Source organism: Methylococcus sp. EFPC2 (genome assembly GCF_016925495.1).
Lineage (GTDB): Bacteria > Pseudomonadota > Gammaproteobacteria > Methylococcales > Methylococcaceae > EFPC2.
This window is the reverse complement of sequence record NZ_CP070491.1, coordinates 345463-402333: the sequence shown is the minus strand read 5'-3', so window position 1 is coordinate 402333 and position 56871 is coordinate 345463. Positions and strand designations below refer to the sequence as shown.

At 60.2% G+C, this 56871-nt stretch carries 57 protein-coding genes (2 of these 57 cut by a window edge); 30 read left to right on the top strand and 27 right to left on the bottom strand.

Features of this window, described 5'->3' with window-relative positions; all coding sequences use genetic code 11:
• On the top strand, positions 1-927 hold the 3' portion of the coding sequence (locus tag JWZ97_RS01790; RefSeq protein ID WP_205433035.1) for an alpha/beta fold hydrolase. 24 nt of this gene lie to the left of the window's left edge; only the last 927 of its 951 coding nucleotides appear in the window; its start codon lies beyond the left edge, outside the window; the stop codon is at positions 925-927.
• A 485-nt stretch (positions 928-1412) separates the two neighbouring features.
• On the opposite strand, the gene JWZ97_RS01785 is transcribed toward JWZ97_RS01790, so the two are convergent.
• From JWZ97_RS01785 to JWZ97_RS01775, 3 genes are read right to left on the bottom strand one after another with little or no spacing between them, the layout of a single operon-like run.
• Positions 1413-1817, bottom strand: coding sequence for a biopolymer transporter ExbD (locus tag JWZ97_RS01785; RefSeq protein ID WP_205433034.1), 405 nt, complete (start codon positions 1815-1817; stop codon positions 1413-1415).
• Position 1818: 1 nt separating this feature from the next.
• The gene (locus tag JWZ97_RS01780) at positions 1819-2481 is read right to left on the bottom strand and encodes a MotA/TolQ/ExbB proton channel family protein (RefSeq protein WP_205433033.1); all 663 of its coding nucleotides are present in this window, start codon (positions 2479-2481) and stop codon (positions 1819-1821) included.
• 18 nt (positions 2482-2499) lie between these two features.
• Positions 2500-3222 (bottom strand): energy transducer TonB, encoded by a 723-nt coding sequence (locus JWZ97_RS01775; RefSeq protein WP_205433032.1) that lies wholly within the window; start codon positions 3220-3222, stop codon positions 2500-2502.
• 191 nt (positions 3223-3413) lie between these two features.
• On the opposite strand from JWZ97_RS01775, the gene JWZ97_RS01770 reads away from it, so the two are divergent.
• Positions 3414-4082, top strand: coding sequence for a Bax inhibitor-1/YccA family protein (locus JWZ97_RS01770; protein WP_205433031.1), 669 nt, complete (start codon positions 3414-3416; stop codon positions 4080-4082).
• 95 nt (positions 4083-4177) lie between these two features.
• On the opposite strand, the gene pnp is transcribed toward JWZ97_RS01770, so the two are convergent.
• From pnp to rimP, 7 genes are all read right to left on the bottom strand, one after another.
• Positions 4178-6271 (bottom strand): polyribonucleotide nucleotidyltransferase, encoded by a 2094-nt coding sequence (pnp, locus tag JWZ97_RS01765; protein ID WP_205433030.1) that lies wholly within the window; start codon positions 6269-6271, stop codon positions 4178-4180.
• Positions 6272-6319: 48 nt separating this feature from the next.
• Positions 6320-6589, bottom strand: coding sequence for a 30S ribosomal protein S15 (gene rpsO, locus JWZ97_RS01760; RefSeq protein ID WP_205433028.1), 270 nt, complete (start codon positions 6587-6589; stop codon positions 6320-6322).
• A gap of 84 nt (positions 6590-6673) precedes the next feature.
• Entirely contained in the window at positions 6674-7621 is a 948-nt protein-coding gene (truB, locus tag JWZ97_RS01755; protein ID WP_205433020.1) for a tRNA pseudouridine(55) synthase TruB, read from the bottom strand.
• A complete protein-coding gene (gene rbfA / locus JWZ97_RS01750; protein ID WP_205433015.1) occupies positions 7618-7992 on the bottom strand; it encodes a 30S ribosome-binding factor RbfA in 375 nt (124 codons plus the stop codon). Before rbfA ends, truB begins: the two co-directional genes overlap by 4 nt.
• A 35-nt stretch (positions 7993-8027) precedes the next feature.
• Positions 8028-10676: a translation initiation factor IF-2 gene (gene infB, locus JWZ97_RS01745; RefSeq protein WP_205433014.1), complete on the bottom strand. Its 2649-nt coding sequence runs from the start codon at positions 10674-10676 to the stop codon at positions 8028-8030.
• Positions 10677-10704: 28 nt separating this feature from the next.
• On the bottom strand, positions 10705-12210 hold the full coding sequence (gene nusA, locus JWZ97_RS01740) for a transcription termination factor NusA (protein WP_205433013.1): 1506 nt from the start codon (positions 12208-12210) through the stop codon (positions 10705-10707).
• 9 nt (positions 12211-12219) lie between these two features.
• The gene (gene rimP, locus JWZ97_RS01735; RefSeq protein WP_205433011.1) at positions 12220-12687 is read right to left on the bottom strand and encodes a ribosome maturation factor RimP; all 468 of its coding nucleotides are present in this window, start codon (positions 12685-12687) and stop codon (positions 12220-12222) included.
• A 503-nt stretch (positions 12688-13190) separates the two neighbouring features.
• On the opposite strand from rimP, the gene JWZ97_RS01730 reads away from it, so the two are divergent.
• The 7 genes from JWZ97_RS01730 to JWZ97_RS01700 all read left to right on the top strand — a co-directional run bounded on the left by JWZ97_RS01730 (position 13191) and on the right by JWZ97_RS01700 (position 19930).
• Positions 13191-13736: a polysaccharide biosynthesis/export family protein gene (locus JWZ97_RS01730; protein ID WP_205433009.1), complete on the top strand. Its 546-nt coding sequence runs from the start codon at positions 13191-13193 to the stop codon at positions 13734-13736.
• 103 nt (positions 13737-13839) lie between these two features.
• Positions 13840-15138: a hypothetical protein gene (locus tag JWZ97_RS01725; protein WP_205433008.1), complete on the top strand. Its 1299-nt coding sequence runs from the start codon at positions 13840-13842 to the stop codon at positions 15136-15138.
• A 9-nt stretch (positions 15139-15147) separates the two neighbouring features.
• The gene (locus JWZ97_RS01720) at positions 15148-16890 is read left to right on the top strand and encodes a GNVR domain-containing protein (RefSeq protein WP_205433007.1); all 1743 of its coding nucleotides are present in this window, start codon (positions 15148-15150) and stop codon (positions 16888-16890) included.
• 94 nt (positions 16891-16984) lie between these two features.
• Positions 16985-17785 carry a CpsD/CapB family tyrosine-protein kinase gene (locus tag JWZ97_RS01715; protein ID WP_205433005.1) on the top strand — a complete coding sequence of 267 codons (801 nt, stop codon included), beginning with the start codon at positions 16985-16987 and terminating at the stop codon, positions 17783-17785.
• Positions 17786-17814: 29 nt separating this feature from the next.
• Positions 17815-18657 carry an ExeA family protein gene (locus JWZ97_RS01710; RefSeq protein WP_205433003.1) on the top strand — a complete coding sequence of 281 codons (843 nt, stop codon included), beginning with the start codon at positions 17815-17817 and terminating at the stop codon, positions 18655-18657.
• A gap of 126 nt (positions 18658-18783) precedes the next feature.
• Positions 18784-19188, top strand: coding sequence for a membrane lipoprotein lipid attachment site-containing protein (locus tag JWZ97_RS01705; RefSeq protein WP_240342430.1), 405 nt, complete (start codon positions 18784-18786; stop codon positions 19186-19188).
• A gap of 391 nt (positions 19189-19579) precedes the next feature.
• The gene (locus JWZ97_RS01700) at positions 19580-19930 is read left to right on the top strand and encodes a PilZ domain-containing protein (protein ID WP_205433001.1); all 351 of its coding nucleotides are present in this window, start codon (positions 19580-19582) and stop codon (positions 19928-19930) included.
• Positions 19931-19949: 19 nt separating this feature from the next.
• Here JWZ97_RS01700 and JWZ97_RS01695 read toward each other — a convergent pair whose 3' ends face one another.
• Positions 19950-21044, bottom strand: a complete 1095-nt coding sequence (locus JWZ97_RS01695) for an AI-2E family transporter (protein WP_205432999.1) — start codon at positions 21042-21044, stop codon at positions 19950-19952.
• A gap of 327 nt (positions 21045-21371) precedes the next feature.
• Between JWZ97_RS01695 and JWZ97_RS01690 the strand changes: the two genes are divergently transcribed.
• The 12 genes from JWZ97_RS01690 to JWZ97_RS01635 all read left to right on the top strand — a co-directional run bounded on the left by JWZ97_RS01690 (position 21372) and on the right by JWZ97_RS01635 (position 30807).
• On the top strand, positions 21372-24257 hold the full coding sequence (locus JWZ97_RS01690) for a ribonucleoside-diphosphate reductase subunit alpha (RefSeq protein ID WP_205432997.1): 2886 nt from the start codon (positions 21372-21374) through the stop codon (positions 24255-24257).
• Positions 24258-24292: 35 nt separating this feature from the next.
• Positions 24293-24592, top strand: a complete 300-nt coding sequence (locus JWZ97_RS01685) for a type II toxin-antitoxin system HicA family toxin (RefSeq protein WP_205432996.1) — start codon at positions 24293-24295, stop codon at positions 24590-24592.
• Positions 24585-24959, top strand: coding sequence for a toxin-antitoxin system HicB family antitoxin (locus JWZ97_RS01680; RefSeq protein ID WP_205432995.1), 375 nt, complete (start codon positions 24585-24587; stop codon positions 24957-24959). Before JWZ97_RS01685 ends, JWZ97_RS01680 begins: the two co-directional genes overlap by 8 nt.
• Positions 24956-25300, top strand: coding sequence for a hypothetical protein (locus JWZ97_RS01675; RefSeq protein ID WP_205432994.1), 345 nt, complete (start codon positions 24956-24958; stop codon positions 25298-25300). The genes JWZ97_RS01680 and JWZ97_RS01675 overlap by 4 nt, the downstream gene beginning before the upstream one ends.
• An 80-nt stretch (positions 25301-25380) precedes the next feature.
• Positions 25381-26124 carry a hypothetical protein gene (locus JWZ97_RS01670; protein WP_205432993.1) on the top strand — a complete coding sequence of 248 codons (744 nt, stop codon included), beginning with the start codon at positions 25381-25383 and terminating at the stop codon, positions 26122-26124.
• 126 nt (positions 26125-26250) lie between these two features.
• Complete coding sequence (locus JWZ97_RS01665) at positions 26251-26778, top strand: transposase (RefSeq protein WP_205432992.1); 528 nt, start codon at positions 26251-26253, stop codon at positions 26776-26778.
• Positions 26779-26840: 62 nt separating this feature from the next.
• Positions 26841-27395, top strand: coding sequence for a cytochrome b (locus JWZ97_RS01660; RefSeq protein WP_205432991.1), 555 nt, complete (start codon positions 26841-26843; stop codon positions 27393-27395).
• A gap of 10 nt (positions 27396-27405) precedes the next feature.
• A complete protein-coding gene (locus JWZ97_RS01655; protein ID WP_205432990.1) occupies positions 27406-27816 on the top strand; it encodes a hypothetical protein in 411 nt (136 codons plus the stop codon).
• Complete coding sequence (locus tag JWZ97_RS01650; RefSeq protein WP_205432989.1) at positions 27816-28202, top strand: DMT family protein; 387 nt, start codon at positions 27816-27818, stop codon at positions 28200-28202. Before JWZ97_RS01655 ends, JWZ97_RS01650 begins: the two co-directional genes overlap by 1 nt.
• Entirely contained in the window at positions 28199-29134 is a 936-nt protein-coding gene (locus tag JWZ97_RS01645) for a methyltransferase domain-containing protein (RefSeq protein ID WP_240342429.1), read from the top strand. Before JWZ97_RS01650 ends, JWZ97_RS01645 begins: the two co-directional genes overlap by 4 nt.
• 10 nt (positions 29135-29144) lie before the next feature.
• Positions 29145-29486, top strand: coding sequence for a ribosomal protein L7/L12 (locus JWZ97_RS01640; protein WP_205432988.1), 342 nt, complete (start codon positions 29145-29147; stop codon positions 29484-29486).
• 295 nt (positions 29487-29781) lie between these two features.
• The gene (locus JWZ97_RS01635; RefSeq protein ID WP_371822609.1) at positions 29782-30807 is read left to right on the top strand and encodes a ribonucleotide-diphosphate reductase subunit beta; all 1026 of its coding nucleotides are present in this window, start codon (positions 29782-29784) and stop codon (positions 30805-30807) included.
• Positions 30808-31049: 242 nt separating this feature from the next.
• Here JWZ97_RS01635 and JWZ97_RS01630 read toward each other — a convergent pair whose 3' ends face one another.
• The gene (locus JWZ97_RS01630; RefSeq protein WP_205432986.1) at positions 31050-31298 is read right to left on the bottom strand and encodes a hypothetical protein; all 249 of its coding nucleotides are present in this window, start codon (positions 31296-31298) and stop codon (positions 31050-31052) included.
• Positions 31299-31954: 656 nt separating this feature from the next.
• Complete coding sequence (locus JWZ97_RS01625; RefSeq protein ID WP_205432985.1) at positions 31955-32488, bottom strand: hypothetical protein; 534 nt, start codon at positions 32486-32488, stop codon at positions 31955-31957.
• 698 nt (positions 32489-33186) lie between these two features.
• Between JWZ97_RS01625 and cmoA the strand changes: the two genes are divergently transcribed.
• Positions 33187-33915 carry a carboxy-S-adenosyl-L-methionine synthase CmoA gene (cmoA, locus tag JWZ97_RS01620; protein WP_240342428.1) on the top strand — a complete coding sequence of 243 codons (729 nt, stop codon included), beginning with the start codon at positions 33187-33189 and terminating at the stop codon, positions 33913-33915.
• Positions 33912-34643, top strand: a complete 732-nt coding sequence (locus tag JWZ97_RS01615; protein ID WP_205432984.1) for an isoprenylcysteine carboxylmethyltransferase family protein — start codon at positions 33912-33914, stop codon at positions 34641-34643. The genes cmoA and JWZ97_RS01615 overlap by 4 nt, the downstream gene beginning before the upstream one ends.
• Positions 34644-34706: 63 nt before the next feature.
• On the opposite strand, the gene JWZ97_RS01610 is transcribed toward JWZ97_RS01615, so the two are convergent.
• The 5 genes from JWZ97_RS01610 to JWZ97_RS01590 form a co-directional block, all read right to left on the bottom strand.
• Complete coding sequence (locus JWZ97_RS01610; protein ID WP_205432978.1) at positions 34707-36929, bottom strand: diguanylate cyclase; 2223 nt, start codon at positions 36927-36929, stop codon at positions 34707-34709.
• Positions 36930-37147: 218 nt separating this feature from the next.
• Positions 37148-37624: a YbhB/YbcL family Raf kinase inhibitor-like protein gene (locus JWZ97_RS01605; protein WP_240342427.1), complete on the bottom strand. Its 477-nt coding sequence runs from the start codon at positions 37622-37624 to the stop codon at positions 37148-37150.
• A 168-nt stretch (positions 37625-37792) separates the two neighbouring features.
• Positions 37793-38110 carry a DUF3175 domain-containing protein gene (locus JWZ97_RS01600; protein WP_205432972.1) on the bottom strand — a complete coding sequence of 106 codons (318 nt, stop codon included), beginning with the start codon at positions 38108-38110 and terminating at the stop codon, positions 37793-37795.
• 161 nt (positions 38111-38271) lie between these two features.
• A complete protein-coding gene (locus JWZ97_RS01595; protein WP_205432971.1) occupies positions 38272-38736 on the bottom strand; it encodes a hypothetical protein in 465 nt (154 codons plus the stop codon).
• Between the two features lie 123 nt (positions 38737-38859).
• On the bottom strand, positions 38860-39243 hold the full coding sequence (locus tag JWZ97_RS01590; RefSeq protein WP_240342426.1) for a hypothetical protein: 384 nt from the start codon (positions 39241-39243) through the stop codon (positions 38860-38862).
• 215 nt (positions 39244-39458) lie between these two features.
• Between JWZ97_RS01590 and JWZ97_RS01585 the strand changes: the two genes are divergently transcribed.
• The gene (locus JWZ97_RS01585) at positions 39459-40130 is read left to right on the top strand and encodes an alpha/beta hydrolase (protein WP_205432970.1); all 672 of its coding nucleotides are present in this window, start codon (positions 39459-39461) and stop codon (positions 40128-40130) included.
• A 30-nt stretch (positions 40131-40160) separates the two neighbouring features.
• Here JWZ97_RS01585 and JWZ97_RS01580 read toward each other — a convergent pair whose 3' ends face one another.
• The 7 genes from JWZ97_RS01580 to cysD all read right to left on the bottom strand — a co-directional run bounded on the left by JWZ97_RS01580 (position 40161) and on the right by cysD (position 50091).
• Positions 40161-40769 (bottom strand): nucleoside deaminase, encoded by a 609-nt coding sequence (locus JWZ97_RS01580; RefSeq protein WP_205432967.1) that lies wholly within the window; start codon positions 40767-40769, stop codon positions 40161-40163.
• A 111-nt stretch (positions 40770-40880) separates the two neighbouring features.
• Positions 40881-42716, bottom strand: a complete 1836-nt coding sequence (mutL, locus tag JWZ97_RS01575; protein WP_205432965.1) for a DNA mismatch repair endonuclease MutL — start codon at positions 42714-42716, stop codon at positions 40881-40883.
• A 297-nt stretch (positions 42717-43013) separates the two neighbouring features.
• Entirely contained in the window at positions 43014-43937 is a 924-nt protein-coding gene (locus JWZ97_RS01570) for a branched-chain amino acid transaminase (RefSeq protein WP_205432963.1), read from the bottom strand.
• Between the two features lie 43 nt (positions 43938-43980).
• Entirely contained in the window at positions 43981-46845 is a 2865-nt protein-coding gene (gene glnE, locus JWZ97_RS01565; protein ID WP_205434501.1) for a bifunctional [glutamate--ammonia ligase]-adenylyl-L-tyrosine phosphorylase/[glutamate--ammonia-ligase] adenylyltransferase, read from the bottom strand.
• Between the two features lie 37 nt (positions 46846-46882).
• On the bottom strand, positions 46883-47236 hold the full coding sequence (locus JWZ97_RS01560; protein ID WP_205432961.1) for a cytochrome c5 family protein: 354 nt from the start codon (positions 47234-47236) through the stop codon (positions 46883-46885).
• A gap of 175 nt (positions 47237-47411) precedes the next feature.
• Positions 47412-49070: a sulfate adenylyltransferase subunit CysN gene (cysN, locus tag JWZ97_RS01555; RefSeq protein WP_205432960.1), complete on the bottom strand. Its 1659-nt coding sequence runs from the start codon at positions 49068-49070 to the stop codon at positions 47412-47414.
• Between the two features lie 112 nt (positions 49071-49182).
• Complete coding sequence (gene cysD / locus JWZ97_RS01550; RefSeq protein ID WP_205432955.1) at positions 49183-50091, bottom strand: sulfate adenylyltransferase subunit CysD; 909 nt, start codon at positions 50089-50091, stop codon at positions 49183-49185.
• Between the two features lie 222 nt (positions 50092-50313).
• Between cysD and JWZ97_RS01545 the strand changes: the two genes are divergently transcribed.
• Entirely contained in the window at positions 50314-50622 is a 309-nt protein-coding gene (locus JWZ97_RS01545) for a hypothetical protein (protein ID WP_205432952.1), read from the top strand.
• Positions 50623-50743: 121 nt separating this feature from the next.
• Here the strand turns inward: JWZ97_RS01545 and JWZ97_RS01540 are convergent, their stop codons facing one another.
• Together JWZ97_RS01540 and purE are read right to left on the bottom strand one after the other, a co-directional pair.
• Positions 50744-51886 (bottom strand): 5-(carboxyamino)imidazole ribonucleotide synthase, encoded by a 1143-nt coding sequence (locus JWZ97_RS01540; RefSeq protein WP_205432951.1) that lies wholly within the window; start codon positions 51884-51886, stop codon positions 50744-50746.
• Positions 51886-52377, bottom strand: coding sequence for a 5-(carboxyamino)imidazole ribonucleotide mutase (gene purE, locus JWZ97_RS01535; RefSeq protein WP_205432950.1), 492 nt, complete (start codon positions 52375-52377; stop codon positions 51886-51888). Before purE ends, JWZ97_RS01540 begins: the two co-directional genes overlap by 1 nt.
• Before the next feature lie 204 nt (positions 52378-52581).
• Between purE and JWZ97_RS01530 the strand changes: the two genes are divergently transcribed.
• The 5 genes from JWZ97_RS01530 to csb2 all read left to right on the top strand — a co-directional run.
• Entirely contained in the window at positions 52582-53238 is a 657-nt protein-coding gene (locus JWZ97_RS01530) for a glutathione S-transferase family protein (RefSeq protein ID WP_205432948.1), read from the top strand.
• Positions 53239-53249: 11 nt separating this feature from the next.
• Positions 53250-53729, top strand: coding sequence for a cupin domain-containing protein (locus JWZ97_RS01525; protein WP_205432946.1), 480 nt, complete (start codon positions 53250-53252; stop codon positions 53727-53729).
• 369 nt (positions 53730-54098) lie between these two features.
• Complete coding sequence (locus tag JWZ97_RS01520) at positions 54099-54803, top strand: hypothetical protein (protein WP_205432944.1); 705 nt, start codon at positions 54099-54101, stop codon at positions 54801-54803.
• Between the two features lie 428 nt (positions 54804-55231).
• Positions 55232-56380, top strand: coding sequence for a type I-U CRISPR-associated RAMP protein Csb1/Cas7u (cas7u, locus tag JWZ97_RS01515; protein ID WP_205432939.1), 1149 nt, complete (start codon positions 55232-55234; stop codon positions 56378-56380).
• Between the two features lies 1 nt (position 56381).
• A protein-coding gene (csb2, locus tag JWZ97_RS01510) for a type I-U CRISPR-associated protein Csb2 (protein WP_205432937.1) crosses the window boundary here: on the top strand, positions 56382-56871 show its beginning. 815 nt of this gene lie beyond the right edge of the window; 490 of the gene's 1305 nt are visible here — the first part of the coding sequence; its start codon is at positions 56382-56384; its stop codon lies beyond the right edge, outside the window.

Sequence of the window (56871 nt, the reverse complement as noted above, 5' to 3'; positions counted from 1 at the left end):
GCCGGCTTGCTGATCGTTTGCGGAATGTTTCTGTCGGGTTGCGCGGTACTCGACCAGAGTATCCCCGCATGGCAATCGTTTGCCAAGGGAACCCGACCCGCTACGCAAGATATAAAACTATATGCTGAGAAATCAGGGAAAGGTGAGCCCATACTGTTTATCCATGGTTTCGGCAACGATACGTATACTTGGCGCCATATCGTCCCGGCATTGGCCGATAATCACCGCACCATCGCCCTAGACCTCAAGGGTTTCGGTTACTCACCGAAACCAGCCGATCACCGCTATTCCATCTATGAGCAGGCACGTCTCGTCCGAGACTATATCGTTGCCAACGACCTTCACAACGTGACGCTGATCGGCCATTCCTATGGAGGCGGTGTTGCCCTCGTCGCATCAATATTTCTTGCCCAAGAGTCTCCTCCACGCCAGGCCGCATTGGTGCTCATCGATAGCATTGCCTATGAACAGGAGCTGCCCTCTTTCATCAAATTGTTAGCAACGCCTTTGCTAGGCCCCTTGCTGATAAACCTCATACCGGCAGAGACGCAGGTTCGGGACGTAATGAAAGAGGTATTTTACCATGACGAGGTCATTCCAGATGATGCCGTGGCAGCCTATGCCCATGGCCTATTTACCGGGAATGGTCGCTGTGCAACGCTGACCACTGCCCGGCAGATTCTTCCTAAGGATCTGCCGTCATTGGCGGAACAATACGGCACAATTCGTGTGCCGACCCTAATCGTGTGGGGCCGCTATGACGAGATCGTCCCGATAACGAATGCCAATCGATTGAACTCCGCCATCGCTGGCTCTCGGCTTGCGTTGATTGACAACAGCGGTCATGCCCCTCAGGAAGAGCAACCGGCGCTCCTCCTGCCGCTAGTGAAAGCTTTCCTCAGACAGGTGTACCAGCAGAGCAACTGAAGGGAGAAAAACGGGGCTAGTCGTATCGCCCGCCCTGGTTCCGCTACCGCAAGCATCGGCATCGCTATCACGGCGTGTTGACGCCCGATTCGCTTCTGCGTCCGGCGGGGTTAAATGGTAAATGGGGTCAATGGCTAGAGGATTATCTGAGACGATTTATCGCGTTCGTTCAGGCACTATTCGCTATCCAACCCGACGATTAACCTCGAATCGTTGAGCTCACGCCGATTGGCCGCTGGTACCGACGAAGAGGTTGTTATCATTACGCAATTGTCAGTCAGGTAATGGCCTATTGCGTTGGTTCAAGAACATTTTCCGTTACCTGTCATTCGCGAAAATTGCAAGCCGAGGGCGACCGGCAGCAATGGTCGATCAGTACTCATTCGTGGCAAGGAGACCAGCGGCAGCACTACCTCAAATAGTTGCCCTACATAACGTCGAAGGACGACTCGGAGAAAGCCGTACCCTTGACGAGAAGAGGTCGCTTATTCTTGCGTCAGAAACGCCAGCTTAACGATGCCGGCTTTGTGGGCGACGGCCATGGCTTCGGCGAGACGGCCGTAGGGAACGGCCTTGTCAACCTGAAATTGAACCAGCAGTTCCGGGTCGGCCTGCAGGCGAGTTTGCAGGACCCCGGGCAGGCTTTCCAGTGTGTGCTCCTGATCATCGACGCTGAGCCTACCCCCCGCGTCGATGACCAGGACGGCGAGATGCTGGTCCGGCGCCGGATCGGTCTTTTCGGTCTTGGGCAGGTCGACTTTGACGGCCTGGGTGAGCAAGGGCGCGGTGACGATGAATACCACCAGCAGCACCAGCATCACGTCGACCAGAGGCGTGACGTTGATCTCGCTCATGGCCTGGCGGTTGGACGACTCGGGTTTAAAGGCCATTTCAGCTCTCCTCGTGGGTTTTCAAGCCGGATTTGACGGCCAGATTGAGGAAGTCGGTGGCGAAGTATTCCAACTCGGCCTCGCACAGATTGATGCGACGCAGGAAGAAGTTATAAGCCAGCACCGCCGGTATAGCGGCGGCAATGCCGATGGCCGTGGCGATCAAGGCCTCGCCGATGGGGCCGGCCACCACGTCGAGGCTGGCGGACTTGGCTTTGCTGATGTCTTCCAGGGCATGCATGATGCCCCAGACGGTGCCGAACAAGCCGACGAAAGGCGAAGTGCTGCCGACACTGGCCAGCATGGACAAGCCCTGCTCCAGGACCTTGCGCTCCTTGCTGATCTGCTGGCGCAGGGAGCGCTCCAGGATGGATTGAATATCGCCGCTCAATTCCAACTTGCGCGTCGCCTTGTTTTGCACATCACTCAGGACGTGGAACCCTGCGCCCGCGATGCGCCCCAGGGCGCTGTCCGACTGTTCCAGGCTGCCTGCCGCGACCAGGTCGGCCGCATCCCAGAATTCACGGCCGTATTCCCTGTTGCGCTGTCCGATGCGCCACAACACCCAGAGTTTGTAAAAAATGATGCCCCAGGTGACCACCGAAAAACCGATCAACACCCAGAGGGTGATCTGCACGATACCGGAACTCGACAATGCATTCATGGAATTAACCTTGCGTCGTTAATGTTTGAGTTTGTATTCGATCGGCACGATCACCCAACTGATCACCGCCTGATCGCCCCGGCGGGCAGGAATGAAACGCCAACTTTTTACCTGCTCTATCGTGGCCTCGTCGAGTATTTCGTGCCCGCTGCTGCGTTCGACGCGTATCTCGCCCGCCGTCCCGTCGGTCAGCACCTGAACCTTGAGCTGTACGCTGCCTTCCCACTGCCGTTCCAAGGCGATACGCGGATAACGCGTGGGCGGATTATGCAGACCCGGGCCCTTGTAACTCGCTTCGACATACGGGGCGGGAGGTGGGGCGGCGGGTTTGGGCGGGGCTTCGGGCGCCGAAACGACGGGCGCGGACGGCGCCTCGGCCTCGCTGTGCTGAGGTGAGATGGGCGGCGGCTCCGGCCTGGCAACCGGCTTGGCCTTGGGCTTCGGCTTGGGAGGCGCCGGTCTCTTCGGCGGCGGCGGTTCAGGCTGGGGCTTGGGCGGCGACTGGACCTGAGTTTGGGACGCCGGTTCGACGGCCGGTGCCTTCTCCGTCATCAGCGCCACTTCGATCACCTGAGGCGGTGTTACGACCGGTTCCTCGTCGGGCTGCCGGTTCAACCAAGCCAGCCAGGCCAGACCATGCAGCGCAAGGGACAAACCCACGCCGATCAAGGGCGGCCAGCGCCGGTACGGGGTTTCCGAATTACGTGACGAGAGGCTGGTGAAGTTCGCCGAATGCGACATCAAACGAATTGAAAGTGAAAAACTGGAATTATCGGAGCCTGCCGTCCGACTCGCGTCGTTCATCCGCGCAATGCATCAACAGAGCGCCGAATCCACGGCCGACAAAACTCAGGGTTTTTGTGCGGGCAGGAAACTAGGCTACCATGGCGGCGGTCTCAGACCTGCCTTTAACTACCAAGGAGTCACCATCCATGAGTCAATACCGCGTCATCAGCCGTCCGCAGGCGGGCGTGCTGGAAACCAACAAGGTTTTGCGCAACACCTATGCCCTGCTGGCCATGACCCTGCTTTTCAGCGCCGCTGCCGCCGGCGTGTCCATGAGCCTCGACCTGCCGCATCCCGGCGTGATCATCACCCTGGTCGGCTATTTCGGCCTGCTGTTTCTCACCAATAAATTCAGCCACAGCGCGTGGGGCATCCTGTTCGTGTTCGCGCTGACCGGATTCATGGGCCTGACCCTTGGTCCCATACTGAACCTGTATCTCAAGCATTACGCCAACGGCGGCCAATTGGTGGCCACCGCACTGGGCGGCACCGGGCTGATCTTCGTCGGACTTTCCCTGTACGCCCTGGCCAGCCGCAAAGACTTCAGCTTCATGGGCGGCATGCTGATGGCCGGCATCCTGGTGGCCTTCATCGCCGGGCTGATCGGACTGTTCGTGCCCATGCCGGGGCTGCAGATCGCCGTTTCCGCCATGTTCATCCTGCTGATGTCCGGCATGATACTCTGGCAGACCAGCGAAATCGTGCACGGAGGGGAAAACAACTATATCCTCGCGACCGTGTCCCTGTATGTCGCGATCTTCAACCTGTTCACCAGCCTGTTGCAGATCCTGGGCATCTTCAGCAACGACGACTGAGTTACATCGGACCGGGCCACGAGCCCGGTCCGCCATTCCGGCAATAAAAAACCCCGACCCGCGTTCCCGCCGGCCGGGGTTTTTTCGGACCCGAATCAGCCTTCGGCGCTCTCCGCGTCCACGGCCTTCATGCTCAGACGCACGCGGCCCTGGCGGTCGATCTCCAATACCTTCACCCGAACCACGTCGCCTTCGGCCAACTGGTCGCTGACTTTCTCCACGTGTTGATCGGAGATCTGCGAAATATGCACCAGACCGTCCTTGCCGGGCAGGATGGTGACGAACGCGCCGAAGTCCATGAGGCGGGCGACCTTGCCTTCGTAAACCCGGCCGACCTCGACCTCCGCGGTGATCAACTCGATGCGGCGACGGGCCTCGACACCAGCCTGCTTGTCGACGGAAGCGACCTTGATCACACCATCGTCGGTGATGTCGATGGTGGCGCCGGTTTCCTCGGTGATGGCGCGTATGGTCGCGCCGCCCTTGCCGATGACCTCGCGGATCTTGCTGGGATCGATAGTGAAACTCACGATGCGCGGTGCGTAGTCCGACATATCCTGGCGCGGAGTCGACAAAGCCTCATCCATCTTGTCCAGGATGTGCAAGCGCCCTTCCTGCGCCTGCTGCAGGGCCACCTTCATGATTTCCGGCGTGATGCCGTCGATCTTGATGTCCATCTGCAGGGCGGTGACGCCGTCGCGGGTTCCGGCGACCTTGAAGTCCATGTCGCCCAGGTGGTCCTCGTCGCCCATGATGTCGGACAACACGGCAAACTTGTCGCCTTCCTTGATGAGCCCCATCGCGATGCCCGCCACCGGCGCCTTGGTCGGCACGCCGGCATCCATCAGGGCCAGGCTGGAGCCGCACACCGACGCCATGGAACTGGAACCGTTGGATTCGGTGATCTCGGACACCACGCGGACGACATAGGGGAACTCTTCCTGGGTAGGCAGGATAGCCTGCACGCCGCGCTTGGCCAGACGGCCGTGGCCGATCTCGCGTCGCTTGGGCGAACCTATCATGCCGACCTCGCCCACGCAGTACGGGGGGAAGTTGTAGTGCAGCATGAAGGTATCCTTGTATTCGCCGTCGATCGCATCGATCAACTGCGCGTCGCGACCGGTGCCCAGGGTGGCGACCACCAGGGCCTGGGTTTCGCCGCGGGTGAACAGCGCCGAACCGTGGGTGCGGGGCAATACGCCGGTGCGTATGCTGATGGGGCGCACGGTCTTCAAGTCGCGGCCGTCGATGCGCTTGCCCTCGTCGAGGATGTTGCTGCGCACGGCCTCGTACTCCAACTGCTCCAGGGTCGCCTTGATGTCTTTTTCGGCATAGGCGGCGTCGGCGCTCAGGGCCGCCACGGCGGAGGCGCGGATTTCCTTGAGGGTCTGCTGACGCACCTGCTTCTCGGCGATGAGATAAGCCTGAGCGATGCGCGCGCCGGCGATTTCCGCAACCGCCGACTTGAGTACCTGATTCTCCCCGGCAGGCGTCCAGTCCCAAGGCTGCACGCCGAACTCCTGAGCCAATTCGTGGATCGCCTTGATACCGGCCTGCAACTGCTCATGACCGAACAGCACGGCGCCCAGCATGACGTCTTCCGGCAGCCGCTTGGCTTCCGATTCGACCATCAACACGGCCTTCTCGGTGCCGGCGACGACCAGATCCAATTCCGAAGTCGCCAGTTCGCTCTTGCCGGGATTGAGCAGATACTGACCGTCGCAGTAACCCACCCGCGCGGCGCCGATAGGGCCTTTGAAAGGCATGCCCGAAAGCGTCAGCGCGGCGGAAGCGCCCAGCATGGCCGGGATGTCCGGATCGATCTCAGGATTGAGCGAGACCACGGTAGCCACGACCTGGACTTCGTTGGTGAATCCTTCCGGGAACAGGGGGCGAACCGGGCGGTCGATCAAGCGGGCCGTCAGGGTCTCCTTCTCGCTGGGGCGCCCCTCGCGCTTGAAGAACCCGCCGGGGATACGCCCTGCGGCATAGGTCTTTTCCTGATAATTGACCGTCAAGGGGAAAAAATCGCCTTCCCGGGTAATTTCCTTGAGACCGACCGCGGTCACCAGCACGACGGTGCCGCCCATGTCTACCAGAACGGCGGCATCGGCCTGACGGGCGATTTCGCCGGTTTCGAAAGAGACGAGATGATCGCCGTAGTGAAATGTTTTCCGAATCGGATTCACGATTTTTTCCTTGAGATCAAGACGATTGGGTTGGACCGCAGAGCGGTATTACTTGCGCAGGCCCAGACGCTCGATCAGGCTGCGGTAGCGGTCGCCGTCCTTGCCCTTCAGGTAGTCCAGCAGTTTGCGGCGCTGGTTGACCAGACGCAGCAGACCACGGCGGGAGTGATGGTCTTTCTTGTGCTCGGAAAAATGCGGGGTGAGATGATTGATGCGGGCGGTCAACAGGGCTACCTGGACTTCCGGGGAACCGGTATCGGTCGGAGAAAGCTGGTATTGCTTGACGACGGCTTGTTTATCTTCGGTGGTGTAAGGCATTAGTTGTGAGCTCCTGGGTAAAATCGATCAATGACAAACGGAAATTTTAACGTCCTACATGGACTTGAAACAAGGCGGCAGGCGTCAGCCGGCCGAAACCAAACTCGCCGCATCCATCCTCGTTGCAATCGGATCGACGAAAAGCCGGCGCGGAGCGACCAATCCTTCGTCGTTGACTTCTCCCATCCCCAAGAATCCAAGCTCGCGCGAATATAAGCGCAAGGGGCTATCGGTCGGGGCTTTGGGCGCCAGCACGGCCTGGCCGTGGCGTATGAAATGGGTTTGCGACTCGCCCAGCCACACCGCCGGCAAGCCTTCCACGGCGCTGTCGGCCGGCAGCAGCAAGTCCAGACGCTGTTGCTCGGTAAGCGCTTCGAGGTCCGCGAGCGTATGGGCCCGAGCCACGTCGAAACACCCTACCGCCGTGCGGCGCAGTCGCTCGACATGCGCGCCGCAGCCGAGCATGTTGCCGATGTCCTCGGCCAGACTCCGGATATAAGTGCCCTTGGAACAATGGACTTCGAGCTCCAGGCTGTCCGGGCCGAAGGCGAGCAGTTCAAGCGAATAAATGCTGACGGAGCGCGCCGCACGCTCGACTTCGACACCTTGCCGCGCCAGTTCGTACAGCCTGCGCCCCTGATGCTTGAGCGCCGAATACATGGGCGGAAACTGCTCGATATCGCCGCGAAAACCTGCCAGGACTGATTCGATATCGCTCTCGGAGAAGTGCGGCACTGGCTTGACTTCCAGCGTTTCACCTTCGCTATCCGCCGTGGTGGTGGTTCGCCCCAGACGCACGGTCGTAACGTAGCGCTTGTCGTCGTCGAGCAGATAAGCCGAAAGCTTGGTGGCCTCACCCAAACAGACCGGCAGCAATCCGGTCGCCAGGGGATCGAGACTGCCGGTATGGCCGGCCTTGCGCGCCTGGTACAGCCGCCTGGCCTTCTGCAAAGCCAGGTTGGAGCTCATGCCCGGACTCTTGTCCAGCAGCAACACGCCATCGATGGGCAAACCCTTATGCCGTCGGCTCATTCCGCCTCATCCGCCTTGTCGCCTTCGTGACTCAGGCCTGCGAGCAGGGCATCCATGCGCTGACCGCGCACGATGGATTCGTCATGCACGAAACGCAATTCGGGCAGGACGCGCAAGCGCATGCGTTTGCCTAAGGCGTGCCGCAACATGGGCACCGCCTCGTTCAGCCGTTTGATGCAGGCCTTGGGTTCCAACTTCGCGCCGAGGAAACTCACGTAAGCCTTGGCCAGGGAAAGATCGCGAGTCGCCTCCACATCGCTGACCGTGACCATGCCCAACTCGCCGTCCCTCACCTCGGTGCGCAGCAGATCGGCCAACTCCCGCTGAATCTGGGCGGCCACCCGGTCGCTGCGGGTAAACTCTCTCGGCATGGTTCAAGCCCTCCCGCGGGAAAAGATAGAAAGGATCAACGTGGCACCAGTACCTTTTCGAACACTTCGATCTGATCGCCGGCCCTGACATCGTTGTAGTTCTTGACGCCGATACCGCACTCCATGCCGGACTTGACCTCGCCGACGTCGTCCTTGAAGCGGCGCAGCGATTCGAGCTGGCCCTCATAGATCACCACGTTCTCGCGCAACACGCGGATCGGCAGGTTCCGCTTGACGAAACCTTCGGTGACCATGCAACCGGCGACCGCGCCGAACTTCGGCGAGCGAAACACGTCGCGCACCTCGGCGATGCCGACGATCTGCTCCTTGTATTCCGGCGCCAGCATGCCGTTGATCGACTTCTTAACCTCGTCGATCACCTCGTAGATGATGCTGTAATAGTGCAGATCGACGCCGCGCTCTTCGATCACCTTGCGCGCACCGGTGTCGGCGCGGACATTGAAGCCGATGATGATGGCACCGGAAGTCACCGCCAGATTGGCGTCGGATTCGCTGATGCCGCCCACGCCGCCTGCGACGATCTTCACCTTGACCTTGTCGGTGGACAAATCCACCAACGAAGTCCGCAAGGCCTCCAGACTGCCCTGGACATCGGCCTTCACGACCAGGTTGAGATCCAGGCTTTCTTCGGTTCCCATGCGCGAGAACACGTCCTCCAGCTTGGTCGCCTGTTGCGCCGCCAGTTTGGTAGTACGGGTTTTCTCTTCGCGGTGCAGGGCGATTTCACGCGCCTTGCGTTCGTCGGTCACGACGATGAACTCGTCGCCGGCGTTGGGCGCGGCGGAAAGTCCCAGGATCTCCACCGGCATGGACGGACCCGCTTCTTTCAGCGGCTTGCCGTTTTCGTTGAACATCGCACGAATACGGCCGAATTCCTGGCCGCAGAGTATGAAATCGCCTTTGCGCAACACACCCTTTTGCACCAGGATGTCGGCCACGGCGCCGCGGCCCTTGTCGAGTTTGGATTCCAGAACCACGCCGTTGGCGGGCACCGCCACCGGAGACTTCAGCTCCAGCACTTCGGCCTGCAACAGGATGGCGTCGAGCAGCGAATCGATGCCTTCGCCGGTCTTCGCGGACACATTGATGAACTGGGTGTCGCCACCCCATTCTTCCGGTACCACGCTCAACACCACCAACTCCTGCTTGACCCGGTCGGGATCCGCCTGCGGCTTATCGATCTTGTTGACCGCCACCACGATGGGCACGCCGGCGGCGCGCGAATGATCGACCGCCTCGCGGGTCTGCGGCATTACGCCGTCATCGGCCGCCACCACCAGCACCACGATGTCGGTCACCTTGGCGCCGCGTGCGCGCATCGCCGTGAAGGCAGCATGGCCCGGAGTATCCAGGAAGGTGACGGCACCATGGTCGGTCTTCACCTGATAGGCGCCGATATGCTGGGTAATGCCACCGGCCTCGCCGGCTGCGACCTTGCTCTTGCGGATATGGTCGAGCAGTGAGGTCTTGCCATGGTCGACGTGGCCCATGATGGTGACCACCGGGGCGCGTGGCAACTGCTCGGCAGATTGTTCCTCCGCCATGCTGGCGATGATTTCGGCCTCCAGATTGTCTTCGGCCTGGGCGATGGCCTTATGCCCCATTTCCTCGACGATCAGCATCGCGGTGTCCTGATCGAGCGTTTGATTGATGGTGGCCATGACGCCGTTTCTCATCAGCTGTTTGATGACCTCGCCCGCCTTGACCGACATGCGCTGGGCCAAATCGGATACGGTGATGGCCTCGGGCACCTGAACCTCGTAAACGATAGGCGCGGTAGGCCTTTCAAAACCGTGCCGCTGCTCGGGCATGACCACCGGGCCGCGCGCCTTGGCTTTCTTGCCTTTGCCGCGCCGCAGATCATCCAACTCGAGCACTTCGCGCCCTTCCTCGCGACGCCCGCCTTTTTCGGCGGGGCCGGCCTTTTTCTTGGCGCGACGGGCATCGGCTTCAGAAACCGGCGCAGCCGGACCCGGACGTACCGGCGCTGGGCGGCTGGGTGCCACCGGCGGCCGTGGGCGCGGGGGCTCCGTTCGTTGGGCGGGCGGAACTATGGGCTTTTCGACCGGTTTGGCTTCGGGTTGAGCCGCGACCGGCGGCACCGCGCTTGCGACCGCGGGAGCCTCGACCTTGATGGCGGTTTCCTGCTCAAGCGCCTTCAGACGTTCGGCACGCTCGATTTCCTCTTGCCGTTTACGGGCCTCCTCCTCGGCTTGCTTCTGGGCCGCTTCCTCGCGTTGTTGGGCGCGCAAGGCTTCCTGAGCCTCCTGCTCGTGTTGCTGCGCTTCCAGGGCCAACCGGGCTTGTTCGGCCTCGGCCAGACGCTCGCTGGACTCGGGCAGTTCGCTGCGCTTCACGTAGGTGCGTTTCTTGCGCACTTCCACGGTGACCGCTTTGGTAGCGGTCTTGCTACCTGCGACCTTGCCCTGCTTGAGTTCGCTTACCGTGCGACGCTGCAGAGTGACCTTCTTAGGCTCTGCGCCCTCGATCTGTTCCTTGCCATGACTCTGGCGCAGATGGCTCAACAACTTGAGCTTCTCGGCATCGGTCAACACATCCTCGGCACCGCTGACCGACAAACCCGCCTCGGCCAACTGTGTCAACAGTCGATCCAGAGGAATCCCCACCACTTCGGCCAATTGCCGTACTGTCACGTCACTCATTTCTATCGCCCCTGCACTCGTTTATTCCCTAGCCTTCCGCAAACCAGGACTCGCGCGCCTTCATGATGAGGCGCGCGGCTTTGTCTTCATCCATGCCTTCCACTTCCATCAATTCGTCGACCGATTGTTCCGCCAGATCGTCCAGTGTACGCACACCTTTGGCCGCCAGCTTGTATGCCAACTCTCGATCCATGCCGTCCATATCCAGCAGATCCTGGGTCGGCTCGGCATCCTCCAGTTTTTCCTCGGTAGCGATGGCCTTGATCAGCAGGGCATCGCGTGCGCGGTTGCGCAATTCGTCGACCAAATCCTCGTCGAATTCGTCGACTTCGATCAGCTCCTTGGCCGGCACATAGGCCAATTCTTCGACGCTGGAGAAACCTTCGCGCACCAGGATGGCGGCGATGTCCTCGTCCACGCCCAGCTGCTGCATGAAGCTTTCGAGCAGGTTACGCGCCTCCTGTTCATTTTTCTCCTCGGCCTGGGTTGCGCTCATCACGTTCAGGACCCAGCCGGTCAACTCGGACGCCAGGCGCACGTTCTGACCGCCGCGCCCGATGGCCTGCGACAGGTTTTCGTCCGTTACCGCCACGTCCATGCTGTGCTTGTCTTCGTCCACCACGATGGAAACGATTTCGGCGGGCGACATGGCGTTGATGACGAACTGGGCTTCGTTTTCGTTCCACAGGATGATATCGACCCGTTCGCCGGCCAGCTCGTTCGATACCGCCTGCACGCGCGAACCGCGCATGCCGACACAAGCCCCAACCGGGTCAAGCCGGGGATCGTGGCTGCGCACCGCGATCTTCGCCCGCACGCCGGGATCGCGTGCCGCGCCGATGATTTCGATGAGGTTTTCACTCACCTCGGGCACTTCGAGCTTGAACAGCGCGACGAGCAATTCCGGCGCGGTGCGCGAGACAAACAACTGCGGCCCCCGCGCTTCCGGGCGCACGGCCTTCAGGTATCCGCGCAGGCGATCGCCATTGCGCACCGCCTCACGCGGGATCATCTCCTCTTTGGGGATCAAGGCCTCGGCATTGCCGCCCAGGTCGAGAAAGACATTACCACGCTCGACCCGTTTGACCACGCCGGTCACCAGTTCGCCGACGCGCTCATGATAAGCCTCGACGACCTTGCGCCGCTCGGCTTCGCGCACCTTCTGTACGATCACCTGTTTGGCCGTCTGGGCTGCGATGCGTCCAAACTCGATGGACTCCACCGGCTCCTCCAGGTAACCGCCGACGACGGCCTTGGGATCGCGTTTAAGGGCATCTTCCAGCAAGATCTGGGTATCCGGATCTTCGATCCCGTAGTCGTAATCGTCGTCATGCTCGACCACCAGCCAGCGGCGGTAAGTCTCGTAGTCTCCGGTCTTGCGGTCGATCGCCACCCTCACATCGATGCGGTTGTCGTGCCGCTTGATCGTGGCGGTGCGCAGAGCATCCTCTATGGCGCTGAAAATAACCTCTTTTTCGATCTCCTTTTCGTTGGAAACGACATCCACCACCAGCAAGATTTCTTTATTCGCCATCGCCTGTAATCATCCTTTCTTGAAAGTGTGTTCAAACTCGGGCACCAAGCGCGCCTTGTCTATGCTGTCGAACGGGATCTCGTAGACCAGCCCTTCCTCTTCCAGCACGACCTTGTCGCCATTGATGCCGACCAACCGGGCCTTGAATTTGCGCCTCCCCTCCATCGGACGCAGCAGCTGCACCCGCACTAGCGAACCCAGATATCGCTCGAATTGCGCCGGCTTGAACAGCGGCCGGTCCAAGCCGGGAGACGAAATCTCCAGGTGATACTTGCCGGGTATCGGATCCTCCACGTCGAGCAAGCCGCTGACCTGGTGACTAACCCGGGAGCAATCGTCCACCAAGATGCCTTTTTCGCTATCGATGTATACCCTCAATATGCGCAGACGGGAGTCGAACTCCACGCCCGCCAACTCGTAGCCCAAACCGACCACCACGGGCTCGATCAATCGAGTGAGCCGATCCGGTGTCTTCATGCAAATACCTGATTTTCAGCCATAAAAAATGGGCGCAAGGCCCATGTTATTATTTTTTCGCGTATAAACGAAAAAAGGCCCAAAGGGCCAGATTCCGCTCCGGAAGCCTGAGACTCTCGCGGCACTTAGCGCCACACGCCAACTCCCTGAAACTTTCTGCATCTTATCAAACAATCCCCCGCAATTAAACCCCCATTCGGACTCCGTTAGCATCCGATCCGTCCGGAATCAAGCAAACGCCGCCCGAGCGAGCGCGCAATACCGCCGTGTACGGCCAGAAACCGCAGCTTTTTCGTTGAATTGTCATGAACACGAGGTCTATCATAGAACCCGTCTAAATTTACGGTCGCCGCGAACGACCGAACCGCGGCATATACAGGTGAGCCGGCACGCCTTGCCGGACCGATGGACCACTCATTTTCCCCTGCACCCTCATGATGAAACTGTCACTAACACTCCCGACTTTATTACTGACCTGCGTCTCGGCACTGGCGGTGGAACCTGTGAGCGATGGACCGGCACTACCGGCCGACGCCCCAAGGCAGCCGGTAGCCGGCGGGGCGGTACCGAGCGACTACCAGGTCGGCCCCGGGGACGTGCTCGAAATCTCCGTATGGAAGGAAGAAGGCCTGACCAAGGACGCCCTGGTACGACCCGACGGAGGGCTGACATTCCCGCTGGTCGGCGAAATACATGCCGGCGGGAAAACCGTCGATCAAATCAACCAGGAAATCGTCAAGGGATTGAGCGGCTACCTGTCCGAACCCGCCGTCAGCGTCGCGGTGAAGCTAGCCAACCAAAAATTCTACGTGGTGGGCAAGGTCAATAAACCCGGGGAATTCCCCTCACCCGCCCGCATCGACGTCATGCAAGCCATCTCGATGGCGGGTGGATTGACGCCCTTTGCCGACGATGACGATATCCGCATCCTGCGCCGCGAGGGCGGCCGGGTGGTCAGCTACACATTCGATTACGGTTCCGTCTCCGGCGGGGATGACCTGGATCAAAATATCGTACTTCGCGGCGGCGACGTCGTCGTAGTTCCTTAAAGCCAGACCCTCAGTAGCGAACGTGAAAGGGATGATGTCATGCCGTCCGAGGTCGGGAACTGCGCATGTATTGAAACGAAGATGCGCCCTGGGGGCCGGCGCCTTGAGTCTACTTTTCTTGGGCTGGACCTCGGAGAGTCGGGCCCTGGATGCGGTGCTCGGCGCCGATGTGAATCCGGCCAGCGAGTTCAACACCAACCTCTTCATGTCCAGAAATCAAGCCGTGAACATCGGCAAAGATGTTTGGGGAGAAGGCATAGACGGTGGGCTGGATTTAGTCTTGAGCGACAGCCGCTGGAAAATCAACGCGAACAGCCGCTTTCAAAACCGCTGGTATCAGGACGACAACAATCTCGATTATTTCAATCAGCTGTTTTCGGTAAAGTCCCAGTATTACTTCAGTGAACGCGCAATTCTGGGAATGGATGCGCAGTACAACATGGACAACACCCTGTCCACCGAAAACGTCGCCGACCTGGGATATGTCTTTACCCGCATACCGCGAACTACCCGTTCGATTTCGCCGAACTGGTCGTATGTATTGACCGAAAAATCGCGTCTATCGCTTGCATATACCTATCAGGACACGAACTACGACCAACAAAGGAATTTAAACAATGTGGTCGATTCCGCTGCACATATCGGCTCACTGAACTTGTCTCACCAATGGAACGAAAAACTGCAATTGCTCGGCTCCCTGAATTACACCAGTTATGATCTGTTTGGCAGAGACTTTGAATCGTCTGTCCGCGCTTATCCCTTTCCGTTTCTAAATGGATTTATAGTTACACCGGCTACTGTATTTATCCCAGGCGTCACCACCACAATACGCACAGCCAGTTTCATGGCCGGGTTCAGTTATAACCCCACAGAATCCGTAACCCTGGCTTTCTCTGGGGGTGGGCAGCATAATCAAACGACCAGCCCCGAAAACCGGGAACCGATAACTTCGACAGTTTTTCCCTTTTTGACAGATACCATTAATAGCCGCAGGATCAGCAGTTCGTCATTCTCGGAAATACTCACCGCCAGCGCCCGTAAAAAATTCGAGCGATCAGACATCGGTTTCAATTACAGCCTCAGCCTTAGCCCCAACCTTCAGGGATTATTGACTTCCTATGAGCGTTATAATTTCACTGGAAACTATAAGTTCACTCCACAGCTTTCCAGTTCCCTCAATATCAGCCTGTCGGATCAAACCGGTAGTGCCCAGGCTAGTCGTGAGATATTTTCTGTACGCCCGGGCATCAACTGGCAATGGGATCAAAACTGGGTGCTGAACGCGAGTTATCAATATACTCGCATCGATTTCGCCGCAAGCGGCAATTTAAGCGCTTCATCCCCTGATTCCCACGCTCTTTATCTCAACATTCGATATTTATTCGACAAACACCAATTCTGACGGCAACCGATGGAAGAAAAAGATTTTCAAGACTATATCGCCGCTTTCAAGCGTAACAAGGCGCAGTTCACGCTCATATTCGGTGGCGTCATCGGGTTCAGTTTGTTGATCGCGCTCTTTTGGCCCGCGACCTACCGTTCCAGCGCGACCATACTGATAGAGGAGCAGGAAATCCCCACCGAACTCGTCAAATCGACCATTACCACTTATGCAGCCCAGCGCCTGCAGATGATCAACCAGCGGGTGATGACACGCGCCAACCTGGAAAAGATCATTGAAAAATTTGATCTCTACGCGGACGAGCGCAAGAAAAGCCCGACCGAGGAAGTCATCGAAAAAATGCGCAAGGATCTCGACTTCGAACCCATCAGCGCGGAAGTGATCGACCCCCGGACGGGCCAGCCCTCCAAGGCCACCATTGCCTTTTCGCTGGCTTACGACGGACGCAATCCGGAACTGGTGCAGCAAGTCGCCAACGAAATCACCTCGCTGTACCTGGAAGAAAACCTGAAGTCTCGCACCCAGAAAACCGCGGAAACCTCGGACTTTCTGAGCGAGGAAGCGACGCAGATGAGCGAGTACGTGGCCCAGGTTGAACGCAAGCTGGCGGACTTCAAGGAGCAGCACATACACAATTTGCCGGAACAGAAAGATCTCAACCTGCAGTTCATGGATCGCACCGAACGCGATATCAACGAGGTGGACACGCAGTTGAGATCGCTCGAGGAACGTAAACTTTACCTGGAAGGCCAACTCGCCCAAATTCAGCCCGAAAGCCCCATCGCTTCCTCCACCGGGGAGCGCATCATGAGCTCGGTAGATCGACTGAAGGCTCTGCAAACGGAATACCTCAGCCTGTCCAGCAAATACTCGGACAAGCATCCGGACGTGGTCAAAATGCGCCAGGAAATCGAGGCGCTTACCCGCGAAACCGGTGGCGGGGACTCCAGCGTCGACCAAGTCAAGCAACTCACTCAGCTGAGGGGAGAACTGGCCAGCCTGAGCGACAAATATGCCGCCAATCACCCCGACGTGATCAAGCTGAACAAGCAGATCAAGGCGCTGGAAGACTCGATAGCCCGTCAGGAAACCGGCAGGAAAGCCCGTAAAGTCGCCGCCGCGCAGCCCGACAATCCCGCCTATATCACCCTGCAGGCCCAGCGCGACAGCATCACGCAGGATATCGCGGCATTGGGAAAGAAGCGTCTGGAGCTCAAGGCCAAGTTGGCCGATTACGAGAAGCGCCTGAGCGAAACTCCGGACGTGGAACGTCAATATCTGAGCCTGGTCCGCGACTATGAAAATGCGTCGGCAAAATATCGCGAACTCAAGGCTAAGGAAATGGAAGCCCAAATCGCTCAGCAGCTCGAAAAGAAGAGCAAGGGCGAGCGATTTTCCATCATCGAACCCCCGCTCCTGCCGGAAAAACCGGTCAAGCCCAACCGGCTGGCCATCGCCTTCCTGGGCCTGGTATTGGCCATCGCTTCCGGCAGCGGCTATGTCCTGCTGAGGGAAACGCTGGATAAATCGGTGAGGGGTTTGAAAGGCGTCGTCGCCCTCACCGGCGTTCCCCCGCTTGCCGTCATCCCGCTCTTCGAAACCGATGTTGAAGTGGACGAACAGAAACGCCGCCGATTCGTCGCCATTTTGGTCGGTACGGGGGTGCTTGTAGCCGCCGTCCTCCTCGTTCATCTGCTATGGACGCCGCTGGACGTACTCTGGTTCAGGCTGCTCCGCAAACTGGACGCGTGATCGAAGTCACATACACCTCGTCCCGGCAGGCCCTTTAGGGCGCCGTTAGGCCCCGAGCCCAACCGTCACGCCCCGCAGCAAGAGATTCTTTTATATGGAACGCATCAGTAAAGCACTCGACAAGGCGCTAGCCAATCAAACGACCTTCAACGTGGGCGACCTTCAACCGCTCAACCAAGGTAGCGTGAGAGCACCCCGAATCCAATATAGCCGGACGCAAAGCGTTGGCGTTTCACGTGAGTTGCTGCGCCAAAACCGCATCATCTCCGGCATGGAGCCCGGGCCTTTTGTCGATGCCTATAAGATATTGCGCACCCGGGTCATCCAGAAACTGCGCGAACATAATTGGAACGCGCTCGCCATCACCAGTCCCGGCGTTAACGCCGGCAAGACCCTGACCGCCATCAACCTGGCGCTCAGCCTGGCACTGGAGGTCAACCAGACCGTTCTCCTGGTCGACGCCAACCTGCGTAATCCCAGCGTGCACAAATATTTCGGCATCGAACCGACCCATGGTCTCAGCGATTTCCTGCTCGACCACGTGTCGATCGAGGACATGCTGATCAACCCCAAGGGCATAGACCGTTTCGTCATCCTGCCCGGCAAGCGCCCGCTTCCCGACTCGTCCGAGATGCTGTCGTCCCCCCGCATGATCGAACTGGTGGAGGAGGTGAAAAGCCGCTATCCCTCGCGCATCGTGCTATTCGACCTTCCGCACCTGGGTACCTCGGATGCCTTGGCTTTCGCGCCGTACGTGGACGCGGCCCTGCTGGTACTCGAAGAAGGCAAGACCACGCAGGACGAGCTGCAGCAAGCCATCGAGCACCTGCAGCCGAAGCCGATCATCGGCACCGTGCTCAACAAGGCCGAGGCCGGCTCCGCGGGCGAACTCTGAACTCAGCGCGCTGAACGATCCCAGATCCCATGTACGAAAGCTATTACCAACTCAAGGAAAAACCCTTCGCCCTGATGCCCGACCCGGCTTATCTGTACCTGAGCCGCAAGCATCGTATCGCCAAAACCCTGCTGGTTTACGGCATCCTGAATCAGGCCGGATTCGTGGTCGTGAGCGGCGGCATCGGCACCGGGAAAACCACCCTCATTCATCAATTGCTCGGCTTGATGAATCGGAAAAACATGAACGTAGGCCTGATCTCCAATGCTCACCCGTCCTTCGGCGAGCTGATGCAATGGGTGTTGATGGCCTTCAACCTGGATTATTCCGGGAAGGGTAAGACGGCCCTGTTCCAGACCTTCATGGATTTCGTCCACGCCGAATACCAGAAACACAAGCGCACCGTCCTGATTATCGACGAAGCGCAAAACCTCTCGCTGGAAACCCTGGAAGAACTGCGCATGTTGATCAATGTCAACGTGGGTAAGGATCAACTGCTGCAGATCGTGCTGGTAGGCCAGGAACAACTCCTGGATAAACTCAACCGGCCCGAATTGGAGCAATTCGCCCAGCGCATATCGGTCAGCTATAAGCTCGATCCGCTCGACCGGCAGGAGACACATAACTACATACACCACCGCCTCAAGGTCGCCGGCAGCCAGGAAGGGGATCTGTTCACGGACGACGGCTGCGATGCGGTATTCCAATACAGCCGCGGCATCCCGCGCTTGATCAACGTCATCTGCGACAACGCTCTGGTTTACGGGTTTGCCGACGATCAGAAACACATCGACGCCAACTTGGTTCACGAGGTGGTCAAGGACCGCGAATTGGGGGGCTTGACCACCGCCAGAGCCGATGCCGGCGCTTGAACCAAGCGTAAGGCCTCTGTCCTAAGCCCCTTTTCGTTCGTGGTATGATGCCGCCGCCGCTGGCGGGGGCCTCCCCGGCCTGCTACGTCATTTGATAACCCCCGATCCCACTCCTAGGTCGATTCGATGAAAAAAATCATGTTCACGCTTTTGTCTGTCCTATTGCTTGCCGCTTGCAGCAGCAAGGAGCAGACTGGACTCAAGGAAGCCCTCACCGTCAAACTGCAGGACGATCAGGATCTGAAAGACTACAAGCTGGACCCGAAAGAAGTCGCCGCGTGCGTAGAGAAGGCCATCTCCGATGGTCTGCCGGGCATACCCGGCGATCCCCGGCGCCCCCAGTATTATGAAGCGTATGCCAAGTTCGTTTCCGTGAATTCGCCGGGCGACGCGGAGGCCGCGGTGCAGCAATACAAGGACTTGTTCGGCGGCATCAAACAGGCACACGAGGCCGCCAATACCATTACCGATCACATCATGACCTGCATGGGCACGGCCATCGAGCAGCATGGCGGAGAGCGCGAAAAGTAAGAACTGCGGACCGACTCCGGGGCGGCGGTGACCGCCCGAATCCGCTGCCGGGGCGTCCTGCCCCGGACATGATCGGCCATGGAGGCTTTGACATGAGCGCAAACTCCATCGAAAGCCTGATGCCCAAGGATGTCGCCCTCGAGGCGGAAATGCGGGCGTCATCAAGGCGAATCTCGACTTCGGCTCCACCCTCATGCTCTCGCTGTTGACGGGCGCTTTCATCGGCTTCGGCGCCGTATTCAACAACATGGTGATGACCGGCAACGGCTGGGACGGTGCGATCAAGCTACCGTTTGGCCTCATGCGCCGATAGCGCCTCCACCTTTTGTCTCGGACTGATCCTGGTCACCATAACCGGCGCGGAGATGTTCACCGGCAACGTTTTGCTGGCTTGCTCAAGCGACCAACACGGGGCGGCGAACCTCGCAACCCGCGCAAGAAGCTCGGCGGCAGCGTGGACCTGCACTTCAACCGACGCGTTTTCCACGGACGACTGAAGAATCTCAGCCAAAACGGACTACTGATGGAAACCTACATCGTCCAGGGGCTCCCCCAGATCCAGGACACGGTCGAACTGGATCTGGACTTTGCCGGGAGAACCGAACGATTACCGCAACTGTCCGGAGCCATCGTCAGCAAAACCTCCGGGACGAATCTGATGGGGCGGGAGTTTTTCAGCTATCCGATCAGATTCGACAAGCTCGGCCAGGAAGCGAAGGCGGTGACCCAACAGTTACTCTAGAAGCGGGCTCCTCCAGCCATTACGCGAGCCCGCCGCCATTTTCCATGGCTTCGCTCTCGCCCAACCTCGGCCAAGCGGTCAACACGGCTTGCACCAAGGTCGCCAGGGGAATGGCGAAGAACACGCCCCAGAACCCCCATACCCCGCCGAAGAACAGGATGGCCACGATGATGGCGACCGGGTGCAGGTTGACGACTTCAGAGAACAGCAAAGGCACCAGCACCACCCCGTCCACCGCCTGGATGACGGCGTAGGCCAGCATCAAATACCAGAACTCGTCCGCCAGTCCCCATTGAAAGAACGCCACCAGCATCACGGGAAAGGTCACCAAGGTCGCTCCCACATAGGGGATGATCACGGACAAGCCCATCAGCACGGCCAGCAGCAGCGAATAATTCAACCCCATCAAGGAAAAGGTGGCGAAGCTGGCGAGCAGCAATATCGCAACCTCGAAGAATTTGCCCCGCACGTAATTGCCGATCTGGGCATCCACCTCGCGCCAAACCAGGGTCGTCAAGTGGCGATCCCTGGGCAGGTATAAGACCACCCAATCCAGAATCGGCTTTTTGTCCTTGAGGAAGAAAAACACCAGCAAGGGCACCAGGATCGCGTAGACGATCAGGGTGATCACGCTGACCAGCGAGGTATAGGAATAACTCAGCATCGATTGCCCGTAATTCATCAGCTCCTGACGTAGAACCGCGATCACCTCGTTCATCTGCGCCTCGCTGATGAAACGGGGATAGCGGTCGGGTAGCTGCATGATGAGCAGTTGCGCCTTGTTGACCCAGCCAGGCAATTGCTGGATCAACTGCACGGTCTGCTGGTAGAGCAAGGGCAACAAAGCGATGAAGACGAAACCCAGCAGCGCCAGGAACAGCACGTAGACGATCAGTACCGCCGCGAAACGCGGCAATTTTTCACGTTCCCCGAAGGCGACGACGCCTTCCAGCAGGTAGGCGATGACCAGTGCCGCGAATACGGGCATGAGGATGCGAGCCAGGCTGAGCACCAGCACGAACCCCACTATCAGCAGTATCGCCAGCGACACCGCCTGGGAGTTGGGCAGTACGCGCCGTATCCAATCGCTCAGCCAAACGCGCACGGTTTGCATCGAGGGTCTCCATTGTTCTTTTCGTTACGGGTTGCCATGAAAGTCGCGAGCGAACGCCTTGTTCTCCCACTTGGAAGGGGCGGGGTGCGGGTAGGCACGGGAGCTTTCATCGGCAGGGGTGGCGCGAACGCCATAACCTGCGAGCCGGGCATAGTACAACAATGCGCTGGCCCGCGAGGGCTGGCATTGCGGGCTCCCGGACCGTTTCCGCACAATTCATCCACAGGCCATCAACAGGTCCTGACACATCATATAGTGCTTGACCTAAATTTACAGCACACTCTATAGTACCCGCACTTTTACCACCCCTGGAAAGAGGACCCCTCTATGGAAGCAGAATCCGCCATCCGCCCCTCCTCACAAGACGCTGTTGCAGCCTCCGAAATCCGCGCCGTCGTGCCCGGCGAGGTGCGCGTCATTCGCCGCAACGGCAAGGTCACGGGCTTCGACGCCAGCAAGATCAGCGTCGCCATCACCAAAGCCTTCCTGGCCGTGGAAGGCGGCTCGGCGGCGGCCAGCCGGCGCATCCACGACACTGTGGCCGAATTGACCGATCAGGTGGTCAAGGCCTTGTTCCGCCGCCTGCCCTCCGGCGGCACTATCCACATCGAAGACATCCAGGACCAGGTCGAACTGGCCCTGATGCGGTCGGAGCACCAGAAGGTCGCCCGTTCCTACGTACTTTACCGCGAGGAACACGCCCGCCTCCGTGCCGAAAAATCCAAGGAAGCCGAGCAGCAGGCCGACACCGAAGCCCTCCACGTCACCGCCGCCGACGGCAGCCGCAAGCCGCTCAACGAAGCGCGACTGCGCAAGATCGTCGATGAAGCCTGCGCCGGCCTCGCCAACGTGGACGCCGGCTGGATACTGGAAGAAACCCGCCGCAACCTGTTCGACGGCGTGCAGGAAAAAGACGTCGCTTCCGCCCTGGTGATGACGGCGCGTACCCGTATCGAGCAGGAACCCAATTATTCCCAGGTATCGGCCCGCCTGCTGCTGGACAGTCTGCGCGCCGAAGCTCTGAGCTTCCTGGCCGGCGTACCGCAGGAAGCCAGCCAGGCCGACATGGGTCAACGCTACGGCGAATATTTCGCCGACTACATCAAGCGCGGCGCCGAACTGGAGCTTTTGTCGCCGGAACTGACCCGCTACGATCTGGCCCGCCTGGGCGCGGCCCTGAAACCGGAGCGCGACCTGCAATTCAACTATCTGGGCCTGCAAACCCTGTACGACCGCTACTTCATCCACAGCGACGGCCAGCGTTTCGAACTGCCGCAGGCCTTCTTCATGCGCGTAGCCATGGGTCTCGCGATCGCCGAGGTTGACCGCGAAACGCTAGCTATCGAGTTTTATAACCTGCTGTCGTCCTTCGACTTCATGTCCAGCACGCCGACGCTGTTCAACGCCGGCACCCTGCGTCCGCAGCTCTCCTCCTGTTACCTCACCACGGTGCCGGACGACCTCGACGGCATCTACGGCGCCATCAAGGACAACGCCTTGCTGTCCAAATTCGCCGGCGGCCTGGGCAACGACTGGACCCGCGTGCGCGGCATGGGCGCCCACATCAAGGGCACCAACGGCAAGTCCCAGGGCGTCGTGCCCTTCCTCAAGGTGGCCAACGACACGGCGGTCGCGGTCAATCAGGGCGGCAAGCGCAAAGGCGCGGTCTGCGCCTACCTGGAAACCTGGCATATCGACATCGAGGAATTCCTCGACCTGCGCAAGAACACCGGCGACGACCGCCGCCGCACCCACGACATGAACACCGCCAACTGGGTGCCGGACCTGTTCATGAAGCGCGTCGCCGAGGAAGGCGAATGGACTTTGTTCTCGCCCAACGACGTACCCGACCTGCACGACCTCACCGGCCAGGCTTTCGAAAAAGCCTACCTGGCTTATGAAGACAAGGTCGCGCGCGGCGAACTCAAGCTGTACAAGCGCCTGCCCGCGCTGAGCCTGTGGCGCAAGATGCTGTCCATGCTGTTCGAGACCGGCCATCCCTGGATCGCCTTCAAGGACCCCTGCAACCTGCGCTCACCCCAGCAGCACGTCGGCGTGGTCCACAGCTCCAACCTGTGCACCGAGATCACCCTCAACACCAACGACGGCGAAATCGCGGTGTGCAACCTGGGTTCGGTCAACCTGGCCGCTCACATAGTCCCCTCGCCCTCCCAGGGAGAGGGCCAGGGTGAGGGTCTAAAAATGGTGCTCGACTCCGCCAAGCTTGAGCGCACCATCAACACCGCCATGCGGATGCTGGATAACGTCATCGACATCAACTATTACAGCGTGCCCCAGGCGCGCCGCTCCAACCTGCGTCACCGTCCGGTCGGACTGGGCATCATGGGCTTCCAGGACGCGCTTTATAAAATGCGCGTGCCCTACGCCTCGGAAAAGGCCATCCAGTTCGCCGACGAGAGCATGGAAGCGGTCAGCTATTACGCCATCCAGGCGTCCACCAATCTGGCCGAGGAACGCGGGCGCTACTCCACCTTCGAAGGCTCGTTGTGGAGCCAGGGCATCCTGCCCTACGATTCAATCGCCCTCGCGGAAGAAGGCCGCGGCGGTTATCTGCAGATCGACCGTTCCCTGACCCTGGATTGGGACGGCTTGCGCGAGCGGGTAAAAACGGTCGGCATGCGCAACTCCAACACCATGGCCATCGCGCCCACCGCCACCATCTCCAACATCGTCGGCGTCTCGCAGTCCATCGAGCCGACCTACCAGAACCTGTTCGTCAAATCCAACCTGTCGGGCGAGTTCACCGTGGTCAACCCCTACCTGGTCGATGACCTCAAGGCACGCGACCTGTGGGACTCGGTCATGATCAACGACCTCAAGTATTACGACGGCAGCGTGCAGAAAATCGAGCGCATCCCCGAAGACCTCAAGCAGCTCTACGCCACCGCCTTCGAGATCGACGCCCGCTGGCTGGTCGAAGCCGCTTCGCGCCGGCAGAAATGGATAGACCAGGCGCAATCGCTCAACCTCTACATGAGCGAGCCCAACGGCAAGAAGCTGGACAGCCTGTACAAACTCGCCTGGGTGCGCGGCCTCAAGACCACCTACTACCTCCGCTCCATGGGCGCTACCCACGTGGAAAAAAGCACCCTGGCCGAAGGCAAGCTCAACGCCGTAAAGCTGGATGCCATCGAAGAAGCCCCGGTCAAAATGTGCTCCATCACCGACCCGGAATGTGAGGCGTGTCAATAAGGACCAAGCATACCTGACACTATATATGGTGCGGCATGAGTGCTAGACTGCTCGACGATGTGCTTGAGGCGCTGACTCGGGCAGGCGCTTCCATGCGTTGCCAGACCTTGGGTCGACACTTGGAAACGCTGGGATTCGTGGTTCGGGACGGCCATCGGGGTGGGCATAAAATCTACACCCACCCCGGCCTACCCGGATTTTTGTCTGCGTCCTACAACTGCGATCACGGTAAGAATCCGGAAATCAAGCGCCCGTACATCAACCAGGTCGTCAAAGTGCTGCGCAAGTACGAACCGGAGTTACGAACCTTCCTCGAGGACCGCAACCATGTTTGACCCTCACCGGTACGCCATCACCATCCGCCAAGCTGAATTCGACGGCCAAGTGCTGTACGAAGCCAAGGTAAGGGAACTGCCGGATATCGCCGAATACGCCGAGACCCACGAAGAAGCCTACGACCTGGCCGTGGACGCCATTACCACCACCGCCGAAGCCCTGGCGGCACAGGGCCGCGAAATGCCGGTACCTTATCAGCCGGAGGAAGACTACAGCGGCCGCATCACCCTGCGCCTCCCGAAATCCCTGCACCGACGCCTCGCCGAAAAAGCGACCGAAGAAGCGGTTAGCTTGAATCAATACATGCTCAGCGTATTGGCGCAAAACAGCGGCGTTCAATCACCGACAAACGCGCCGCAAAAATGAACGACGCGACAAGAAGTAGATGGCAAAAACAGGATCAACACGAATTGAAGCGTGACGACCTGCAAGAGGAACTTCGAAAAGGTATCAAGCAAGCCGACGACGGAGAAATCGTCGATGGTGAGAAGGCTTTCAAAGACTTAATTGCTGAATCGCTCACTCAAGCCATCTCGTTACGTTTGCCGACCAGTTTGCTGGAATCGATTATTCGTAGGATGGGTGTAGGCGGCAGCCGTAACCCATCAAACGGCCAAATGATGGGTTGCACTACGTTCCACCCATCCTACGCACTTGCCGAATTCATTTTACCGTCCCAAACCATGAGACTTCATCCTAAAAGCTGAAACGATGGCATCGTCAAACTAGTTTGATAGCCAATGAGTTATCCTGCCAGTTAATATTTAGGCGTAGCTTAGGAAGAGAAATGTTGGAATTCTTCAGAGACCCAGCGTGGCAATTTGTTGGCGCACTACTCGCGTTGATAGCGATTGCTATCACAATAATACTCTATATTCTTCAATCAAAAAGAAAAAAAGTGTCATATGACATTTGCTCTAACAGTCCGCTATTAACTCTCAAAGAGGAGATTGAAGGAAAAGTAAAAATCCTTTATGAAAATCAGCCTGTAACAAATGTTCACATGATAGTATTTAAATTAGTCAATAATGGAAACGTCCCCATTCTTAGCTCAGACTATGAAAGACCAATAGTGGCAATATTTGAAGGCGAAGACACCAAGATAATGTCGGCGGAGGTAGTGGACAAAAGCCCTTCAAGCTTAAGTGGCACACTAACACAAGACCGGAACACCATTACTTTCCCAATGATTCTCTTAAATCCACGCGATTATATAAGCGTTAAATGCCTTTTAAGCAACTATAAAAAAAGCATTAAGGTCCACGCGAGAATAGCAGGAGTGAAAGAGATTCCTCAAATAACTGACCTTCCGGCTCGTTCATTAATTGGCATGTTGATAGGAACTACTGTCATGATTATTGGCATTTCACTACTAGAGTCCAGCGGAGCACCAATATCTGAATCAGTAAAGCTTCCAAGAAATACATTGGGGTGGACAATGGCTGTATCCGGCTACCTATCCATTGGCTTTATTTTCATGCATAACAAGCGCTTTCTGAACGCACTACTCAGAGCGTCGCAAATTTTATAGGAAGAGGTTGCCTCCGTGGGACTCAAGCTTCGTAGGATGGGTGTAGGCGATAGCCGTAACCCATCAAACACCGCCGGATGATGGGTTGCGCTGCGCTTCACCCATCCTACATGGAGAGAATCAAACGTGACGAATTATCGGCGTCACTTCGTACCGGGAGGGAGTTATTTTTTTACCGTGGTAGCGGCCGACAGACCGCAAGGCTTGCTTACGAAACACATGGGATTATTGCGCAAATCCTTCAAAACGGTGATGGAAGAAAAACCGTTTGTGATCGACGCAATGGTGGTACTGCCTGACCATTTGCATTGCCTATGGACGTTGCCGCCCGAAGACAAAGATTACTCGACACGCTGGAAGAACATCAAAGCACTGTTTTCGAAGGGACTACAAAAAACGGAAGCCCGCTCTGAAAGCCGAATTTCCAAAGGTGAACGGGGTATTTGGCAGCGACGTTATTGGGAACATGCCATACGGGACGACGAGGATTATGCCCGGCATGTGGATTACATCCATTACAACCCGATCAAGCACGGATATGTCGAAAAACTAATCGATTGGCCTCATTCGTCCTTTCACCGCTACGTTAAGGCTGGAATTTATACCTCAGATTGGGCCGCGAGTTCGGGCATTGAAGACTTGGATTTCGAGTGAAGCGTTTGATGGGTTACGGCTCACGCCTCCACCCATCCTACAACGACTTAGGAAGCATGATTATGACCACCGAATCGCAACACTACACTGCTACCGCAAAATGGCTGCATTGGATCATTGCGGTATTGATCATATTCCTGTTGATACTTGGGTTCTATATGTCCGGCCTGCCGCGCGGGCCGGATAAAACCGCGCTGGTTCAGCTGCATAAATCGGTGGGCATTATCGTGTTGACTCTGGCAACCGTGCGAGTGGGTTGGCGTTTAAGGCATAAGCCCCCTGCCCTGCCGGCGAGTATGTCTTGGTTTCTTAAAAAGGCAACGCACAGCATCCACTGGACGCTTTATCTGCTGATGTTTCTCCAGCCTTTGAGCGGCTGGGTGATGAGTTCGGCGCGGGGATTTCCGGTTTCCATAGCCGGGATCATTCCGCTGCCCTCCTTGGTGGAAAAAGATGAAGCCTTGGCGGAGATACTCAAGGAGCGTCACGAATTTCTGGGCTGGGCCCTGGTTTTGCTGATCATTGGCCATGTAGTGGCGGCGCTCAAACACCACTTCGTCGACAAGGACGATGTGCTGCTCCGCATGGCTATCCGACCGAACAAACACGATACCTGAACGTCGAGAAATGGATCCCAGCAAACCCTTACTAGCCATGATAGCCGTGCTGGCCGGCGGCCTGACGTTCATCGCCTACAACCATATGACGGCAGCCGAAGGCAACGTTCATTACGGCATGATACCGGACAAGCACAAACTGATTGCCTATTCCAAAATCGCGTGCCGCAAAGCGATACAGCTCAAGCTGAATGCCGAGGTAGCTACCCCGAGCAGCATCCGCAGCGACGATGTCCATTTCGTCGAACTGAGCTGGGATACCCAGCGGGATACCAGCAAGCGCATTACCTGCCGTTACGAGGCGGAAAAAGGCGTGACCGACCTGAGCATAGACGGCAAATCCCTCGGTGCCGTGAGCGTGGACATCGGCGCAATCCACGCACCCGGCAGCGCGGGGGAAAAACGCGGGGGGCACTACTGATGGAGGCTTTGATCAAGCTGCTGGAGCATCCGTCGGTCACGATATGGAAGACCCTGTTCCTGCTGGGTTGCAGCAACATCTTCATGACCTTCGCCTGGTATGCCCATTTGAAGGAACTGAGCCATAAACCCTGGATAATTGCGGCGCTGGTGAGCTGGGGCGTGGCCTTGTTCGAATACCTGTTGCAGGTGCCGGCCAACCGCATCGGCTATACGGTCCTGAGCGTGGGGCAGCTCAAGATCGTGCAGGAGGTCATCACCCTGTCGGTCTTCGTGCCTTTCGCCCTGTTTTATATGAAGGAACCGATGAAGCTGGACTACCTCTGGGCGGGCCTGTGCCTTTTGGGCGCCGTATTTTTCATGTTTCGAGAACAACTATTCAAATGACAGCAAAAGCAAGCATGTATTACCTGGAACCCTGCAAAGACTATCGCGACGACACCCTGCGCCACGGCGCGGAATTCAGCCCGGAAGAAATCCGCGTCGATACCGCCAAGCATTACGACGATTGCTATTGGGACTACCGCACCGCCTGGTTCGACAACGAGAACCTGGCCCTGCATTACGGCTACTGGGAAGAAGGCATCAAGACCCACAGCCAGGCGCTGTTGAACAAGAACCGCATCATGGCCGATATCGCCGGCATCAAGGCGGGTGATCGCGTGCTGGACGCCGGCTGCGGCATAGGCGGAAGCTCCATCTGGCTGGCCAAACACCGCGGCGCGCACGCGACCGGCATCACCGTGAGCGAGCAGCAGGCACAGCACGCCACGCGCAACGCGGCACGGCACGGCGTTTCGGACAAGACCGAATTTCATGCCATGGACTTCCTCGCCACCACTTTCCCGGATGCGAGCTTCGACGTGGTCTGGGCGGTGGAAAGCTCCTGCTACGCGGTCGACAAGCGCGATTTTTTCCGCGAGGCCTATCGCGTATTGAAGCCGGGCGGCACCCTGATCGCCTGCGACGGCTATGTCACCAAGCGGGAATTCGACGAATCCGAATGGCAGGCCATCATGGATTGCCTCAATGGCTGGGCGGTGCCCAATCTGGCGTCGGCGGAGGAGTTCCAGTCCGGCATGGAGGAATGCGGTTTCCGCGAAGTGCATGTCACGGAAGCCACCAAGGAGACCCTGCCCTCGGCGCGGCGCATGTATCTGACCGCGCTGTGGACTTATCCCATGCAGGTCGTCATGCACTGGCTGGGCCTGCGCAAGAAGGCACAGACCGCCAACTTCAAGGTCGCCCTCGCCCAATGGAAGATCTTCAACGAAGGACTGGCGCGCTATTACATCTTCCGCGCGAAAAAGCCGGTTTGAGGAGAGCGCCATGGACCTGAATAATCTCGGCATCCCCAAGGACTACGCCTTGCTGCTGATGGGCATCGTCTTCGGTTTCCTCGTCGGCTGGATCGCGGCACGCTGGCGCAAGCCCGGTCTGGATGCCGGAGCCTCGTTGGAAAGCGCAAATGCCCAGGAACTCAAACTCGCGGTGAACGGCAAGACCGTCAGCCTCGATGCATCGACCTCGGCCGAGGTTCAAACCTTGATCCGCGGCGACAAGACGATAGAAGCCATCAAGGCTCTGCGCGAGGCGACCGGGCTGGGCCTGGCCGAAGCCAAGGCGGTAGCCGACTCGCTGGCTCGCATGATCAAACAAGCCCAACGCTAGATATGGTGTTTGTTAGTCGCTTAATACACAATATACAGAAATTCGAACAAACGCTTAGGAGACCCTCATGCTGAACTGGGACGACCCGCTCGCCGACCTCACCGCCAACCAAGCTTCTCAAACGGACCTGCAGCCGGCCCCTTCCAAACTACCGCCGGTAATCGCCGAAGAGGCTAAAACCGCTCCGGCGCTGGCCGTCGCCCAAGCACACCCGACCGCCCCGCGCAAAACCGACACGGTACTGCCGGCTTCGGAGCCGCTGCACACAGGCGCCACGGGTCTGGAAAAAATCGAGATGGGCGCCAAGCGCATCCAGGTGGACGACAAGAAGATCATCAACTGCCGCGCCGACCTCAACCAGTTGGTGCCCTTCAAGTACCAGTGGGCCTGGCAGAAATACCTGGACGCCTGCGCCAACCACTGGATGCCGCAGGAAATCAACATGAACGCCGACATCGCGCTGTGGAAGAGCGCCGACGGCCTCACCGAGGACGAGCGCACCATCATCAAACGCAACCTGGGTTTCTTCTCCACCGCCGACTCCCTGGTGGCGAACAACCTGGTGCTGGCCGTCTACCGCCACATCACCAACCCGGAATGCCGCCAGTATTTGCTGCGCCAGTCCTTCGAAGAAGCCCTGCACACCCACGCCTACCAATATGTGGTCGAATCACTGGGCCTGGACGAGGGCGAGGTGTTCAACATGTACCGCGAGCTGCCGGCCGTGGCGCGCAAGGCCGAATGGGCCCTGCCCTTCACCCAGCATCTGTCCAACCCCTATTTCCAGACCGGCACGCCGGAGAACGACCAGAAGCTGCTGCGCGAACTGATCGCCTTCTACGTGATCTTCGAGGGCATCTTCTTCTACGTCGGCTTCACCCAGATCCTGTCCATGGGCCGGCGCAACAAGATGACCGGCACCGCCGAGCAGTTCCAGTACATCATGCGCGACGAGTCCATGCACATGAACTTCGGCATCGACGTGATCAACCAGATCAAGGTCGAGAACCCGCATCTCTGGTCCGAGAGCTTCAAGAACGAAATGATCCAGATGATCCGCGAGGCCGTGGAGATCGAAACCCAGTATGCCTACGACACCATGCCGCGCGGCATCCTCGGCCTCAACGCACCCATGTTCAAGGAATACCTGGAATTCATCGCCAACCGCCGCTGCGCCCAAATCGGCCTGCCCGAGCAATACTCCGGTGTCAGCAATCCCTTCCCCTGGATGAGCGAAGTGCTGGATCTCAAGAAGGAAAAGAACTTCTTTGAAACCCGCGTGACCGAGTATCAAACCGGCGGGGCTTTGAGCTGGGATTGAGCAATGCTCCATTTAGCGTGCTTACTGGGAAACGGAAACGGTTTAATCATTGGTTGGGCCTAAAAAGGAAGATTATGTCGCCGTCGGATATCGCAGCGTGGTGGGGCGCAGCTATCGCCACAATCGTGCTCTTCTGGGATCTCTATAAATGGAGTCAATCCGGACCGCAGCTAGAAGTTTCGGCTTCTCCCAACATGGAAACATACGGGGGTATGGAGTCGTATGGGAAAGGTCCGTTTGTTCTACTTGAAGTCCGAAACAACGGAGACCGCAAAACCACTCTCACACATTGCGTTGGGTTTGTTCACGCCAACAGGATCAGCAAACTGCTCCACCGCAAACCCAAACACAGCTTCATCGTCGCGAACCCTTTGCCAGGCAATATTCCGCATATTCTGAAGCCGGGGGAACGCTGGGTGGGTATGCTTAATCAAAACGATCAGCTTGTGAAATGGAGCCAGGAGGGTCATCTCTGCGTGGGAGTGTTTCATTCCGGCGCAAGACGTGAGGTTACATGTCACATGGTTATTCATCCAGCCTAGGCCCAACAGCCCGCGTAGAGCGTAATAGGCGCCAGCCGTATTACGCCGCATGGGTGTTTTATCGGTGCAAAACGGGATGAAACCGCTATTGCACCCTACGCGGGCTGGGATTGAGATTTAAGGTAGGGTGGGCAAGGTTTTTTCTTGCCCACCTTTTAACGAGAACCGACGGTACTTTTCGCTTGGTGGGCAGAAGATAGAGCCGTCTGCCCACCCTACTAGTCGATACCCATCCCGTGCGCCAGGAAGGCGCCACGGAAGGAGATGCTACCGGCGGGATAACGGCGATAAACTTCACATAGGATGCGCTGAGGAACGAAGCGCATCAATTCGCGTGATTCTCGATTGATGCGCCTCCTTCGTCGGCACATCCTAATATCGTCGAATATGTTACCGCGCCTAACATTGCGCTCCACCCGACCCGGGCCCGCAAGCTGTTTCGAGTTTCTTGGTGGGCGCAAGCCTCCTCCGCCTCAGGTGATGGGAGCTAACCATCACGGAAAACAAGATACAAGGGTGGGCAACTTCCTTTCGTTGCCCACGGTTTAACGAAAACCGTCGGTACGTTTCGCGTGGGCAGACGATAGAGCCGTCTGCCCACCCTGCTAGTCGATACCCATCCCATGCGCCAGAAAGGCACCGCGGAAGGAGATACTTCCGGCGGGATAACGGCGATAAATCTCGTCCAACTTCGCGTCGTACTCGTCGATGGTGCCGAAATCGTTCCTGCACGCCTGCATGGCGCGCGCGAAGGCTTGGCAAAACTCGGGTTCCAGGCTTACGAGCCTTATGCCGGCCGTGAGCCGTGTGGCAATGTCGACCAGCACCAGGTTCAAGCGCCAGTGCGCGGCAGCGTCCGGGGTGGGCGGGACATAGCCCCGGTTCGCCACCGGGTGGACCGGGCACTCCTGCCAATCGATCAACGGGCGTTGCACGATGCGGCCGTCTTCGATCGACGTTTGACTGACGCGGGCGCAGACGAAGGGGATACCTTCGACATCGACCAGCACGAACTCGGGCACGCCGACGACGAACGCCTGGCATTGCTCAGCCGTGGGACGGTCGACGCCGATCACCAGATCGCAACTGGTATTCGCCGTCCCTCCGGACTCCCCTTCCCGGGTAAAATAACGCAGCACGCAGCCTAAACCGACCGGTCTGGGGTAGGGACGGCCTACCCTGGGTAGGGCCGGCGGGTGCTCGGGTTTTCTGGCTGGCTGGACATGGGGCGACTTCCCAGCGTTAGAGGACAATCGTGTTGAATTAAGCCCCTCTCCCTCTGGAAGAGACCGCTCGGCAACAGCGTTGGCGTTAGTGGCAGCTGTACCGGTCTTCATTCTGAGCGCCGACAGACGGAAGTTCTACCCCCGTTGCGGATGCAGTTTGTTCAGTACGGGTTAACGTCATTTCCGCGTGGGCGCCACCAAGTCCAGGCGGTATCCCGTGCGCGACCTACGCCAAACCGGGCAGCCCCGTCTATGATCCGGGCGGTTCCGCCGGCACGGCGCTGCTTAGACCCTATCCCGATAGACCTGTAGCGCGCCAGGCAACGAGCCCCAAGGTCAGACGACATGGCGGGATAGATATCAGCCCGTTTTTCCCCGCGGGTGAGAATCTGGCTGAAGCGGTTCATCCGGTTGTGTGGCGTTCCACCACCCAAGGACGGGCTTTGACCCCCGATTCCTGTTTGACCGCCAAAGCCCCAGTTCACCGCGCGTGCGGAGGTGCGCGGTGAAGCCGAAGGCCCGGGGCGGTTCTATGTTAAGGCATGAGCGGATAATATTGCGCGGGTCTCCTAGACGGAGACCTGCCACTGACAACAACCCGAGGTAAGCCCTTGAGCGGTCACGACAATATTTTCAACACGGAAACCGACGCCGTCGCCGACTTCGCATTCAATGCCCAGGTCGCCCAGGTATTCGACGACATGCTGGGGCGTTCCGTGCCTTTCTACGGCGAGATGCAAAGAATGATTGCCGAGATGGCCGCGGAATATGCCGTAAAGGGCACGCGGGTCTACGACCTGGGATGCTCCACCGGCACGACGCTGCTGAACCTGGGACGCGCGATCGAGCGGGAAGTATCATTCGTCGGCCTGGACTACTCGGCCGAGATGCTCGACAAATGCAGGGAAAAACTGAAGCAGCATGGGTTTGACAGGCCGCACGAGTTGTCCTGCGCGGACCTGAACAACCCGCTCAAGATCGAAAACGCCTCGGTCGTCCTGATGGTCTTGACCCTGCAATTTATCCGTCCGATACACCGCGAACGGCTGCTGCGGGAAATCTACGCCGGATTGCAGGAAGGCGGCTGCCTGATACTGATCGAGAAGGTACTGGGCGGCAGTTCGCTGCTAAACCGGCAATTCATTAAGTTCTATTACGACTTCAAACGCCGCAACGGCTATAGCGAACTGGAAATCGCGCAGAAACGCGAGGCGCTGGAAAACGTTCTGGTTCCCTACAGCGTGGACGAAAACCGCGACCTGCTCCTGCGCCAGGGTTTTCGGCATTGCGATACGTTTTTCAAGTGGTACAACTTCGCTGGCCTGGTGGCAGTCAAATGATGGTTGCGTTGGGAAACTTCCTCTTCCGCTACCGGAACTCGCTCTTTCCGGTCCTGTTTCTATTCCTCTTTACCGGCAATGCCTGGCCCGCTTTTCAGGATAGGGATACCCAGACCTTCCTGCTGGTCGCCGGCATACTGCTAGGCGCGGCCGGCCAATTCTGGCGAGGGCTGACGATAGGTTTGGCTTACATACGCCGCGGCGGCAAAAACAAGCAGGTTTATGCGGAAGTGCTGGTCCAGGATGGAATATTCGCGCACTGCCGCAACCCGCTTTATCTGGGGAATCTGCTGATGATCACCGGCCTGGGCATCGCGTCCAACTCCCTGCCCTTCGTGCTGGTCGGACTGCCATTGTTCTATTTGGCCTACGCCGCCATCATCGCGGCCGAAGAAAATTTTCTGCGGGGGAAATTCGGCGGGGAATACGCGACCTATTGCGCTCGCGTGAACCGCCTGATCCCTAAGCTGACCGGCCTGAGGCGGACCCTCCGCAGCATGGATTATCACTGGGATAGGCTGATCGCCAAGGAATACCAGACGATCTACTTCTTCGGCCTGGGTGCGTTCCTGCTCGTGGCGAAACACCTCTATATCGCAGACGTTTACCAGACCTCCCGCCTGGCTTTGTGGCTATCCATCCTGTTTCCCATCGTCCTGACGGCCGCCTTTCTGATTGCACGCTGGTTGAAGAAAAGCCGACGCCTGCGAGTCGGACAGACGGGCTAGAACCGCGCAAGCGCGGATCGGAGCTGGAGCGAGCCTAGATCGGCATGGGCGGCGGGGGCTCGATTAGGCCTGCTCCCCGTTCCGCCAGCCCCCCGCCCTATAAACCACCACCTGATTGCGGCCGTTTTTCTTGGCCTGGTACAGCGCCTGGTCGGCCGCTTTCAGCAATTTGCCGCCATCGCTCAGATCCTCAGACAACTGCGCGACCCCGGCTGAAAAGCTGACCCAGCCCCAAGTCTGGCCGTCGCGGCGCAACTCGGTGGTCTGCATTTGTTGGCGGATGTCGTCGATGCGCCGGAAGGTATCGTCTAGGGAAGAGTCCGGCATGATCACCACGAACTCCTCGCCGCCATAACGGCAGGCAATATCGCCGCGCCGCAGTTTCTCGCGCAACAAATCGGCCAATTGCTGTAGCACGATATCCCCCACCTCGTGACCGTGGGCATCGTTGAAAGTCTTGAAGCGATCGATGTCCATCATGACCGCGCACAGGGGCGTTCCTCCCCGTTCAGCGCGCGCGATCTCCCTGGGGAGGGTTTCGTTCAAATAGCGGCGATTGAAGAGCCGGGTCAGCCCGTCATGCGTCGCCTGCTCGTGCAGGGCTAAGCGCATGTCCAAGTTGGAAAGCTCCAGACTCAGCGACTCGGCCACGGTAGCAATCAACCGTTTCTCCTGGTCGGAAAATAGCTGGCCGGCCCGCTTGAGTATCGTCAATACCCCCGCCAGTTCTCCCTGTATGAAAAGGGGAAGGCAAAGATAAGGGCCCTCGGGCGCCCGCGTGAAATGCTTGCACAACATCGCGTTGTTCGGTGTCAACGCCCAATGCGGGCCGCCGGTGCGTATCGCCCAGCAATCGTGGACGGCGAAAACGCTTTCCGGCTCGACTCCGCCCCACTGCGCCACGACTTCGAGGTGAGTGGCGCCGGCCTTTTTGATCGCAAGCACTCCGGACATACCCTCCAATAAACTCGGAAGCGCCAGATTGAGCGCCTGCCAGGCCTCGGGGCGAGTGCGGCAGATCTGTATCGTTGCGCTCATGCGGTTGAGCTGCGCCAGTTCCGCTTGGTGGGCTTCCAGTATCCGCATGGCGACTTTCAAATCCTCGTTGGCCAGTTCCCTGGCCTGCTCAAGCCGCTTGCGCTCGGTGATATCGCGCATGAACCCGTAAATTCGCCCGCCCTCGATGGGCTGGTAACAGGCGTTCACCTCGACGGTGATTTTTCTCCCATCCTTGCAAAGCACCAAGACCTCGAACTTGTCCCGCCCCCGCTCGACGATGCGGGCAATCTGCTGGCGGGCACCGAGCGGCGACTCCTTCGCTTCGATCTCCGCGACGTTCATGGCCAGCAACTCCTTGCGCGTATAACCCAGCAAGTCGCATAAAACCTGGTTGACCTCGACGATCTGGCCGTCCCGGCCGACGATGACAAAGCTATCCAGCGTGGCGACCATGACCGCGTTGAAACGGGCGGCGTTTTCACGGTCGGCATCGTCCACGGCTTGCTGAACCTTTAAGTCATGGTACAGACGCTCGCTCTCCAGGGCCTGGGCCTCCGCGCGCGCGGCCTTGCTCGCCTGACGCTGCTGCCAGCGGGCGCTCCCTCCGATGGCCAGCAGGCCAATCAGCCAAATTCCGCCGTGGCTGGCCAACATCACCTGTGTAAAGGACCAAACACTGGCTTCATAGGGCGCCATGTCGATGGATGTGCTGATCGCGCCACGGATGTCGCCTTCTCTGTATCCCTGATCCGCATGACAGGACAGACAGCTTTGCTCGATGTGTAACGCACGGATATAGCGAAACTCATGCTTGCCCCGGTATTCGACGCGCTCGCCGAACTCCTCCCCCCCTTCCTGGAACCGCCTCATCGCGTCCGCCTCCCATGGACTCGGGACATTGGCGGGATTGATGGGATTAAGGCTGGTGATGCGGCCGCTAATACCGAAGCGCCGGGAATAATCATCCAGCACTTGGCGCATCATGTACGCCGGGTTGATCAGGGTCAGCGCCATGCCGTCGGTGGTTACCACGTCGCGACCGGGATTTTTGAGGTAAGGATTGGGCGGCGACTTTGCCGAGGGCTGCACGTAAACGCCGCCATGGGCGGCCGCCCAGGAACGAAAGCTCAGGTCCTTGTCGATGAAGGATTTAGCCTGCAATCGGACTTGTTCGGTCACTTCATGGTCATATCGGGCGATGTTCCAACCCAGCGAGGCCAGCAGCAGCAGCGTCCAAACGGCAGCCGTCAACAATGCGGTGAATTTGATGGGGTATTGTGCGTTCATGCCTGTTCGGCACCGTCAAAGGGCCGCGCTATCCAAGCTTTAATCCGACGCCAAAATTCAGTGGCCGCGTCCGAGTTGGCCGTGTCGAAGTTCGCCCTTCGAAGCGCTCCGCGCATACGGTATTTCAGTATCAAGCCATAAGCATAGCCAGTCTGAAACTCAACGCCAGCGCCGCACGGGCGAGTGGACACTCACGGTGGCGATGCGCGGGAACCCGCTCAGTTTTCCTTGCGATAAGTGCCCACCAGTTCCGTCTTGGCAATCACATGTCCATTCATCGCCTTTTCCAGTTGGCTCTTGGTCGGATGGCCCAAATCGGGCAGTTCGAGGTCCAGCGCATAAAGCTTATGGAAATAGCGGTGCCGGCCGACGGGCGGACAAGGGCCACCGTAACCGGTTTTCTTCCAGTCGTTTAAACCTTCCCGGGTGCCTTTCGGTAAATCACCCACCACCACGGCCTCCGGCAATCCGGTGGCCACGGGCGGGAGGTTGTACAGGACCCAATGCACCCAGGTCATCTTGGGCGCGGCCGGATCGGGGGCGTCCGGGTCATCCACGATCAACACCAGGCTTTTGGTACCCGGGGGGGCCCCCGACCAGCTCAGCGGAGGCGAGGCATCCAGCCCCTGGCAGGTATGACGGCGAGGAATTTCGCCCTGATGTTCGAAGGCCGAGGATCGCAAGCTGAAGCTCATGGCCAGGTCTCCTGTTCCGGGTTCGGCAAGGGCAGTGTTCACTGCCCACTGCATTAACAGCACCCATAGTGCTGACCGTTTGTACATGTCCAACTCCCTGAAAGTATCGAGTCCGATCTGGATCGGCCGGCATCATAGGCCCAAGCCGGTAGCTTGCGCCAGACTCCGTTAGCCTACGCGCGGCGGCACATCCCGGTTGCGTCGCGGCCTGCCGAACAGATCGCGTAACTCGTCCTTCGCCTGTTCCAGGCAGACACGGCGCTTATCGGCTAGTTGGCTGCCCGCACGGTTGATATAAAAGTTGAGCATGGACATGGCGGACCGGAACGGATCGGCCTTGCGCCTATGGCTTTGTTCGGCGGATCGTTTGAGGGAAGAGGCGATCGCACGGGGATCGTCCAGGGTGAACACCCCCGGTTCGAGATCCAAGGCATTGCTGGTTTTGGTGACCTGCTGGGACCACCGAGTGGGTAGCTCTGCAACCATGGCGATAGCCGGACAGGAAAACCCGGCTATTTCACAGCGAAAGCTTGCGGCGGCGCAAATCCTGATTGAGGCCCGGGCGCGCTATCGATAGTCGGGCCGGCATCCGCGCGTGCAACACGCGGGAACCGGCTCGTGGGCGTCGGCACGTATTGGGCGGAATCTTAGCCCGGCTGCACTTCGTCGGCGTTGGCGATGAAGTCGAGGCGAGTAAGCTCGTCGAACACTTCGTTGGGGATGGTGTGCTCGTACTGGTCTTCGTACCAGCTACGGGTATAGGGAAGAAATATCCGCCCTTGCTGGATGGAGTGCAAAAGCTTGTCGCCCTGGTAGAGCGCGAAATCGACGCCGGTGTTGACCCCCACGCTGTTCCAGTCGTCGCCGAATACCTCGAATTGGACGATGACTTTGGAGAACAGACGGCCGCCTTCGGTCGTTTTGATCGCGGTGACGCGGATGTTCTGATAGCGTCGGGCGATCGCGCCGGTGTCCAAGGTTTGCAGGAACTCCTGCAGCTTGCCTTTTTTCACCTGGGTGCTTTCGTCGATGGGAACGCCCAGATTGGCGAGTCCGTTGGTTTTGGCGCTAGCCAGTTCGATAGTAGCGGTGTTTTTCGTCAATGCGGCCATGGTCGTGTCTTTTAAGTGTCAGGAGGTCTGTGCTAGCCCTTCCCGCGGTGATGGGTCGGGTTTGGGTTCTATACCGACATGACGTCCGCTTCCGGTTCGCCCAACCGCTAGCCTCGACCGGGCTCACACCCGCCGGGCCAGGGTGTGTATCGTCGTCCACCCTCGCGGAACCGGGTTACGCCGGAGAAACTCGGGATCTGCGGCGAAAGTCTGCTGCGGTCGCTCGCTGAAAACACCGCTGATGTCGCAGAGCGGAATGACGCGGTCCTCGGCAGCCTGAGCATCGGCGACAACCACCCCGCGTACCACCACCACCCCGGCCTCCACGCTTCCCCGGGCGATGATGTCGTGCGGCCGAAACCGCGTGACCATCGTACCGTCGCGGAACATCACCTGGGTCGAAAGCGCGCCGTCGATCAAGCGGATCAGTGAGTTGATAGGGTTCATCGCCTTCCACGTAGTCCTGTCGGTTTCGTCCGGCCCGGTGACCAAGCGATGCTTTGCCACGGGCCGGACGGCTCGATTATCTCCCGACGCACGCCGATCAAAAGCCCTCTGTCCGGCAGTTCTCTATTTCCGAAAATCGCCGGTGAGGCGTGCAGGCCGCGGCGTTCGGGGCTTACGGGCTCATCCGCCGGGATTAACCCGCGCCGGGGGCGTTTGCAAGTACGGACGCGCGGATGACAATGTCCCGACCAGATACCCACCGGAGACACCGAAGCATGGCAACCGATCTGGAAGGCCCGAGCCAGCCGCCGCTATCCTGCGGCAAACCCAAATATATCGTCGTCCTGCTGCACGACGCCGGCTCCAACGGCGACGAGGTCATCGGTCTGGCGCCCGAGTGGGCGCCCATCCTGGGCAAAGCGGAATTCCTCGCTCCGCATGCGCCCTGGCCGGTCAAATCGGACGATGGTGGACGGCAATGGCTATCGCCGCCCCAGGCAGGACAAACGGGCGACGGCTACCCGGCAGCCGCCGAGCGCCTGAACACCTTCATCGATGCGGCCCTCGCCAGACGCAAGCTGACCGGCGATCGACTGGCCCTGGTAGGGTTCGCCCAAGGCGCCGAACTCGCGCTCTACGCGGCATTGCGCCGCGAGCGGCCTTTAGGTGCCGTCGTCGCCATCGCAGGGGGGCTGGAGCCAAACAGGATCGGCTTCGATACCCCGGCCTCCAAGCCGCCCGTGTTGCTGGTCGGGGCCGGCCTGGAACCGCAAGCTCCGGAATCGCTGGAGAAAATGGAACAGACCCTGAGCGAACGGGAAATCCCCGTGCAGAAACTGGAAAATCCCGGCGATTATCTGGGCCTGGACGACAACGGGATCGGTCTGATCGCCGACTATCTGCATCGAGCCCTGGTCAAAGCTGACGGCGATGACCACCATCATTGAACCCGACTCTTGGCGTGCTGACGGCCGGGCTCACCTTGCCTTAACTCTTGCGACCAATTCGTCCAGGTTGAGCAGGAAGATCTGGTTCGCGGCATGAACCAGATCCTGCGCGCAGTGGGCCTGACCGAAGGTTTTTCGCTGAGCCAAGTCGAGCCAAAAAGGCGGCAGCAGACTCGAGCGGCTTACCATGCCACCCTCCACATCGGGCGCCGCGTACAGTACTTTGCCGATACCGGACGTGCTCAATCGCACCAAACACATGGGGCAGGGTTCAAGCGAGGTATACAGGGTATAAGCTTCCAAACCGACCGGCTCGGGATGGGCATCCTCGAACTCATCCATGACGACCATCTCGGCGTGTAAATCGCTGCGGAAGTGCGGCGTGAATACCCGATTGTGCCCTTGAACCGCCAAGGCTCCCTGGCCATCGACCAACACGCAGCCCACGCCGAAATTTCCGGCCGCAACGGACTCCAGCGCCAAGGTACAGGCAAGCCATACGTAAACGTTATCGGCATGTCCGCCGCCGAGTCGGTAATCCTGCAACCAGGTTTTCCAAGCGTTAATGCCTGCGCTTAGCGGCTCGATGTTCGCCAGGCGTTGTTGTCCGATGTTGCGAAACTCGTCCGTCATGGTCATCACCGGCTATCCTCATTCTTCCGATTAGGCACCGGGGTAGTGATATAGATACCCTTCATCGCTGCGCATGCAACACCATGGGGCGGATACCCTTAGGGCGATCCGTTAGGCTCACTGCCCCCGCATGAAAAACCGGTCCAAATCCTTGGCGCCCAGTTCGATCCAGGTCGGTCGGCCGTGGTTGCATTGGCCGCAGTTTTCGGTCGCCTCCATTTCGCGCAGCAAGGCATTCATTTCCGCGGTGGTGAGTCGGCGCTGGGCGCGGACGGAGCCGTGACAGGCCATGGTGGCGAGCACCTGATTCAGCGCCTGTTCCAGGCGGAAACTGCGGCCTTGCTGATTGAGATCGGCCAGCAGGTCACGCACCAGTTGTTCGGCCCGCTCGGCGCTCAACAAGGCCGGCAGAGCTCTGACCAGCAGGGTATCCAGGCCGCTGCGGCTCAATTCCAGGCCCAGTTTCTCGAAATCGGCGGCGTGCTCCTCCGCCAGCTCCGTCTCGGCTTCGGTCACGCGCACCCGCACCGGAAGCAGCAGGCGCTGGCTGGCGATGGAACCGGCCTGAAACTGGCGCTTGAGTTTTTCGTAAGTCACCCGCTCGTGGGCGGCATGGGCATCCACCAGTACCAGGCCGTTGCGGGTTTCCGCCAGGATGTAGATGTTGTGCAGATGGGCGATGGCCTGGCCCAAGGGCGGGTGAGCCGTATCCTCGGGCGGTTGGTGGACCTGAACCCGCGTCGATTCGTGCGACGCTGCATACAAAGTTTGCAAGGCGCTGAGGGTTTCCCGCACCTGCAAGGGCAAACTGGCCTGCGCTGGCGGGCGGCGCGGGGCATAAGCGGGGGCTGTAGCAACCGTCTCGACGTCGGCAGCAGCCTGTAAGAACGGCTCCGCCTCGACGGACCGGATCGTTTCGTTTGATTCGTAAGATTCGGGCACGCTCGCGCCGGGCCGGTCGTCGGCCAGGCAGCGGTGCAGGGCGCTGAATAGGAAATCGTGCACCAGCCGGCCTTCGCGAAAGCGCACTTCCAGCTTGGCGGGGTGGGCGTTGACGTCGACCAGGGCCGGGTCCAGTTCCAGATAAAGCACGTAAACCGGCTGGCGGCCGTGATAAAGCACGTCGTGGTAGGCCTGCCGCAAGGCATGGGCGACCAGCTTGTCGCGCACCAGCCGGCCGTTGACGTAGAAGAACTGCATGTCCGCCTGGCCGCGGGAAAAGGTGGGCAGGCCGACCCAGCCGCTCAGGCTGAGGCCCGAGGCTTGGTAACTGACCGCCAGCGAATTGCCAAGAAATTCTTCGCCGCACACCAGCGCCAAGCGCTTCTCCCGCCCGGCGTCGGTAGCGGCCGGCTTGAGGTTCAGCACTTCGCGCTGGTTGTGGTGCAGCACGAAGCCGGTCTCGAAGCGGCTCAAGGCCATGCGCCTCAGCAAAGTCTCGATGTGGCCGAATTCGGTCTTCTCGGTCTTGAGAAATTTGCGCCGCGCCGGGGTGTTGTAGAACAGGTCGCGCACTTCCAGGGTAGTGCCGGGCGGATGCGCCGCCGGCTGGATGTCGTAGCCCTGCTCGGTGCCGTCGGCCAGGATGCGCCAGGCGGCGTCGGCCCCCGCCGTGCGCGAGGTCAGGCTGAGCCGCGCCACCGAGCTGATGCTGGGCAAGGCCTCGCCGCGAAAGCCCATGCTGGCCACCCGCTCCAGATCGTCCAGGCTGGCGATCTTGCTGGTGGCGTGACGCGCCAGCGCCAGCGCCAGTTCGTCGCGCGGGATACCACAGCCGTTGTCGCGGATGCGGATCAGCCGCGAGCCGCCCTGCTCGATATCGACCTCCACCGATCCCGCACCGGCGTCGAAGCTGTTTTCGACCAGTTCCTTGACCACCGACGCGGGCCGTTCGACCACCTCGCCGGCGGCGATTTGATTGATCAATTGGGGAGGAAGCTGGCGGATGGGCATGGTGCAGGCCGTTGTTGGATGGATGGCTATAAAACCGGCCGCTCCATTTTACCGGACCGCTGGACGCTGCGGGTCTTTAAACATTCGTCGCGGGCCTAAGCCCTTATCATGCAAGGCCACGGAACGGGCGCGGACGCCTGGGGATGTGCTGATGCCGGTTGCGCCTTAGCGCCGCCAACCCGAGCCGTAGCGGGTTCCAGCAGGGGATAGGCGTAAGGCTCGGTAACGAAGGGAGCGTCCGGGACATCCTGCAAGAATGTCCCGGCAAGGGGGCGTGAAGAATTAAGCCCGGCGTAATCAGCCGGTATGGCTCAACCAGTCGGCGTGATCGGCTCGCCGGCCGTAGACGTAGTCGAAATAGAGCGCTTGCAGCTTGGCCGTGATAGGACCGCGCCCGCCCGAGCCTATGCTGCGCCCGTCCAGCTCGCGAATGGGCGTGACTTCGGCGGCGGTGCCGGTGAAGAAAGCTTCGTCGGCAATATAGACCTCGTCGCGGGTGATGCGCTTTTCGATCACTTGCAGCCCCTGTTCGGCGGCGATGGTCAGTATGGTTTCGCGGGTGATGCCTTCCAGCGCGGAGGTCAGATCCGGCGTGTAAAGCTTGCCTTTGCGTACGATGAAGAAGTTCTCGCCGCTGCCTTCCGCCACATAGCCCTCATGGTCCAGCAGCAGAGCCTCGTCGCAACCGGCCTCGACGGCTTCGCGGACCGCCAGTATGGAATTGACGTAGTTGCCGTTGGCCTTGGCCTTGCTCATCACGCTGTTGACATGATTGCGGGTGTAGGAGGAAGTGCGCACCTTGATGCCCTTCTCCATGTTTTCGGCACCCAGATAGCTGCCCCATTCCCAGGCCGCGACCATGACGTGGACGTTCAAATTGGCCGCATGCAGGCCCATGCCTTCGGCGCCCAGGAAAGCCATGGGCCGGAGATAGGCGCTGGACAGGTGGTTGCGGCGCAAGGCGTCGAGCTGCACGGCGTCCAGGGTGTCCTTATCGTAGGGCAGCTTCATGTGCATGATGTGAGCCGAACGGAACAGCCGGTCGGTGTGGTCGCGCAGGCGGAAAATCGCCGTCCCGCGCTCCGTGTTGTAAGCGCGCACGCCTTCGAACACGCCGCAGCCGTAGTGCAGGGTGTGGGTCAGCACGTGGGTCTTGGCTTCCCGCCAGGGCAGCCATTCGCCGTCCAGCCAGATGACGCCGTCTCTGTCATCCATCGCCATTGATCGTTCTCCCGTTCAGGTTTATGGGTATAAGGTCGGGCGCCTAGCCTTCCAGGTAGGTGCGCCAAATCGATAGGACACGGTCGCGCAGATCGGCGAACTCGGCCGGCGGCGCCAGCGCGGACTGATCCAGCAGCGCCGCCCTATGGCCGAGTTCGCGGTAGCGGCAGTAGGCCTGTTTCAGCAGGGCCGCATCGTCCGCCGAGAGAAATCCGCTGTCCCGCAAGGACTCCAGCAGCCGCACCACGTCGGTCCAGCGCGTGAGCGCGTCGGGGTGTTCGGAAGCGCCCGAAAGAACGCCGAATTGTACAAGAAACTCGATGTCGGCAATACCGCCCGCGCCTTGCTTGAGGTCGAACAGCGCGCTGTCCTTGTGCTCCAGGTTGATCCGCATCTTCTCGCGCATCTCCCTCACCTCGCGCCGCAGGGTGCCGATCTCGCGCGGACGGGCCAGGCTTTGCCGGCGTATGGCCAGAAACCGCTCGCCCACCGCGGGGTCGCCCGCGATGAAGCGCGCTCGCACCAGGGCCTGCTGCTCCCAGGTCCAGGACTCGTGCAACTGGTAATGCTGGTAAGCCGCCAGGCTGCTCACCAGCAGGCCGGAACTGCCGCTGGGCCGCAGGCGCAGATCGATCTCGTAGAGCGCTCCCGACAACATCTGGGTGGTGAGGATGGAGATCATGCGCTTGGCCACCCGCGCGTAAAACTGCGCGCTGGGGATGGGGCTCGCGCCCTGGGTGACCGCGTTGTCGTCCACGCCGCCGTAGAGAAATACCAAATCCAGATCCGAGGCGTAGCCCAGTTCGATACCTCCGGCCTTGCCGTAGGCGATCACCGCGAAACCCTGAACGCGATCGCCCTGCCCTCCCGGCGGCGGGCCGTGGCGTTCGCAGGTCTGCTGCCAGGCGCGGGCGAGCGCTTCCTCGACGAGGACTTCGGCCAGCCAGGTGAGATAGTCGCTGACCACCATGATGGGGATGACCCCCATGATATCGGCCACGGCGATGCGCAAAACATTGGATTGCTTGAACTGGCGCAGCACGGTCATCAACTGCTCGGTGTCGCCGGTGTCCACCGAACCGAGACGGGCGTCCAGTTCGGCCCGCAGTTGTTCGCGGCTGAGCGGCGTGTAGAGGCCTGCCGGATCCAGCAAGTCGTCCAGCAGCAGCGGATGGTCGGCGATGTACTGGGTGATCCAGGAGCTGGCCGCCGCCAGTTTCACCAGCTGCGACAAGGCCAGGGGATTCTCGGCCAGCAGGGTGAAATAGACGTTGCGGCCGGCGATGGCTTCGAGCACCTTGAGGATGCGCGCCAGCGTTTCGGCCGGCTCCTGGACACCGCCGACGGCCCGCAGCAGCAGCGGCATGATCCGGTTCAGCTCGGCGGCGCCGCGGGTCGTGACGCGCCGTATGGCGGTCGACTGCCCGAAGGCGAGCAGCAGGGGCAGCAAGGGCTCGGGCTCCCGCAAGCCCAGCTCGATCAGGGATTTGCGCCACATGGCATCGTCCTGCTCCAGCCACTGGCGGTTTTCGGTTTCGCCTTCGGCGGTCTGCGGCGCGGATATCACCTGCTCGAAGATCTCGTGCACCCCGAGGCGCACGGCATCCAGAGCGGCCTTGAACCCGTTCCAGTCGGCGTATCCCATGCCGTGGGCCAGAGCCAGGCGGCGCAACGGGTCGGCGGGCAGGTCGTGGGTCTGCTGGTCGGCGTATTGCTGGATGCGGTTTTCCGTCAGGCGCAGGAAGCGGTAGGCCTCCTTCAACCGCTGCACGATATTCCTGGGCAGATGTTCCAGTTCGCCCAGCCGGTCCAGGACCGTCAGGATGTCCCGCTCGCGCAGGCGCTTTTCCTGTCCTCCGCGGATGAGCTGGAAAGCCTGGCCTATGAATTCGATCTCGCGGATGCCGCCCGGCCCCAGCTTGACGTTGTCCTGCCGGTCCTTGCGCTGCAGTTCCAGGGCGATCTTGCGCTTCAACTCGCGCAGCTCGCCGAAGGCGCGGTAATCGAGGTAACGCCGGTAGACGAAAGGCCGGCGGATGTCGTCCAGCGCGCGGATGGCCGGCGCATCGCCCGCGATCGCCCGCGCCTTGACCATGGCGTAGCGCTCCCATTCGCGCGCCTGGCTCTGGTAATAGCGCTCCATGGCGTCGAAACTCATGGCCAGGGGGCCGGCATCGCCGAAGGGGCGGAGCCGCATGTCGACGCGAAAGACGAAGCCGTCGCCGGTAACCTCGTCCAGCACCTTGACCAGGGAGCGGCCCAGCCGGGTATAGAACTCGGAGTAGCTGGTCTCTTTCTTGTCCGGCAACTGGCCTTCTTCCTCGTAGGCGAAGATCAGATCGATGTCCGAGGAATAATTCAGCTCGCGCGCGCCCAGCTTGCCCATACCCAACACCACCAGGCGCTGAGGCTGGCCGCCCCGGTTCAGCGGCGTACCGCGCAACTCGCAGGCGCGCAGAAACAGCCACTCCAGGCTCTCGGCCACGCAGGCTTCGGCCAGGTTCGAGAGATCGGCCAGGGTTTCGTCCAGATTCGCCCAGCCGGCGATGTCGCGCCAGGCGACGCGCACCATCTCGCGGTTGCGGAAGTAGCGCAGGATGGCCATCAGCTCCGCTTCCGTCCCAGCCCCGGCCAGCAGGGCCGCCAACTCGCGCCGGCAAGAGGATTCGGCCCTGGCCTCGAACAGCAATTCGCCGGTCAGCAATTCGAACCATGAGGCCGGCCGCCGCACGCATTGCTCCGCGACGAAGGGGCTGGCGGCCCAGACCGTTCCCAGGCTTCCTTCCAGAAGCGCACCGCGCTCGACCGGCAGGTCGGGGATCGCGATGCCGCTTGCGAGGAAATCGGCCCAAAGGTTTTCGGCCGCGAGCTTCAACTCAGCCGGCAGCCCGGTGAAACGAGGCTGCATCACGATGCGGCGGGCCTAGCAAGGATTGCCGGCCGCATCAATTCTCCTCCGCCCGGATCTTGATGGTCATGTAATACAAAGCATCGGCTATGTCCTGCTCGCTCAGCCGGGCGCGGCCTCCTTGCGCCGTCATGCCCATGAAACCGTGCGTGACATGGTCCTTCATCAGGGAGGTCCATTCCAGAGACCGCTCGTCCCATTCTTCCACGTCTTCCAGAGAGGGCGCTCCGTTGCGTCCGCTTTCATGGCATACGCCGCATGTGGCTTGATAGACACGCATGCCGCGTTCGAAATCGGCTTTTTGTGCCGTCCGCTTCGCCGGAGCATTCTCGGCGCACGCGGCGAGTAGGCAGGACAGGGCGAGAGCGGCGCTGGTTAATGCTGTCTTCATATCGTGTTTTTCCGTGGGCTTGCGTTCGCCGGTTCGACGCCTGCTCGCGCGGTGCACGCTAGCTCGAGGCAGCCGAACGGCCAGTGTGGTCGCCGGAAAATATAGTCCCGTGCCGGCGGTAGCGGGAGTCCGCGCGATGCGCGGGGCGGCCGGTTCCGTCGATGAGGACCGAGTATCAGATCGTGAAGTCCTGCTTGCCGGCCAGGGGGTCGAGCAGTTCGATGACTTTTTCCACGTCAACCTCGTCGGCCGGGAGCACCAGGCTGCCGGCATCCACGGGCGGCACGTCCGCGACGGCGGCGAGACACACCAGGCCCGCGTGGTTGAGGCTACGGGCCAGCAATGCCGCCGGGATATCCCGGCCGTCTTCGTCGATCACCGCGGCGGCGTGTCCGCGATCGAACAACTGCCGTTCCAGGGCGTAGGCGACCTCGCGCCGGTTGTCGCCGGTCAGCCACAAGGTGACGGCGCGCTGGCCGAAGCGGGCGGCGCGCTCTTCCGCGCTCACGTGGCGGACGGCTCCGTCGGACTCGGCCGGCCCCAGTATCATCCCGGCGCCGACGGTCGCATTGGTCAGCCGGTCGATGACGATGAATGAGCCGGTGGTCTTGCAGCGGGTGTAGGCGTCGTAGGCGATGGGCGCGCTGAGGGCGATCTCGCAGCGGCCGATCTCGTTGAGCGCCAGGCGGTCGGCCGCATGATGCGCCAGCGTGTTGACGTCGATGCGGTAATGGATGCGCGGGATGGACCCGCTGACGCAGCGGGTGGTCTGTTTGATCGTGTACTGGCGCCCCGGAATCAGCGGATTCTCGGTCATCCAGACGATGTGCGCCTCGAAGCGCGAACCGAGGTGGGGCAGATTGTCGGGCCGCACCAGCATGTCGCCGCGGCTGACGTCGATCTCGTCCTCCAGCGTCAGCGTGACCGCCTGAGGGGGGAAGGCCTCGGCTTGATCGCCGTCGTAAGTCACGATGGCCTTGACCTTGCTGGTCCGGCGGGACGGCAAGGCCATGACCGTGTCGCCCCGGCGCACGATACCCGAGGCCACGGTGCCGCTGAAACCGCGGAAGTCCAGGTTGGGCCGGTTGACCCATTGCACGGGGAAGCGCAGATCGTCGAAATTCTGGTCGTCGGCGATTTCGATGGTGTTCAGCAATTCCATCAGGGGTAGGCCGTCGAACCAGGGCATCGCCTCGCTGCGGTTGACCACGTTGTCGCCCCGCAGGGCGGACATGGGGATGAAGTGGATGTCGCGCAGGGCCAGCTTGTCGGCGAACGCCAGATAGTCCGCGCGTATCGTTTCGTAAGTCTCGCGGCTGAAACCCAGCAAATCCATCTTGTTGATCGCCACGACCACATGCTTGATGCCCAGCAGCGACACGATGAAGCTGTGGCGCCGCGTCTGGGTCTGCACCCCGTGGCGGGCGTCGATCAGGATGATGGCTAGGTCGCAGGTGGATGCGCCGGTCGCCATGTTGCGGGTGTACTGCTCGTGGCCCGGCGTGTCGGCGATGATGAACTTGCGCTGGGCGGTCGAGAAATAGCGGTAGGCCACGTCGATGGTGATGCCTTGCTCGCGCTCGGCCTGCAGACCGTCCACCAGCAAGGCCAGATCGATGTCGTCGCCCGTGGTGCCGGATTTCACGCTGTCCTTCTGGATGGCGGCCAGATGATCCTCGTAGATCATCTTGGAATCGTGCAGCAGCCGGCCGATCAGGGTGCTCTTGCCGTCGTCGACGTTGCCGCAGGTGAGGAAACGCAGCAGTTCCTTGCGTTCGTGCTGGGCAAGGTAGGCGTGGATGTCGGTGCTGATGAGATCGGATTGATGGGACATGGTCAAAATGGCGGAAGTATTGGACGCGATATGCAGACCGGAAGCCTAGAGGCGCGATCAGGAAACAGGCGGTCATCGGTGGGTTGCGCCGGCAACCCGCCCGGCAGCTAAGCTAGAAATACCCTTCCTTCTTCTTTTCTTCCATGGAACCGGCCTGGTCGTGGTCGATGACCCGGCCCTGGCGTTCCGACGTGCGTGTCAGCAGCATTTCCTGAATGATGGCCGGCAGCGTGTCCGCTTCGGACTCCACCGCGCCGGTCAGCGGATAACAGCCCAGGGTGCGGAAACGGACCGTCTTCATCTGGGGAACCTCGCCGGGCCGCAGCGGCATGCGCTCGTCGTCCACCATGATGAGCACGCCGTCGCGCTCCACCACCGGCCTGGGCTTGGCGTAGTAAAGCGGCACGATGGGAATGTTTTCCAGATAGATGTATTGCCACACGTCCAGCTCGGTCCAGTTGGAGAGCGGGAATACCCGGATGCTCTCGCCTTTGTTGACCTTGCCGTTGTACAGGCTCCACAGTTCCGGACGCTGGTTTTTCGGGTCCCAGCGATGATGCTGGTCGCGGAAGGAATAGACGCGTTCCTTGGCGCGGGACTTCTCCTCGTCGCGGCGCGCGCCGCCGAAAGCCGCATCGAATTTGTATTTGTCCAAGGCCTGCTTGAGCGCCTCGGTTTTCATCACGTCGGTGTGCTTCTTGCTACCGTGGCTGAACGGGCCTATGCCCTGGCGCACGCCTTCTTCGTTGACGTGGATGATCAACTCCAGGCCCAACTCGCGCACCATGCGATCCCGGAACGTGATCATCTCGCGGAATTTCCAGGTGGTATCGACATGCATCAGCGGAAAAGGCGGCTTGCCGGGATAAAACGCCTTCATGGCCAGGTGCAGCATGACCGCCGAATCCTTGCCGATGGAGTACAGCATGACGGGATTTTCGAATTCGGCCGCGACTTCGCGGATGATGTGGATGCTCTCTGCTTCCAGTTGCTTGAGGTGAGTGAGAGTGTGATCGGTCATTAGAGGAACGTTAAGCGAGCGTTTATGGCGGCATGGTATCACAAAGGGGCTTGGAGGCTGGTGGGCTTCCTGGGCAACAATGGTTGTCAAAGCAAGCACCTATCCAAGCCGCGGAGCATGGCGCCGGGTTTGTCAGCTTCAGGTTCGGTTCGGCATAATTCCGCATCGCGGGCCGGTTGGTTCCAGGCCCCTACTATTGAATCGCCCAGGAGAATTTCCGCCATGACGCAACGACTCGAACCGCTCGCCCTCCTCACCTGTGCCGCCTTGCTGAGCGCCTGCGCCTCCGCACCACACCCGGCGCCGCCCAAGGAAGCCGCGAAGCCCAGGTCGGGCGAGCAAATCCTCATCGAGAGCCAGGGATTGCAGCAGATAGGCGAACGCTGGCTGGAAGGACAGCGCAAGGTTCAGCAGGGCGAAGAACTGATACGCCAGGGCCAGCAGAAGATCGACGAAGGCGAGCGCATCGTCGAAGAGGGCCGCAAGATCATGAAGGAAAGCGAAGAGGGTTATCAGACCATCAAGAAATAGCGATGGTATTACCAGGGAGGCTGGCGCATCGCGGTCCGGGAGCGGCCCGGCACGCCACCATTCGGCGGGTTACGATGCGCAGCAAGCTCCTGCCTGTGGGCTAAGCCTTTGGGTCGCGCACCTAACCCGCCCTGCCCTGCAATCCTTCCTTCAGTTTCAAAGCCTGCTGCAAGGCGCCGTCGACGTCTTCGGCCAGCACGTTGAAATGGCCCATCTTGCGGCCGATGCGGGCCGACTTCTTGCCGTACAAATGCAAATGCACGTTCGGCTGGCTGAGCAGCCTATCCCAGGCCGGCTCATCGTCGCGCCAGATGTCGCCGAGCAGATTGACCATCACCACCGGGCTGAGCAACCGGGTGTCGCCCGGCGGCAGGCCGCACATCGCCCTCACCTGCTGGTCGAACTGACTGACCAGGGTCGCATCCAGGGTGTAATGCCCGCTGTTGTGCGGGCGCGGAGCGATTTCGTTGATGAGCAGCTCGCCGTTTTGCAACACGAAAAACTCGACGGCCAGCACACCCCCGTAATCCAGGGCCTCGGCCAGCTTAAGCGCCATGCCGCGTGCACTTTCCGCGATAGTGTCCGGCACGCGGGCCGGCACGATGCTGACGTCGAGTATGCCGGACTCGTGCTGGTTTTCCGCCACCGGGAAGCAAACCGCCTCACCAGGCCCGGTGCGGGTGACGATGACCGAGATTTCGGTTTGCAGGTCGAGCATCCGCTCCAGCACACAAGGCTGCTGCCCCATCTGCGCAAAGGCGGACTTGGCCTCCTCCGCGGTCTTGACGCGTATCTGCCCCTTGCCGTCGTAACCCAGCCGGGCGATCTTGAGGATGCCCGGCACATGGCCGCTCAGATTCTGATCGAGGTCGGCTTCCCGTTCGACGACCAGGAAGGGCGCGGTCTGCAATCCGGCCTGGTTGATGTAGCGCTTCTCGCGTATCCGGTCCTGGGCGATGGCGACCGATTCCGCCGAAGGACTGACGCGGACGTGCCGTTCCAGATAGCGCATGGTATCCGCCGGCACGTTCTCGAATTCGGTGGTCACCGCGACGCAGGTTTCCGCCAGGACCTGCAGGGCCAGAGCGTCATCGTAGGCCGCGCACAGATGGACGTCGGCTAGGGAGCCGGCCGGACTTTCCCGGTCCGGATCGAGCACGGTCACGCGATAACCCATGGCTCGGGCCGACATGGTGAACATGCGGCCCAGCTGGCCGCCCCCGAGTATGCCCAGCATGGCATTGGGCAGGATATGTCCGGCCATCAGTCCTCCAAGTCCGGCAATTGCAGGGCCAGCACGGCTTCGGTCTGGCGGCGGCGGAATGCCTGCAGGCGATCGTTCAGGTCCGGGTCGTGATTGGCCAATAGCGCGGCCGCGAACAACCCGGCGTTGGCGGCGCCGGCTTCGCCGATGGCAAAGGTGGCCACCGGAATGCCCTTGGGCATCTGCACGATGGAATAAAGGGAGTCCCGACCTTTCAAATACTTAGACGGCACCGGCACGCCCAGCACCGGCAGCGTGGTTTTGGCCGCCAGCATGCCCGGCAGATGAGCGGCCCCGCCGGCGCCCGCGATGATGGCCTGTAGCCCTCGCGCCGCGGCGCTTTCCGCGTACTCGAACAGCAAGTCCGGGGTGCGATGGGCGGAAACGACCCGGGCCTCGTAGGCGACTCCGAGATCCCGCAACTGCCGGGCGGCGTGCCGCATGACCTCCCAGTCGCTGTTGCTGCCCATGACGATGCCGATTTGAACCATTTACGTGCTACCGCGATAAAAAACGCGCGATTCTACCTGAACGGGACGTCGCTGGCATCGACGGTCATGGACTCGTTGTTTAATTTGTCCCATGTTATTGCCGAAGCGCGCCATTCGACCCGCCCGAATATCGGCCACGAGACGGTCGGGCGAATTCTTCCCATGACACCTCACCCCCTGGACCCATCCGATAAGGACTGCATCATGATCACTTTGTACGGTTTCGGCATCAGCAATTATTTCAACAAGGTCAAGCTGGCCCTGCTGGAAAAGGGCATCGCTTTTCACGAGGAAAGAGTGGCGCCCTCCCAAGACGCATCCTTGTTGAAAAAGTCACCGCTGGGAAAAATTCCGTACATCGACACGCCACAGGGCGCTTTGTCGGAATCCCAGGCCATCGTGGAATACTTGGAGGACGCCTACCCGGAAAACCCGCTTTATCCCGCGGATCCCTACGCCCGCGCCAAATGCCGGGAACTGATCCTGCATCTGGAACTGAACGTCGAACAAGTCGCACGCAGGCTTTACACCGAGGCGTTCTTCGGCGGCTCCCTGCCCGATGACGCCAAGGCGGACGTGAAAACCCGGCTGGAAGCCGGACTGCAAGGATTTTCCCGCCTCGCCGCCTTTTCGCCCTATGTTTTCTCCGACCGTTTCACCCTGGCGGATTGCGCGGCGTGGCCACATCTTACCCTGATCGGAAAAGCGGCCGTCGCCATTTACGGTGAAGACCTGATCGCCGCCCATCTTCCCGCCGTGGCGGATTATCTTAAGCTCATCGAGTCACGGCCAGCCGCGCAATCCGTGGCGAAAGACCGCGCCCAGGCCCTGCAATTGTTTTACGCGGCCCGCAAACCCTGAGTATCGAAACCATGAAAACACGACTTTCCCTACCCGCTCTCGATCCGGCGACCGTTACCTCCAAAACCACGTCCACCTATCCGCGCGAGGAATGGCGGGATGAACTCGGCCGACGCAGCAAGCAGGCCCTGGGCGATGCGCTGGGCTTGCAGAACTTCGGCGTCAATCTGGCCAGGCTGGAACCCGGAGCCGCCTCCGCCCTGCGCCACTGGCACACGCGCCAGGACGAATTCGTCTACGTGCTCGAAGGCGAACTGACCCTGGTCACCGAAGCCGGCGAGCAAATCCTGCTTGCCGGCGACTGCGCGGGCTTCCCCGCCGGCCGGGAGGATGGCCATCGCCTGATCAACCGCAGCGACGCACCGGCCGTTTATCTGGAAGTCGGCGACCGCCTGCCCGGCGACCGGGCCCATTATCCCGACGTGGATCTGGAAGCACGGGCCGATCGCAGCCCTTATCGCTACTTCCACACCGACGGTAGCGCCTATTGATGCACGCCGACGAGCGGTCGCGGATTTCCGAGGCCGCTCCGGCGAACTCCGGTCGGCGGACACCCGAAAGGCCAGCGGCGAAAGCAGCCCTCCGTTGCGAAACGGAGTGTAAGGCCAGCCATACACTTGCCGGCACGAGCACGTCCGCTGAAATCGCAATAGATTGATTATTAAATAATTTAAATTACTGGCACGGCATGTGCTCTATACGATGCATCGGGCGAAACGGTATCGCTGTAACCATTAGCCGCTTCCTCCTTTCCCCGAATGTAACGAGCTTTTCCCCCGCGGTGATCACGCGGGAACGGCAAACAGGCACAGGTAAGTCCCCGGATTTACCCCCACTAACGAGTAAACGCAGAGCACCCCATGACACGAAACACAGCACTCGCCATGATCGTGGCCACGTCCATCTTCTCCCCCCTGTCGGAGGCCTCCACGATCGCAGGATTGGTGAATACCGGCCAGGGGCTGAGCAGCGGAACGGTAGACACTCACTATGCCTTCGAGACCCTCTCCGGAACCGCGACCGGCACCGGTGGGTACGGCGTAGTCGCTCCCAACTCCGGTTTCCCCCTGAACTACTGGATCGCCAATACGGAAGCGTCCAAATGGCTGGCTCCGACCGCGAATGCCGCCCAAAGTTACGACGCCTTAAGCGAAGGACATTACAAATGGACTTTGGACTTCGATCTTTCAGGCTACGACGCCTCGACGGCGTCGTTCAGCGCCCGCTTCTCGGCCGACAACGGCGCAACCGTCAAACTGAACGGCGTTTCCCTGACATCGACGCCCTACCCAGTTTCCTATCGCGACTGGACGTCGTTCGGCACGGAAAGCGGTTTCGTCGGCGGCATCAATACGCTGGAATTCTTCGTGACCAACGAAAGGCGGGGGAGCGGCAACCCGACCGGTCTGCGCGTCGAGTTCCTGTCTTCCAATGTCGATGTCGCGAAAGTCACGACACCCCCTGTTCAATTGGGCGTGCAAGCGGTACCGATTCCTCCCGCCTTGGCGCTGTTGGCATCGAGCCTGCCGGTGCTGCTGCTCGGCAAACGGCGCGGTCGGGCCTGAAGCACTCGACCGATCACGCCCGGCCACAGCGACCGGGCGTAGCGGCCCCCATGAAACGTCCCGCCCCGGCGGGACGTTTTTTTCTCGAGCAAACGACTCTTACGGAATAAGGCGCGCCTCCGGCGGAACAAGGCAGCGAACGCTGCGGCTGATTCCCGCCACACCCATCGGCTCTTGTGCCGTGCGGTCCATGCTGCGATCACGTTTACTTGCGCCTTACGATCCACCCGATGCGGAGGGACGATACTTCAACCTTCTGCTCCCTCTGCCGGCGGCAGTGATGGAAACCGGACTTGGCCCAATTCCCTCCCTGCTTGCGCGGACACCCGTTTTCCCGACGTCCCGCCGGTTCCCCGTGCAACTGCGGCCTGATATAAATTCAGCCGTCGTTCACCGGCAGACACATCAACCGCAAAAAGGAGTTTTTCGTGCATCTGAGCTATTCCAACCTGACCGCGCTGGTCAACGAAGCACTAGCCCTTTCCTTTCTCGCCCACCTGGAATCGTCCGACGGTTCCCGCCGGGTAGCTCCTCCCACCTATGCACCGGAAAGAAAAGGCGATCCTTCGCGTTACCTCATCACGCCCACCGGCGAAGTCCGGCTGGACTCGCCGCAATCTTTCGCCAATCGCCTGGAAGAAGTCATCGCCGACGAAGGTCTGACGCCCTCGTTCGACATCGTCGACGACCAGGGGGAAATACTGATCAACTCGCGCCAGTTGCCGCATCGGGTTTTCGATGCGGCGTTGCGCGACTCCAACCTGGACGGCCAGCCTTTTTTCAAATCGACGCTCGGCGTCCGCTTGCGTGAGGCACGCCCGGCGGCGGCCACGGACCTGTTTCTGCACTCGCCGGAATCTCTGCTGTTCGGCGTATGGGACAGCCACACCGGCGGCGGCGGCCAGGTGCTGAGACTGGCCCGCGCCGTCACCGCGCGCATCTACGGCACCGGCGCGGTGGAACGGCCGGGAGCGGCACAGAAGTCCGATCCGCTCAACATCACCAAAGACGCCGGCGACGTGTTTCTGGACGAAAACGGTCAACTGACCACCGACCCCGCCCTGGCATCGAAAGATGCCAAAGGCAAAATCAAGGCGAAGAAGCCTTCCGACCTGGGACACGGCAGCGTGCCGGCTTCGGCGGGCAAGGATGGCGTCGACGTGGACGACATCGTCCTGCAAGGCGCTTTGCATCTCGGCGTGCTGGGCAAATACGGCTTCCCCGGCGACGACGGCCAACGCAGCACCGAACGGGACATCGCCGTCCGCGCGGCCTTGGCGGCGCTGGGCCTCTGGGCCGTGCAAACCGTCGCGACCCGCAAGCTGTATCTGCGCTCCGGATGCGACCTGATTTACCGGGACATCGCCTGGCTGGCCCGCTTCGGCGGCGGCCGGGTCGAAGCGCTGGAATTCACAGCCGATGGGCCCAAAACAGTCTTAAATGAAGCCTTGAAAGTCGCGGCCGATCTCGGCCTCAGTTGGCAAACGCGGCCCGTCGTGCTCAGCGCCGGCAGCGGCTTGCTGAAGGTCATCGAAGCCTCGCAGGCCGGCCACGGCGGCGAAGAAGACGGAGAGTGAGGTGAAAACCGCCGTCCTCTCCTTCGGCATCGAATTTCTCGGTCCCGTCATCCTAGCCGATCCGTCCCGGCCCGACTGCGCGGAATGGCCGCCGGCCCCGGCGCGCGTCTACGCCGCCCTGGTGGCCGCGGCCTGCGACCACGGACTGGGCGAGGACGTCGTGCGGGCCCTGCAAGCCCTGGAAGGCACGGCGCCCGCCATCACGGCGCCGCACGCCTCGTTCTATCCGGCTCACCGCATCGCCGTACCCACGGCCCATACCTTTCGCGGCCTGGCGTTGATGGCGGCACCGGAAGTTTTTCCGGCCTCGCCGGTGGTCAGCTATCACTGGCCGGTGGCGGCCGACGCCGCACCGCTCATCGGCCGCGCGGTGCGCCGCCTCAGCCATGTCGGCCGTGGAGAAAGCCTGGTGCTGGGCGACGTTTACGCAGCGGAACGAGTGCCCGAGCCCAATCTGGTGCCGGACCGCACGGGCGACCTCTACCTGCGCG

Bases quoted from the DNA above. Each gene is read 5' to 3' on its own strand.
- JWZ97_RS01785 (WP_205433034.1), bottom strand. From the start codon at position 1,817: ATGGCCTTTAAACCCGAGTCGTCCAACCGCCAGGCCATGAGCGAGATC.
- JWZ97_RS01780 (WP_205433033.1), bottom strand. From the start codon at position 2,481: ATGAATGCATTGTCGAGTTCCGGTATCGTGCAGATCACCCTCTGGGTG.
- JWZ97_RS01775 (WP_205433032.1), bottom strand. From the start codon at position 3,222: ATGTCGCATTCGGCGAACTTCACCAGCCTCTCGTCACGTAATTCGGAA.
- JWZ97_RS01770 (WP_205433031.1), top strand. From the start codon at position 3,414: ATGAGTCAATACCGCGTCATCAGCCGTCCGCAGGCGGGCGTGCTGGAA.
- rpsO (WP_205433028.1), bottom strand. From the start codon at position 6,589: ATGCCTTACACCACCGAAGATAAACAAGCCGTCGTCAAGCAATACCAG.
- truB (WP_205433020.1), bottom strand. From the start codon at position 7,621: ATGAGCCGACGGCATAAGGGTTTGCCCATCGATGGCGTGTTGCTGCTG.
- rbfA (WP_205433015.1), bottom strand. From the start codon at position 7,992: ATGCCGAGAGAGTTTACCCGCAGCGACCGGGTGGCCGCCCAGATTCAG.
- infB (WP_205433014.1), bottom strand. From the start codon at position 10,676: ATGAGTGACGTGACAGTACGGCAATTGGCCGAAGTGGTGGGGATTCCT.
- nusA (WP_205433013.1), bottom strand. From the start codon at position 12,210: ATGGCGAATAAAGAAATCTTGCTGGTGGTGGATGTCGTTTCCAACGAA.
- rimP (WP_205433011.1), bottom strand. From the start codon at position 12,687: ATGAAGACACCGGATCGGCTCACTCGATTGATCGAGCCCGTGGTGGTC.
- JWZ97_RS01720 (WP_205433007.1), top strand. From the start codon at position 15,148: ATGGAAGAAAAAGATTTTCAAGACTATATCGCCGCTTTCAAGCGTAAC.
- JWZ97_RS01715 (WP_205433005.1), top strand. From the start codon at position 16,985: ATGGAACGCATCAGTAAAGCACTCGACAAGGCGCTAGCCAATCAAACG.
- JWZ97_RS01710 (WP_205433003.1), top strand. From the start codon at position 17,815: ATGTACGAAAGCTATTACCAACTCAAGGAAAAACCCTTCGCCCTGATG.
- JWZ97_RS01705 (WP_240342430.1), top strand. From the start codon at position 18,784: ATGAAAAAAATCATGTTCACGCTTTTGTCTGTCCTATTGCTTGCCGCT.
- JWZ97_RS01695 (WP_205432999.1), bottom strand. From the start codon at position 21,044: ATGCAAACCGTGCGCGTTTGGCTGAGCGATTGGATACGGCGCGTACTG.
- JWZ97_RS01690 (WP_205432997.1), top strand. From the start codon at position 21,372: ATGGAAGCAGAATCCGCCATCCGCCCCTCCTCACAAGACGCTGTTGCA.
- JWZ97_RS01685 (WP_205432996.1), top strand. From the start codon at position 24,293: ATGAGTGCTAGACTGCTCGACGATGTGCTTGAGGCGCTGACTCGGGCA.
- JWZ97_RS01680 (WP_205432995.1), top strand. From the start codon at position 24,585: ATGTTTGACCCTCACCGGTACGCCATCACCATCCGCCAAGCTGAATTC.
- JWZ97_RS01675 (WP_205432994.1), top strand. From the start codon at position 24,956: ATGAACGACGCGACAAGAAGTAGATGGCAAAAACAGGATCAACACGAA.
- JWZ97_RS01670 (WP_205432993.1), top strand. From the start codon at position 25,381: ATGTTGGAATTCTTCAGAGACCCAGCGTGGCAATTTGTTGGCGCACTA.
- JWZ97_RS01660 (WP_205432991.1), top strand. From the start codon at position 26,841: ATGACCACCGAATCGCAACACTACACTGCTACCGCAAAATGGCTGCAT.
- JWZ97_RS01655 (WP_205432990.1), top strand. From the start codon at position 27,406: ATGGATCCCAGCAAACCCTTACTAGCCATGATAGCCGTGCTGGCCGGC.
- JWZ97_RS01650 (WP_205432989.1), top strand. From the start codon at position 27,816: ATGGAGGCTTTGATCAAGCTGCTGGAGCATCCGTCGGTCACGATATGG.
- JWZ97_RS01645 (WP_240342429.1), top strand. From the start codon at position 28,199: ATGACAGCAAAAGCAAGCATGTATTACCTGGAACCCTGCAAAGACTAT.
- JWZ97_RS01640 (WP_205432988.1), top strand. From the start codon at position 29,145: ATGGACCTGAATAATCTCGGCATCCCCAAGGACTACGCCTTGCTGCTG.
- JWZ97_RS01635 (WP_371822609.1), top strand. From the start codon at position 29,782: ATGGGCGCCAAGCGCATCCAGGTGGACGACAAGAAGATCATCAACTGC.
- JWZ97_RS01630 (WP_205432986.1), bottom strand. From the start codon at position 31,298: ATGAAACACTCCCACGCAGAGATGACCCTCCTGGCTCCATTTCACAAG.
- JWZ97_RS01615 (WP_205432984.1), top strand. From the start codon at position 33,912: ATGATGGTTGCGTTGGGAAACTTCCTCTTCCGCTACCGGAACTCGCTC.
- JWZ97_RS01610 (WP_205432978.1), bottom strand. From the start codon at position 36,929: ATGAACGCACAATACCCCATCAAATTCACCGCATTGTTGACGGCTGCC.
- JWZ97_RS01605 (WP_240342427.1), bottom strand. From the start codon at position 37,624: ATGAGCTTCAGCTTGCGATCCTCGGCCTTCGAACATCAGGGCGAAATT.
- JWZ97_RS01600 (WP_205432972.1), bottom strand. From the start codon at position 38,110: ATGGTTGCAGAGCTACCCACTCGGTGGTCCCAGCAGGTCACCAAAACC.
- JWZ97_RS01595 (WP_205432971.1), bottom strand. From the start codon at position 38,736: ATGGCCGCATTGACGAAAAACACCGCTACTATCGAACTGGCTAGCGCC.
- JWZ97_RS01585 (WP_205432970.1), top strand. From the start codon at position 39,459: ATGGCAACCGATCTGGAAGGCCCGAGCCAGCCGCCGCTATCCTGCGGC.
- JWZ97_RS01580 (WP_205432967.1), bottom strand. From the start codon at position 40,769: ATGACCATGACGGACGAGTTTCGCAACATCGGACAACAACGCCTGGCG.
- mutL (WP_205432965.1), bottom strand. From the start codon at position 42,716: ATGCCCATCCGCCAGCTTCCTCCCCAATTGATCAATCAAATCGCCGCC.
- JWZ97_RS01570 (WP_205432963.1), bottom strand. From the start codon at position 43,937: ATGGCGATGGATGACAGAGACGGCGTCATCTGGCTGGACGGCGAATGG.
- glnE (WP_205434501.1), bottom strand. From the start codon at position 46,845: ATGCAGCCTCGTTTCACCGGGCTGCCGGCTGAGTTGAAGCTCGCGGCC.
- JWZ97_RS01560 (WP_205432961.1), bottom strand. From the start codon at position 47,236: ATGAAGACAGCATTAACCAGCGCCGCTCTCGCCCTGTCCTGCCTACTC.
- cysN (WP_205432960.1), bottom strand. From the start codon at position 49,070: ATGTCCCATCAATCCGATCTCATCAGCACCGACATCCACGCCTACCTT.
- cysD (WP_205432955.1), bottom strand. From the start codon at position 50,091: ATGACCGATCACACTCTCACTCACCTCAAGCAACTGGAAGCAGAGAGC.
- JWZ97_RS01545 (WP_205432952.1), top strand. From the start codon at position 50,314: ATGACGCAACGACTCGAACCGCTCGCCCTCCTCACCTGTGCCGCCTTG.
- JWZ97_RS01540 (WP_205432951.1), bottom strand. From the start codon at position 51,886: ATGGCCGGACATATCCTGCCCAATGCCATGCTGGGCATACTCGGGGGC.
- purE (WP_205432950.1), bottom strand. From the start codon at position 52,377: ATGGTTCAAATCGGCATCGTCATGGGCAGCAACAGCGACTGGGAGGTC.
- JWZ97_RS01530 (WP_205432948.1), top strand. From the start codon at position 52,582: ATGATCACTTTGTACGGTTTCGGCATCAGCAATTATTTCAACAAGGTC.
- JWZ97_RS01525 (WP_205432946.1), top strand. From the start codon at position 53,250: ATGAAAACACGACTTTCCCTACCCGCTCTCGATCCGGCGACCGTTACC.
- JWZ97_RS01520 (WP_205432944.1), top strand. From the start codon at position 54,099: ATGACACGAAACACAGCACTCGCCATGATCGTGGCCACGTCCATCTTC.